The following is a 57671-nucleotide window of genomic DNA, read 5'->3' as shown; positions in this document are numbered from 1 at the left end:
CCGAGCCCACGCTATGAGTGGGAATGCCCTCAATTCCGGTAAATAACCGAATTCAATAGGTAATCTTACGGGCCGCTGATCATCTGGATGATCAGCGGCCTTTTTGTTGAGCATGACCCGCAGGTCATCACAGCTTGCTTTGTAGCAAATTTTCATGACGCGCCCGGCGATCCGGACGTTCTGAATGATTTACTACGTGATATGCACTGTAATGGTGCATTAAGGAAAATATACGCCGGTTTTTAGAGCATTTGTAGCGTGACTACAGAATCGGAGAAGTTGTCATGTAGCTCATATACAACGGGAAACCCTTGAATTTACGGCCTGCTAGGCGAAAACATGCCATGATCATTGCTGCAAGTAACTCCCGTTGACAGTGCATCTAGTTTTAATACAGAATCGCGACCAACGTTGATTTTGTCGCAAAAAGCCGATCCCGACCGGCCGAGGGCTGTTTTCGGGAATACATCGTTCTATCTGAGGGGACACATGAAAAACATCGCCACCAAGCGTGCCGCATTCCAGCTGAGCCCGGTTGCCGCCGGTTGCGCCATCTTCGTCACGGTCCTGGCCGGCAGCGCGCAGGCGCAGACCGCCAGTACCGGCGAAACCGCCAACCTGAACCCGGACGCGCCGGTGACCACCGTGACCGTGACCGGCATCCGCCGCGCGATCGAAGATGCGATCGCCGTCAAGCGCGAATCGACCGGCATCGTCGAAGCCATCTCGTCGGAAGACATCGGCAAGCTGCCGGACGTGTCGATCGCCGAATCGCTGGCGCGCCTGCCGGGCCTGTCGGCCCAGCGCGTCAACGGCCAGGCCCAGTCGATCAGCATCCGCGGCACCTCGGGCGACCTGTCGACCGCGCTGCTCAACGGCCGCGAGCAGGTCACCACCAGCTCGGACCGCACCGTCGAATACGACCAGTACCCGTCGGAACTGATCAGCGCCGTCACCGTGTACAAGACCGGCGACGCCAGCGTGATCGGCCAGGGCCTGTCGGGCACGGTCGACCTGCAGACCATCAAGCCGCTGTCGCTGCGCGAGCGCGTCGTCACCGTCAACGTGCGCGGCGAAAAGAACTCGAAGGGCTCGGTCAGCGCCGGCTCGCCGGACACCGGCAGCCGCATCAGCGCCTCTTACATCGACCAGTTCGCCGACCGCACGCTCGGCGTGGCGATCGGCTATGCGCGCCAGGACAAGCCGAACGTGCACCAGCAGTTCGAGACCTGGGACTGGGTGGACGACACCAATGTCGTGCCGGGCTCGACCGTTAAAGTGCCGAAGGGCATGAAGTCGATGGCCATCACCGGCGACCAGGTGCGCGACGGCCTGATGGGCGTGCTCGAATGGCGCCCGAACCGCAACTTCAGCTCGACCTTCGACGTCTATCACTCGCGCTTCGACCAGGAAGAAATCCGCCGCGGCATCGAGATGCCGCTGAAGGATGACGGCACGGTGCGCTTCTCGAACGCGACCGTGGTCAACGGCACCGCGATCGCCGGCACCGCCAACGACGTCAATCCGGTCGTGCGCAACAACCGCATGACGCGCGACGACAAGCTGACCGCCTTCGGCTGGAACAACCGCTACAGCTCGGGCGACTGGGTCGGTATCGTCGACATCAGCCGTTCCAAGGCTGACCACAAGGAACAGCTGATCGAGATCAACGCCGGCCGCGCCGCGCGCCAGACGCTGGGCTACAGCTACCACGGCGGCACCATTCCGCAACTGTCGCTGTCGGGCGTGTACGACGATCCGTCGCAGATCGCCATCGGCGGCCAGTTCGGCGAAGGCTACGTGAACGCCCCGAACATGACCGACAAGATGACCTCGTTGCGCGTCAGCCTCGAGCGCAAGTTCGCCGACGGTCCGTTCAGCAGCCTGGAAGTCGGCTACAACCACTCCAAGCGCGAGAAGGAAAAGGAACACCTGGAGACCGGCTTCTCGAAGCTTGGCGACGGCACCTTCGCACCTAACGTGCTGAACGGCTCGCAAGGCTTGTATGCGCTCCAGAACTCGCTGAGCTGGGACATCGACGCCGTGCTGGCCAACAACTTCGGTCCGTTCACCCCGACGGTCCTGGTGCCATGGGGCGCGACCAAGAACTGGTCGATCGAAGAAAAGGTCAAGACCGGCTACGCCAAGCTGAACATCGACACCGAATTGATGGCGATGCCGCTGCGCGGCAATATCGGCATCCAGGTGATCGACACCGACCAGAGCTCGACCGCGAACACGCTGCGCGCCTGGCCGTTCGCCGATCTGGTGCCGCTCACCGACGGCAAGAAATACACCGACTACCTGCCGAGCCTGAACCTGGCCTGGAGCCTGCCCGACCAGCAGTTCATCCGTTTCGGCGCCGGCAAGACACTGGCGCGCGCCAAGCTGAACCAGCTGAACGCCGCCCTGGAAGTGGGTCTGACCGCACAGACCACCGGTACCCCATGGGGCAACGGCGGCAACGCCCAGCTCGATCCATGGCGCGCCAAGCAGGTCGACCTGTCGTACGAAAAATACTTCGGCAACAAGGGTTACATCTCGGCCGCCGGCTTCTACAAGGACCTGTCCTCGTACATCTACAGCGTGACCGTGCCGCGTGACTTCTCGGAGTACAACCTGCAGGGCGCCCTGACCAATATCGGCACCATGACCCAGCCGATGAACGGCGAAGGCGGTACCCTGAAGGGCCTGGAGTTCGCGGCCTCGGCCCCGCTGGACATGATCCACCCGATGCTGGACGGCTTCGGCATCACCGCCAACGCCTCGTTCACCAGCAGCGAAATCTCGATCGTCGACCAGCGCTTCGGCAGCCTCGCGATCCCGCTGCCGGGCCTGTCCAAGCGCGTGTTCAACGTGACCGCCTACTACGAGAAAGACGGTTTCTCGGCCCGCGTCAGCCAGCGCTACCGCAGCGACTTCGTGGGCGAAATCGGCGGCATCGGCGGCGCAACCGAGCTGACCTACGTGAAAGCTGATAAAGTAGTCGACCTGCAGCTCGGTTACGACTTCAAGCAGATCGAGGGCCTGTCGGTGCTGTTCCAGGTGAACAACCTGACCGATACCGCCTTCCGCAGCTACGCCGGCACCGAAGACCGTCCGCGCGGCTACAGCAAGTACGGCCGCCAGATGCTGCTCGGCCTGAACTACAAGCTGTAAGACACGCTGTATCATCGGCACGCCGCCCAGCGCGGCGTCTGCCAGCCCTTGCAGGTTTTGCCTGCAAGGGCTTTTTGTTTTGTTCGGATTCTGTGGTTTTGGCCCCATAATCCACGCCTGTTTAGTCCGCGCATCGTCCTATTTGGCGCCTTGCGCGGGGCGACGGTGTAAACTATCGCTTTCGTTTCTACTTATTTAAGAGCAACTCCTTTATGTCCGACACCCCAATCCCATCGTTTTCCGACCTCAATCTTTCGGCACCTGTACTGAAAGCATTGAAAGACGTCGGCTACGAAACGCCGTCGCCGATCCAGGCTGCCACCATTCCTTTGCTGCTGGAAGGGCGCGACGTGTTGGGGCAGGCCCAGACCGGGACCGGCAAGACCGCGGCCTTCGCGCTGCCGATCCTGTCGAATATCGACGTCAAGAAGACCGTGCCGCAAGCGCTGGTGCTGGCGCCGACGCGTGAACTGGCGATCCAGGTCGCCGAAGCCTTCCAGAGCTACGCTGCCCACATCAAGGGCTTCCATGTGCTGCCGATCTACGGTGGCCAGAGCTATGGCCCGCAGCTGTCGAGCCTGCGCCGCGGCGTGCACGTGGTGGTAGGCACCCCGGGCCGCGTCATCGACCACATCGAAAAGGGCTCGCTCGACCTGTCGCAGCTGACCACCCTGGTGCTCGACGAAGCCGACGAAATGCTGCGCATGGGTTTCATCGACGACGTCGAGCAGATCCTGCAGCAAACCCCGGCAGGCCGTCAGACCACGCTGTTCTCGGCGACGATGCCGCCGGCGATCAAGCGCATCGCAAAAACCTATCTGCGCGATCCGTCCGAAGTGACCGTGGCGGCCAAGACCGGCACCGCCGACAACATCAAGCAGCGTTACTGGCTGGTGGCCGGCATGCACAAGCTCGACGCGCTGACCCGCATCCTCGAGGCCGAGCCGTTCGACGGCATGATCATCTTCGCGCGCACCAAGCTGGGCACCGAAGAACTGTCGACCAAGCTGCAGGCGCGCGGCTTCGCGGCCACCGCCATCAATGGCGACATGGCCCAGCAACAGCGCGAGCGCACCATCGAGCAGCTCAAGAACGGCAAGATCGACATCCTGGTGGCGACCGACGTCGCCGCGCGCGGCCTCGACGTGGAGCGCATCAGCCACGTGATCAACTACGACGTGCCGTCCGATCCCGAGAGCTACACCCACCGCATCGGCCGCACCGGCCGGGCGGGACGCAGCGGCGACGCGATCCTGTTCATCACCCCGCGCGAGCGCGGCCTGCTCAAGGCGATCGAGCGCGCCACCCGCCAGCCGGTTGCTCCGCTCGAGCTGCCGACCGTCAAGGCGGTCAATGAAGTGCGCATCACCCGCTTCAAGGACCAGATCCGCGCTACGCTGGCCGAAGGCGGCCTGGACGTGTTCCGTTCGCTGATCGAAGACGTCGAGCGTGAAGACAATGTGCCGGCGATCGATATCGCGGCCGCGCTGGCCAAGCTGGCGCGCGGCGACGAACCGCTGCTGCTGCAAAAGCCCGACCGTGACGCGCGTCCTGAGTTCGTGCCGTCGCAACGCGAATTCGGGCAAGAGCGCAGTGGCGGCCAGGAGCGTGCGCCGCGCGCGCCGCGTGGCGACTGGGAAGAGCGTCCGGCGCGTCCCGCACGCGAACCGGGCTTCAAGAAAGAGCGGGTGATGCGCGACCCCGAGCCGGGCATGGCCACCTTCCGCATCGAAGTCGGCTTCGCCCATGGCGCCAAGCCGGGCAATATCGTCGGCGCGATCGCCAACGAAGCCAATATCCCGTCCAAGCATATCGGCCGCATCGAGATCTATGACGATTACTCGACACTGGACCTGCCGGACGACATGCCGAAGGACCTGGTGGATCACCTCAAGACCGTCTGGGTCGCGGGCCGCCAGCTCGCCATCACGCGCGACGGCGAAACGCCGGCCGGGGCCGGCAATGCCGCGGCGCCGAAAAAACCGTACGCCGCCAAGAAGGGCGTCGAACGTCGTCTGAACGAAAAAGCGGCGCCCGGCAAGAAGCCGCATCGCAAGGGGCCGAGCCAGGGCTGACCTTGTCACCCGCTGCTCGAACACGTCGTTCCCGCGAAGGCGGGAACCCAAGCACGTCGAATCGCTGCAAGTGCCTAACGCCGGCGGTCTGCATGCAAACTGGGGTTCCCGCCTTCGCGGGAACGACGTGCGTGGGCGGGAGGCCAGGATTCCAGTCACGGTGTTCTGTTGTTTGACTACAAAACCCTGTATTTACCGTTAGGTGGCGCGGCGTTCGCACTATGGGAACGTCGCGATTGACACCTAGAAATCACCATGTTATTTTGCTACAGATTCGCTAGCCGGACTGTAGTCGTCGTTTTTCGTCCCTTCCGGCCCCGCGCCGCATCCTGCACAAGGCATCATTGGCACGCTCATGATCGGGCGGCCATGCAGTCACATACGAAAAAAGCCCGCTGACGTCGGGCCAGATTGGGGACACACAATGGATATGCAACCGGCCGTGCTCAAGCCACGCCTGTCGTTCTGGCAACTGTGGAACATGAGCTTCGGTTTCTTCGGCATCCAGTTCGGCTTCGCGCTGCAGAACGCCAACACCAGCCGCATCTTCGCCACGCTCGGCGCCGACCCCGACAACCTGGCCCTGTACTGGCTGGCCGCGCCGGTCACGGGCCTCCTGGTTCAGCCCATCATCGGCTACCTGAGCGACAATACCTGGCACCCGAAATGGGGCCGCCGCCGTCCGTTCTTCTTCATCGGCGCCGTGCTGGCCGCGATCGCGCTGTTCCTGATGCCGAACTCCACCGCGCTGTGGATGGCGGTCGCCGTGCTGTGGATGATGGACGCGGCCATCAACGTGTCGATGGAGCCGTTCCGCGCCTTCGTGGGCGACAAGCTCGACCCGGCCCAGCAGACCGCGGGTTACGCGATGCAGACCTTCTTCATCGGCTGCGGCGCCGTCATCGCGTCCTTGCTGCCGACCTTCTTCGAAAGCATGGGCGTGTCCAACGCCGCCGTCGGCGGCGTGATCCCGGACACCGTGCGCTACTCGTTCTACGCCGGCGGCCTGGTGTTCTTCCTGGCCGTGAGCTGGACCGTGCTGTTTTCGACCGAACTGCCGCCGCCCGACATGGACGCCTTCCACAAGGAGCGCAAGGCCTCGCGCGGCATGGGCACGATGTTCGTCGAGATCCTGGGCGGCTTCGGCAAGATGCCGCGCACCATGGTGCAGCTGGCCTTCGTGCAGTTCTTCACCTGGATCGCGCTGTTCGCGATGTGGATCTATACCGGCACTGCGATCGCCGACAACGTCTACGGCACCCTTGATGCGCAATCGAGCGCCTATCAGGACGCCGGCAACTGGGTCGGCATCATGTTCGCGGTCTACAGCGGCGTGTCGGCGCTGGCCGCCTTCATCCTGCCGGTGTTCGCCCGCGCCACCAGCCGCAAGACCGTGCATGCCACCTGCCTGGTCATCGGCGGCCTGTCGCTGGCCAGCATGTTCCTGATCACCGACAAACAGACGCTGGTGCTGCCGATGATCGGCATCGGTATCGCCTGGGCCTCGATCCTGACCATGCCGTATGCGATCCTGGCGGGTTCCCTGCCGGCCAAGCGCATGGGTTACTTCATGGGCCTGTTCAACTTCTTCGTCGTGATCCCGCAGATCGTCAGCGGCCTGCTGCTGGGCAGCATCACCAAGCACCTGTTCGACGGCCATGCGGTGCTGACCCTGGTGCTGGGCGGCGTCTGCATGCTGATCGCGGCGGTGCTGACCCTGTTCGTCACCGACAAGGCGGCGCCGGTCGCGAAGGCCTGATCCACGCTGTTTCCAGCACTGCGCGCCGTCATTTTCGCGGCTGTCGTATCGTAATGTTTTACTAACATATTCACCCGCGGCCGAGCCGGCCCCGGGTGCTTGTGTGAGCACAAACTTACCCAGACAGGAGCACAGCATGACCATCCAGACCGTCGCGACCACCCCGTTCGCCGGGCAGCGTCCCGGCACCTCGGGCCTGCGCAAGAAGGTGTCCGAATTCCAGCAGCCCGGCTACCTCGAGAATTTTGTCGAATCCATCTTCCTGACCCTGGGCGAGGGCAAGTGCCGTCACCTGGTGGTGGGCGGCGACGGCCGCTATTTCAATCGCGAGGCGATCCAGACCATCCTGCGCATGGCCGCCGCGCACGGCGTCGAGAAGGTGCTGGTGGGCCGTGGCGGCATCCTGTCGACGCCGGCGGTGAGCTGCGTGATCCGCAAGCACGCCTGCGACGGCGGCATCGTGCTGTCGGCCAGTCACAACCCGGGCGGTCCCGAGGGCGACTTCGGCATCAAGTACAACATCGAGAACGGCGGCCCGGCGCCCGAAAAGATCACCGACGCCATCTACGAGCACACCAGGACGCTGACGCAATACCGCATCGTCGATGCGCCGGCGGTGGATCTCGACAAGCTGGGCAGCGCCCGCATCGGGAACATGACGATCGAGGTGATCGATCCGGTGGCCGATTACGCCGAGCTGATGGCGCGCCTGTTCGACTTCGGTGCGATCCGCGCGCTGTTCGCGAGCGGCTTCCGGATGCGCTTCGACGCCATGCACGCGGTCTCGGGACCGTACGCCAGGGCGGTGCTGGAAGACATGCTCGGCGCGCCCGCCGGCACGGTGGTCAACGGCCAGCCGCTGGAAGATTTCGGCGGCGGCCATCCCGACCCGAACCCGGTCAATGCGGCCGACCTGATCGCGGCGATGGCGGGGCCGGATGCGCCCGACTTCGGCGCCGCCTCGGACGGCGACGGCGACCGCAACATGATCGTGGGCCGCGGCATCGCCGTCACGCCGTCGGACAGCCTGGCCATCATCGCCGCCAACGCCACCGTGGCGCCGGGCTACGCGGGCGGCATCAAGGGCATCGCACGCTCGATGCCGACGTCGCAGGCGGCCGACCGCGTGGCCGATGCGCTCGGGATTTCCTGCTTCGAGACGCCCACCGGCTGGAAGTACTTCGGCAACCTGATGGACGCCAACCTCGTTACCCTGTGCGGCGAGGAGAGCTATGGCACCGGCTCCATCCACATCCGCGAGAAGGACGGCCTGTGGGCGGTGCTGTTCTGGCTCAACCTGCTGGCCGTTCGCCGCCAGTCGGTCGAACAGATCCTGCGCGCGCACTGGGCCCGCTTCGGCCGCAACTATTACTCGCGCCACGATTACGAGGCGGTCGACGCCTCGGTGGCGGCCGACATGATGGACGCCCTGCGCGCGCGCCTGCCAGAGCTGGCCGGCCAGAAGCTTGACGGCCACCACGTGGCGCAGGCCGACGACTTCGAATACAACGACCCGGTCGACAACTCGCGCTCCACCGGACAGGGCGTGCGCATCATCATGAGCGACGGTTCGCGCATCGTGTTCCGGCTGTCCGGCACCGGCACCGAGGGCGCCACCGTCCGTCTCTACCTCGAACGCTACGAAGCCGATCCGGCGCGTCACGACCTCGACACCCAGCAAGCCCTGCAGGGCTTGATCGCCGTCGCCGAGGACGTGTCCGGCCTGCGCCGGCGCACCGGCCGCAACGAACCCACCGTCATCACCTGACACCCACCCACCTCGATCCACCTACAGGAAACCGCATGAAACTACCCGTCCTTGCCGCCTCCATGTTGCTCGCCTTTGGCGCAATGTCGTCCGCAGTGGCGCAGACCCCTGCCCAGACCAGCGCTCCGGCCGGAAAACCCTTCGTCTGGGAGAACGCGACCGTCTATTTCCTGCTGACGGACCGCTTCAACAACGGCAATCCGGCCAACGACAACGCATATGGCCGCAAGGATGACGCCGCGACGATGCGCGGCTTCATGGGCGGCGACATCGCCGGCATCACGGCGAAGATCAAGGAAGGGTATTTCAGCGACCTGGGCGTGAACGCGATCTGGTTCACGCCGGTCGTCGAGCAGATCCACGGCTCGACCGACGAGGGCACCGGCAAGAGCTATGGTTTCCACGGCTACTGGGCGAAGGACTTCACCGCGCTGGACGCGGCCTTCGGCACCGAGGCCGAGCTCAAGGAGCTGGTCGACACGGCGCATGCGAACGGCATCCGCATCGTGTTCGACGTGGTGATGAACCACACCGGCCCGGTGACGCCGCAGGATCCGGTGTGGCCGGCTTCGTGGGTGCGCACCGGCCCGCAGTGCACCTACAAGGACGCGCGCACCACGGTCGATTGCACGCTGGTGGCGAACCTGCCGGACTTCCTCACCAACAGCAATGCCGGCGTCGCGCTGCCGCCGCACCTGGCGGCGAAATGGAAGAAGGAAGGGCGCTACGAGCGCGAGGTCAAGGAACTGGACGACTTCTTCAAGCGCACCGGCTATCCGCGCGCGCCGCGCTACTACCTGATGAAGTGGCAAGCGGACTGGGTGCGCAAGTACGGCATCGACGGTTTTCGCGCCGACACCGTCAAGCACACCGAGCCTGGCCTGTGGAAGGAACTCAAGAAAGAGGCCAGCCTCGCGCTCGAAGACTGGAAGCGCGCCAATCCGGACAAACGCCTGGGCGACGACAAATTCTGGATGGTGTCCGAGGTCTACAACTACGAGATCAAACACGCGCGCAAGTTCGACCTGGGCGGCGGACAGTACGTGGACTACCTGGATCAGGGCTTCGACAGCATGATCAGCTTCAGCCTGCGCAGCGACGCGAAGCAGCCTTACGAAAAGATCTTCTCGGATTATTCGAAGATCCTGCAAGGCGAGATGAAGGGCTATTCGGTGCTGAACTACATCAGCTCGCACGACGACGGCAGCCCCTTCGATCCGCTGCGCGAGCGTCCGTTCGAATCGGCCAACAAGCTGCTGCTGGCGCCGGGCGCCGCCCAGATCTACTACGGCGACGAGACCGCGCGCATCCTGCGCGTCGACGGCGCCGTGGGCGACGCCACCCTGCGTTCGTTCATGAACTGGGACGAGCTGAAGTCGAACGCGCAGCGCGGCATGCACCGCGTGGCCGACATCCGCGCGCACTGGGCGCGCCTGGGACGCTTCCGCGCCGCCCATCCGGCGGTTGGCGCGGGCGTGCACCAGATGATCAGTCACAGCCCGTACACCTTCAAGCGCACCTGGGAAAAGAACGGCGTGAGCGACCGCGTGGTGGTGGCGCTCGACCTGCCGGGCGGCCAGCCGGCGCAGATCCAGGTCGGCGGCGTGTTCCATGACGGCGCCACCGTGCGCGACTGGTACACCGGCAAGACCGCGGTGGTCAAGGGCGGCAAGGTGCAGTTCGACACCGCCGCCCCGGTGGCGCTGATCGCCCAGGACTAATCTCCCCCCCGGAGGGGCGCGCGGCGACGCCTGTCGCCGTGCGCCTTCCCGGCGCATTGCGTCATGCACGCTGCATGATTTCCTGCCGCGCGGAATTCCCGGCGGCGCCGCGTTGCCTGCGCGCGAATACTGCTAAGCTGACAACATATTCATGTTTCGTGGACCAGCCGCCAATGAGCGCGCGGCCGCGGCGCGTCGATGCCAATCGACGCGAGAGGGGAGGGAATGTGCGCAGCATGAGCAGAGCAGGAATGTTTTATCGCCTGGTGCGGGGCCGGGAGCACCAGCGGGCAGAGAGCGGCGCGCCGCCACCGGGCCTGGATCCGCTGGGCGACGACGATGGCGACGTCTTGAGCGAATCGCCCGACCCCAAGCTCGACTACATTACGCGCCTGGCCGTGCAGGCCTGCGGCGCCGAGATCGGCGGCATCAGCCTGATGTTCAAGTCGCGCATCTGGCTGCCGTCGCGCATCGGCATCCAGGACAGCTTCTTTCCGCGCAAAGGTTCGTTCTGCGAACGCGCGGTGGACCAGGGCGGCGGCTGGTTCGAAGTGACCGACGCCAGCCGCGATCCGCGCTTCGCGTCCAATCCGCTGGTGGCCGGGACGCCGTACTGCCGCCACTACGCCGCCATTCCCCTGCGCGGCGAGAGCGAGAATCTGCTGGGCAACCTGTGGGTGATGGGCGCCGCCCCGCGCGCACTCGACCTCGCCCAGGTTGCCCAGCTGCGGCTGCTGGGACGCATCGCGGCCGACCTGCTCGAACTGCGCTACTGCGATCCCATCACCGGCATGTTCAACCGCGCGGTGTTCCTGCATCACCTGGAACGCCTGCTGCTGGAAGAAGATGGCGCGCGGGTCACTGTCGGCATGGTCGACCTGATCGGGTTTCGCCAGGTGAACGACCTGTTCCGGCGCGAGACGGGCGACCGTATCCTGCGCCTGATGGGCAAGCGCATCGAACACTGGGCCGACGGCGCGCTGCTCGGCCACCTGGGGGGCGACCAGTTCGCGTTCGCGCTGGCGTCGCCCGCGGGGACGCCGCCCGGGGAGCACGCGACTCGCGTCGAACGGCTGTGCGCCACCATCGACCTGCCGTTCGAGGTCGAGCCGGGCTGCATGCACACCCTGCATGCGCGCATCGGCATCCGGCGCCAGTACCTGCCGTGCGAAGAAAGCGCCGACGGCCTGCTGGATGCCGCCGACATCGCCGTGTCTTCGATCCGCCGGCAGCATGGATCGAGCGCCGTGCACGAATACGACGCGACGCTGATGGCGCGCGCGCGCCTGCGCTACGAGCTGCGCGAAGCGATCCGCGGCGCGCTGCGCTTCGGCTGTCTGGAAGTGCATTACCAGCCGCAGGTCGACATCGCCCGCGGCCGCCTGATCGGGCTCGAGGCGCTGGTGCGCTGGCGCCATCCGGCGTACGGCCTGGTGGGGCCGGCGATGTTCGTGCCGCAGGCCGAGAGTTCGGGCCGCATCTTCGAGCTCGACATGCACGTGCTCGAACTGGTCTGCCACGACCTGATGGCCTGGCGCGCGCGCGGCCTGGCGCCGCCGCCGGTGGCGCTGAACTTCTCGCGCGCCTCGCTGATGCACACCCAGATCTTCGCGCGCCTGGCCGAGATCCTGCAGGCGACCGGCGTGCCGGGCGAGCTGCTCGAATTCGAGGTCACCGAGAGCCTGCTGCTCGATTCGCCGCAATTGCTGCACCAGCGCGTGTCGGCGCTGCGCGCGCTCGGCGTGCGGGTCGCGGTCGACGATTTCGGCACCGGCTATTCGAACCTCGATGCGCTCACCAGCTTTCCCTTCGACCGCCTCAAGGCCGACCGCCGCTTCGTGCACGGCGTGGCGAGCGACGCCCGCACGGCCGGCGTGTTCGCCCTGATCCAGGGCGTGGCCGCGGTGTTCGACGCCGAGCTGCTGTGCGAGGGCCTGGAGGACGAGGCCGACCTGTCGTGGCTGGCCGAGCGCGGCGTGCACTGCGTGCAGGGCTGGTACTTCAGCCGCGCGCTGCCGGTCCAGGCGATCGAGCGCGTCCTGCGGCGCTTCCAGGAGGCGCAGGATGCGCCGCTGTCGGTGCCCGCGATGCGCGCCTTGCTGGCTTGACGATGGCCTGGCCTGCTGCATGGCGAATCGGCGGCGATCCGGTAGACTGGTGGTTCCGTCAACTTTGCATCGATCGCCATGCCCGTCTTTACACGTATCGCCCGCGCCGTCGCGGGAATGGGGCTCGCGCTGGCGCTGCTGCCGGCCCAGGCCCTTGCCCAATCCGCGTCCGAGCCGGTCTACGGCCCCGAGCTGGAAGAGTTCGCCTACCCCGAACCGACGCAGCAATACCGCTTCACGTCCCAGGGCGTCGATCTCCAGATGACCTATATGGACGTCAAGCCGGCCAGCCCGAATGGCCGCACCGTGGTGCTCATGCACGGCAAGAACTTCTGCGGCGCAACCTGGGAAGGCACCACCAGGGCCCTGGCCCAGGCCGGTTACCGCGTCGTGGTGCCCGACCAGATCGGCTTTTGCAAGTCGACCAAGCCGCGCCACTACCAGTACAGCTTCCAGCAACTGGCCGACAATACCCGCAAGCTGCTCGAGTCGATCGGCGTGAAAAAGGCGATCGTCATCGGCCACTCGACCGGCGGCATGCTCGCCACGCGCTATGCGCTGATGTACCCGGACGCGACCGACCAGCTGGTGATGGTGAACCCGATCGGCCTGGAAGACTGGAAGACCCTGGGCGTGCCGTCGCTGGGGGTGGACAAATGGTACGAGCGCGAGCTGAAGACCTCGGCCGAGCGCGTGCGCGAATACGAGCGCACCACCTATTACAACGGCCAGTGGAAGCCGGAGTACGAGGTGTGGGTGCAGATGCTCGTCGGTATGTACCGCGGCAAGGGCAAGGAGATCGTGGCCTGGAATTCGGCGCTGATCTACGACATGATCTATACGCAGCCGGTGGTCTATGAGTTTCCGCTCATCAAAGTGCCGACCTTCCTGTTGATGGGCCTGAAGGACACCACCGCGATCGGCAAGGACGCGGCCCCGGCCGGGATCCGCCCGAAGCTCGGCAACTACCCGGTGCTGGCCCGGAAGACGAAGGAAGCGATTCCCGGCGCGACGCTGGTGACCTTCCCCGAGATGGGACATGCGCCGCAGATGCAGGATCCGGTCAAGTTCCACAAGGCGCTGCTCGAAGGGCTGGTGCGCTGAGCGAGCCGGTGCCGCCCTGGGCGGCCTGGTGACAGGAACCCGGGTATCCGCACAGGCGGGTAGCCGGGTTCGCTCCTGCAACAGCCCCCTTCGCAGTGCCCACCGCCCATTCGCCTGCATTTCGTTCAATGGTATCCTTGCGCGATGACCGTTGATCCAGATACCAAACTGAAACCCGCGCGCGCCGCCTTTGCCGACGGCCCGCGCCTGCTGGCCGACATCGGCGCCACCCATGCGCGCTTCGGTCTCGAGACCGCGCCCGGCGTGCTGAGCCAGGTCACCGTGCTGCGCTGCGACGACTACGACGGCATCGTCCCGTTGCTGCACGCCTACCTGGCCGATCATTCGAGCCAGCGCATCAGCCACGCGGCCTTCGCGCTGGCCAATCCGATCAGCGGCGATTTCATCCGCATGACCAATCGCGACTGGCAGTTCTCGACCGACGAAGTGCGCCGCGCGCTGGGCCTGTCGACGCTCCTGATCGTGAACGATTTCACCGCGCTGGCGATGGCGCTGCCTGGCTTTCAGCCGAAGGACTTGCTGCAGGTCGGCGGCGGGCAGGCGCAGACGCACGCGGTGTCGGGCGTGCTCGGTCCCGGCACGGGCCTGGGCGTGTCGGGCGTGATCCCGACCATTGACGGCTTCGTCACCCTGGGCAGCGAGGGCGGTCACGTCAATTTCGCGCCGAGCGACGAGCGCGAATTCGCGATCCTGCAATATGCCTGGCGCGAATGGAAGCACGTCTCGAACGAGCGCCTGATCTCGGGCCCCGGCATCGAACTGATCTACCGCGCGCTGGCGCAACGCAACGGCAAGGCGCCTGGCGCCGACGTCCCGGCGCGCAGCACCGCCGAGATCATGAGCGGCGCGCTCGACGCCGGCGACGCCCTGTGTCTGGAGGTGCTGGAAACCTTCGCCGGCATGCTGGGCAGCGCCGCCGCCAACCTGGCGGTGACCCTGGGCGCGTTCGGCGGCATCTTCATCGGCGGCGGCATCGTGCCGCGCATGGGCGAGTGGTTCGCCACGTCGCCGTTCCGCGCCCGTTTCGAGGCCAAGGGGCGCTTTTCCGACTACATCGCCCAGATCCCGACTTTCGTCATCATGACGCCGAACCCGGCCCTGTACGGCGTCTCGGCGATCCTGTCGGAGCACCTGCGCGGGCGCAGCGGCGCCAATACGCTGATGGACCGCGTGCAGCAGCTGCGCCACGAGCTGTCGCCGGCCGAGCAGCGCGTGGCCAGCCTGGTGGTCGACCATCCGCGCAAGGTGCTGTCCGAACCGATCGCCGAGATCGCGCGCCTGGCCGACGTGAGCCAGCCGACCGTGATCCGCTTCTGCCGTTCGCTGGGCTTCCAGGGCCTGGCCGAATTCAAGCTCAAATTCGCCGGCAGTCTGACCGGCACCATCCCCGTGCGCCACAGCCAGGTGCGGGTCACCGACAGCACCCACGACCTGTCGGCCAAGGTGATCGACAACACGGTGTCGGCGATCCTGAAGTTTCGCGATGCGCTCGACGTGCATGCGATCGACCGCGCGATCGAGCTCTTGCGGCGCGCGCGCCGGGTCGAGTTCTACGCGATGGGCAATTCGCGCGCGGTGGCGCTGGACGGCCAGCACAAGTTCTTCCGCTTCCGCATCCCGGCCGCGCTGTACGGCGATTCGCACCTGCTCAACCTGGCGGCCGGCCTGCTGGGGCCGGGCGACGTGGTGATCGCGATCTCCACCGGCGGTCAGCTGCCCGACCTGCTGGAGGCGGTGGACACGGCGCGCGCGCAAGGCGCCGACGTCATCGCCATTACCAGCAGCAAGTCGCCGCTGGCGAAGAAGGCCAGCGTGTGCCTGGCGGTCGACCACAGCGAAGACAGCACGACGTTCCTGTCGATGATCTCGCGCATCCTGCAACTGCTGCTGATCGACATCATGTCGGTCGGGATCTCGCTCGGCGCGCAAGGGGAGGGCGGCCAGGATAGCCAGAACGACATCGAGCAGCGCCGTCTCCTGATCTCGCACCTGGACGTCTAGGGAAGCACTGATTTATTCTGGCGCGCTGCAATCGGTCACTAAAATTGTGCCCAGCAAGGCCTCGCCGGCCGCGCGCACACCGCAGCGATTCCCCGTGGTATCGCGCGGTTTTGCAACCCTGCACGGCGCATTTTCTCGTAGCAGGGTATCGGGAAATTTATCTGGGATATCTATTCTTGCATGTCGAGGGCTGGGGTGGCCCGCTGTATTGACCACCTGCCAGCCGACGCGTAAAAACGTCTACCGCACGCAACGCTCACTGCGGAAACAGTAGTTTCCGCCAGGAACCCAATGTAAGATTCGTCCCTGGGCGCCGCCGTTTCCGGCGTCTCCTCATCGTCCCGGCCTCGACCCGCCGCCCCGGAACCGGTATTAGGAAGAGCACCATCATCGTCACCTACGCACACAACGAGCAGGCCCGCCTTGCCGCGCTGGCCGAGCTTGAAATCCTTGAAACGCCCGCGGAGACGCGCTTCGATCGGTACACCCGCCTTGCCGCGATGACCTTCGGCGTGCCGATCGCGCTCGTCTCGCTGGTCGACGCCGAGCGCCAATGGTTCAAGTCGCGTGCCGGGCTCGATGCGCAGGAGACGCCGCGCTCCGTCTCGTTCTGCAGCCACGCGGTGCAGGCGCGCGAGATGCTCGTGGTGGAGGATGCCGCGCGCGATCCGCGCTTCGCCGCCAATCCGCTGGTGACGGGCGCGCCGCACATCCGTTTCTATGCCGGCCAGCCGGTCTACAGCCAGGGCGAGGCAGTGGGCACGCTGTGCGTCATCGGCCACGCGCCGCGCAGCTTCAGCGACGAAGAGCGCCAGGTGCTCAGGGACCTGGCCGAACTGGTCGAAGTCGAACTGAATCAGATGCGGGCGGTGATGGCGCGCATGCTCGCCGAGCAGGCGCTCAAGTCGCTCAACAAGGAGCTCGAGCAGCGCATCGCCGCCCGCACCGCCGAGCTGGAGGAGCGGGTCGCCGAGGCCATGCGCATCCGCCAGCAACTGGAGGAAAAGCAGGAGCTGCTGGACGCGGTGCTGGAATCGATCGACGTCGGCATCGTCGCCTGCGACGCCATCGGCAACCTCACGCTGTTCAACCGCAGCGCGCGCGATCTGCATGGCCTGGACCTGAAGGCGGTGGCGCCGGCCGAATGGTCGCAGTACTACTCGCTGCACCACGCCGACGGCCGCACGCCGATGGAAATGGACGAGATTCCGCTGGTACGCGCGCTCAAAGGCGAGGTGGTGCGCGACGGCGCAATGGTGATCGCGCCGAGCGGACGGGCGCCCTACACCCTGATGGCCAGCGGCCGTCCGCTGCGCAATGCCCAGGGCAAGACCCTGGGCGCGGTGGTGGCGATGAAGGACATCACCGAACTGAAGGCGTCGAAGGACCGGTTGGCCGAAAGCGAGGAGCGGCTGCGCACGATCACCGACAACCTGCCGGTGCTCATCGCCCATCTCGACCAGGACCACCGCTACGTGTTCGCCAACGTGGTGCACAAGTCCTGGCTCGGCAAGGCTGGCGAGCAGGTGACTGGCCGGACCATGGCCGAGGCCTTCGGCGAGGAATACTGGTCGCAGCAGCAGGAAGCCCTGAAGGATGCCTGGGACGGCAAGGCCTCGCAGTGCGAGCACGACATCGTGCGCAAGAAGCACATCCGCATCGTGCACTCGACCTTCTTGCCGCACCTGCGCGACGGCCAGGTGATCGGCGTCTACATCCTGACCACCGACGCCACCGCGGCGCGCATGCACGAGCGTAACCTGCACGCGCTGGCCCACACCGACGCGCTGACCGGCATTCCGAACCGGCGCCAGTTCGAGCTGGCGCTGCAGGCGGCGGTGCAGCGCGCGCCGCAACGCGAGCGCGCCTTCGCCCTGCTGTACCTGGACGTCGACTACTTCAAGCAGATCGACGACAGCTACGGCCACGCGACGGGCGACATGGTGCTGGTGGAGTTCGCGCGCCGCGTGCGCAACGTGGTGCGCAGTTCCGACCTGGTGGCGCGCCTGGCCGGCGACGAATTCACGGTGCTGCTCGACGAAGTCGGCTCGCCGCGCGACGTCGAGCTGGTGGCCAAGAAGATCTTGCAGGCGATGGAAGCGCCGTTCCTGGTCGGCAGCCATGCGATTCCCGTGGGCGCCACCATCGGCGTCGGCCTGGCCGACGCGCCGGGCGTCACGACGCAGTCGATCAGCGAGCTGGCCGACGGCGCGCTGTACGAGGCCAAGGGCATGGGCCGCAATACCTTCGCCATCGCGCGCTTGGCCAACACGCCGGCGCTCGAAGCCACGGCCTGACCGACCCATCGGGTCGGCGCGGCCGCAGACCTTACTCCACGAATACGACGGCCGTGCGCGCCGGCACCGTGAAGGCGCCGCGGGCACTGTCGAAACGCGCCTCGCGCGCGCGCTGGTCCGCCGCGCCGCCTGCCGCATGCACCGGATGCAGGCGCAGCTTCTTGCCGCGTAGTAGCGTGGCGTCGATGGTGTGCGCCTTCTTGTCCACGTTCACCAGGTAGCCCAGGCCGGCGAAGTTCGCGCCCGGATAGCCCTGGCCGTCGATCCAGGCCGCCAGCACAGTGGGCGTCTGCTCCGGGCCGGTGTTGAAGAAGCGCAGGCGCGCATTGATGTCCTCCGCGCTGCGCAGGCGCAGCAGCGTGGAGCTGGCGCGGATCTGCAGCAAATCGCGGAAGGCGTCGCGCGCGAACGCGATGTCGGCGGGCGCCGGCTTGAGCGCGGCATTGGCCAGCAGCGGCTTGAACAGCGGCCAGTCCTTCGCATTGTCGGCGGCGGGCGGCAGGCCGGTGCCGAAGAAGTTGTCCTGGTAGGTCCAGTCGAGACGGTTGAACCAGTCGCCCGAATTGAAGCTGTTGCGGTCCAGGGACTTGGAGCGCAGCACGTCGATGCCGGCGTGGTAATAGGCCACGCCCTGGCTGAAGGCATTGATCGCCATGCCCAGCGCCTGCACCCGGGCGCGCTCAAGGGTGCTGGTCGCCACCGGCAGCTTGAGCGCATTGATGTCGTACAGCGTCTGGTTGTCGTGGTTCTCGACGTAATTCACGGCCTCGTGAGGCTGGCTCGCATAGCCGGCCGGCTGGATGCCGCCGTAGACGATGTCCTGCAGCTGGCGCACCTTGCCGTCGAAGGTCTGCATGGAATAGCTGCGCACCGAACCGGCCAGGCCGACGCGGATCAGGTCGGCCGCGCGCAGCAGCGCATCGGGCGCGTGCTCGCGGCCCAGCGCATTCGGGTCGTACACCAGGCCATTGATGTAGCCCTGCTGGCGGACGACGATCTCGCCCGAGTCGCCCGGCGAACCGCCGCGCACGGCGTCGCGCGCGCGGTCACTGAAGGTGCCGATGCCGGTGCCGTTCAGGGACAGCTGCGAGGCCTGCACGAAGCGCGCGCCGTCGGCGACCTCGCCGAAGTTCCAGCCTTCGCCGATCAGCTGCACGTGGCGGCCGGCGGCCTCGTTCACCTCCTTCTGCAGGCGTTCCATGGCCGCGCGCGGCTGGTGGCCCATCAGGTCGAAGCGGTACGAGTCGATCTTGTAGTGGCGGGTCCACAGCACCGACGAATCGATCATCAGCTTGGCCATCATCGTGTTCTCGGTGGCCGTGTTGAAGCAGCAGGTCGAGGTCTCGATGCCGCCTTTCGCATCCAGGCGGTGGTAGTAGCCGGGCACCACGCGGTCGAGGATCGACTTTTCTTCCTGGCCGGCGATGAAGGTATGGTTGTAGACCACGTCCGTGCCGACCCGCAGGCCCGCGTTGTGCAGGTTCATCACCATCTCGCGGAACTCGACGATGCGGCGCGCGCCATCCTGCGGGTCGCTGGCGTAGCTGCCCTCGACCGCATTGAAGTGCTGCGGGTCATAGCCCCAGTTGAAGCAGTCGGCATGCGCCGTCTTGCCGATCAGCGCCTGCTGGCTTTCGCCGTCCGGCGCGCCGGATGGTTGCGGCATCGCGCAGCCGACCTCCGGGATGCTGCCGATGTCGTACACCGGCAGCAGGTGCACGTCGGTCAGGCCGGCTTTCGCCAGCGCGCGCAGGTGCTTCATGCCGTTCGAGCCGGTCTCGGAGAAGGCGGCGTACTTGCCGCGCTTGGGCGCTGGCACGGTCTCGTCGATCAGCGAGAAGTCGCGCACGTGCAGCTCGTAGATGACCATGTCGGTCGGGGCCTGCACCGTCGCTGGCGGACGGGTCTCGTCCCAGCCCCGCGGCTTGAGGTGCGGCGCATCGAGGTCGGCGATGTAGCTGCGCTTCGAATCGGCGTTCAGGCTGACCGAATACGGATCGGTGACCAGGTTGCGCACCAGGCCGGCGCCGGGCACGACGACGTCGACCGCATATTTGTAATAGGCGCCCGACAGGTCGCGCGGCAGGCTGGCCGACCAGGCGCCGGTCTTCTCGTCGAGCTTCATCGCATGCACGGCGTTCGCCGTGGCCGTCGGGCCGTCATAGGTGCACAGCGCCACCTGGCGCGCGGTCGGCGCCCACAGCTTGAAACCGGTCGTCTTCGCGGCAGGCATGGCGCCGAGGTCACGGATGCCTTCGGCGGCGGCGTACAGGTCGTCGAGCGCGCCGGCCGACTGGATGCGGGTGGCGGCGACCACCATGCCGCGCGCGTCTTCCTGCACCAGCACCAGCTGTTCGCGCTGCAGGGCAGGCAGGCGCGCGAGATCGGCGTCCGCCACGCGCAGGGTCGGACCGGCGGCGACCCACTTGAAGCGCTCGGCGGCCGCCTGCGGGACGGCGGTGAGGGAGGTGTCGAGCTTGATCGAACCGGCGGCGCCGGCGACCTTGCCGCCGACCCTGGCAACGACCGAGGCGGCAGGGGAGTGGTACAGGCGATAGGCGCCGTCAGCGGGCGCGCCGGGCCAGCGCACCAGGCGCTTGTCGAGCCAGACGGCGCGCGCGTCGAGCTGTTCGCCATTGGCGTGCAGGACTTCCTGGAAGAGCGCGCCATTGCACGTTTCAAGTGGAACCGCGGCGTAGGCGGACGTCGAGAGTGAGGCGGCCGCGAGGGCGAGATGAAGTTTGCGCATGTTGGGTGGACGGGCCCCCGTGCACGCGTTCAGGCGGCCGGAAAACCCCGCCATGATAGACAGGTTGGAAGGAGTTGAACCCGTGGACGGCAAAGCCGTCCACACGTCCAGTGCAGCGGTCGATCAGGCGGCGTTGCCGCGATAATGGTCGACCATCTTGTAGCGCGTCGCATACCAGCCGAACGCCAGCGCCGACAGCAGCGCGAAGCCGGCGAAGAAATACATCTGCGCCGCCATCACGCCCATGCCGGTGCCTTCGATATAGCCCACCACCGACTCGTTCTTGACGCTCGCGTTCACGATCAGCACCCACAGGTTGCCGACCGTGACGGCCAGGTACCACAGGGCCATGATCACACCCTTCATCGAGGCCGGGGCCTGGCTGTAGGCGAATTCGAGGCCGGTCGCCGAGACCAGCACCTCGCCCAGGGTCAGCAGCGCGTAAGGCGCGATCTGCCAGGCGATCGAGACGGCGTCGCCGGCGTCGAGCGCGACCTGCAGGTTGCCGACCACGATCCAGGCGGCGGCCGACAGCACGATGCCGGCGGTCATGCGGCGTAGCGGCGACGGCTCGATGCCGAACTTGCGCAGCATGGGGAACAGGAGCAGGTTGTTCACCGGGATCAGGATCATCACCAGCAGGGGATTCAGGGCCTGCATCTGGGCCGGGATGACGTCGAAGGTCCAGCCCAGGAAGCTGACCTGCGTCGTCATTTCGTTGGCCTGCACGATCCAGGTCGAGGCCTTCTGGTCGAACAGCGACCAGAACGGCGTCACCAGCGCGAACACGATCAGGATGCGCAGCACGGCGCGCACGCCGTCCACCGCCTCTTGCGGATGCAGGCCGCGCGCGCGGTCCAGCTGCATCGAGGCGCCGATGCCCCCGAAAGCCATCAGCAGCACCAGCGCGGTGCAGGCGCCGATCACGAAGCCCCACTGCGCCGACATCGCCAGCGAGACCACGGCGCCCGCGGCGCCGATCAGGGCCACGTTCAGGCCCGGACGGCCCTGGCCGGGTTGCTTGGCCAGCAGCGCGGTCCTGGCCACCCGCATGAAGGAGTGCGGATTCGGCGGCGCCGGCGGCACGTGCACGTATTTCTTCTTGCCGCTCCAGAACACCATGGTGGCGATGAACATCAGGATGCCGGGCACGCCGAAGGCCCAGGCCGGACCGTAGTCGCGCAGCAGCAGCGGCATCAGCAGCGAAGCGAAGAACGAGCCGAAGTTGATGATCCAGTAGAACGCATCGAACACGACCTTGGCCTTGTCCTTGTTGGTCTGGTCGAACTGGTCGCCGACGAAGGAGGCCACCAGCGGCTTGATGCCGCCCGAGCCGAGCGCGATCAGGAACAGGCCGAAGTAGAAGCCGTGGACGTTGTCCTCGAAGATGGCCAGGCAGGCGTGGCCCGCGCAGTACACGAGGCTGAGCCAGAACACCGTGTTGTACTTGCCGAAGTAGCGGTCGGCCAGCCAGCCGCCCAGCAGCGGGAAGAAGTACACGCCGATCACGAACGTGTGGAACACGTGCTTGGCTTCGCCGGTGCGCATGTCTTCCGGCAGGAACATCAGAAGCGTCGTGATCAGGAAGGGCGTCAGGATGTTGCGCATCCCGTAGAAGCTGAAGCGCTCGCAGCCTTCGTTGGCAATGATGTAGGGGATTTGCCGCGGCATGCGCCCGGAACCTGGTTTTGCTAGATCAGTCATCGACCGCTTCCTTGAAATGTCAAACAGACGCGATGCTATGACGAGGGGGTATCACTTTGCAATAAAAATATTGATGCGAAACAAACGAGAAACATATCGACGTAGTTTAGTTACGAACGCATTGCCGGTGGAAACGATTTCGAGATGCCAAGCCGTTGAATCATAACGATAAATCATTAATTTTTAGAAAACTTCCGGAATTGTCAAGTTTTGTTGCGTCCTGTATATTGCCTAGAATTCCAAACCACGGACCAGCCATGACCCAGATCCCGACCACGACGAATTCGCACTGGTGGCGCGACGCCATCATCTACCAGGTGTATCCGCGCAGCTACCTCGACACGAACGGCGACGGCATCGGCGACCTGGCCGGCATCACCGAGAAGCTCGACTACATCGCGAGCCTGGGCGTGGACATCGTGTGGTTGTCGCCGTTCTTCAAGTCGCCGATGCGCGACTTCGGCTACGACATCGAGGACTATTGCGACGTCGACCCGATGTTCGGCACCCTGGCCGACTTCGACCGCCTGGTGGCCAAGGCGCACGGCCTGGGCCTGAAGATCATGATCGACCAGGTGATGTCGCACACCGCCGACACCCACCCCTGGTTCGCCGAGAGCCGCGCGAACCGCGACAATCCGAAATCGGACTGGTACGTCTGGGCCGATCCGCTCCCGGACGGCAACCCGCCGAACAACTGGCTGTCGGTGTTCGGCGGCTCGGCCTGGCAATGGGATACCCGCCGCAAGCAGTACTACATGCACAACTTCCTGGTAAGCCAGCCGCAGCTGAACTTCCACAATCCCGAAGTGCAGAAGGCCCACCTGGCGGCCCAGCGCTTCTGGCTCGAGCGCGGCGTCGACGGCGTGCGACTGGACGCCTGCGTGTTCCACTTCCATGACCGCCAGCTGCGCAGCAATCCACCGGCGCTGGTGCGCGACACCTCGACCGTGACCGACGTGAACCCGTACGGCATGCAGGCCCACATCTACGACAAGACCCAGCCCGAGAACATCGCCTTCCTCGAGCAGCTGCGCGCCCAGCTGGACGAATTCGGCGCGGTCTCGATCGGCGAGATCAGCTCCGACGACGCGCTGGCCCAGATGAACGAGTACATGGCGGGCGGGAACAAGCTGCACATGGCCTACAGCTTCAACTTCCTGACGCCGGTGTTCACGGCCGCCCACATCCGCGCGCAAGTGGAAGACTTCGAGCGCCGCGTCGAGGAAGGCTGGGCCTCCTGGTCGGTGGGCAACCATGACGCGATCCGCGTGATGACGCGCTGGGGCGGCCCGCACGCCACCGCCGGTTTTGCCAAGATGGTGCTGGCGATGCAGCTTTCGCTCAAGGGCACGCCCTGCCTGTACCAGGGCGACGAACTGGCCCTGCACGAGGCCGACGTGCCGTTCGAACTGCTGCAGGATCCGTACGGCATCACCTTCTGGCCCGAGTTCAAGGGCCGCGACGGCTGCCGCACCCCGATGCCGTGGCAGGCCGGCGCGCCGCACGCCGGCTTCACCGCGGGCCAGCCGTGGCTGCCGGTCGAGCCCTCGCACGCCGCCGCCGCGGTCGACCTGCAGGACGCCGACCCCGATTCGATGCTGAACTTCCAGCGTCGCTTCATCGCCCTGCGCCGCACCATGCCGCAGCTGACGCGCGGCGACATCGCCTTCATCGACGCACCGGAGCCGGTGCTGGCCCTGCGCCGCGAACTGGAGGGCGAGCCCAGCGTGCTGGCGGCCTTCAACCTGTCGAACCAGGAAGCCGTGTTCGACTGGCCGGCCACCGAGGCCGCCGACCGCCTCGCGGTCGACGGCCTGGCCGGCGAAGCCCGGCATGGCCGCGTGACCCTGCCGCCATTCGGCGCCTGGTTCGGCCTGGCCCGCGCGGAGGGCTGATGATTCCTCAGCAGGAGCCGGAAAAGTTCGCGCGCACGGCGTTCGCCGACGGGCCGCGCCTGCTGGCCGACATCGGCGCGACCCATGCGCGCTTCGCGCTGCAGACCGCGCCGGGCGTGTTTCGGTCGGTCCAGGTGCTGCGCTGCGACGACTTCGAGGGCATCGTCGCGCTGCTGCGCCACTACCTGCGCGACCATGTCGACCACCAGAACGTGCGGCTGAACCACGGCGCGTTCGCGGTCGCCAATCCGATCAACGGCGACTACGTGCGCATGACCAACCGCGCCTGGGAGTTCTCCACCGACGCGGTGCGGCGCGAGCTGGGCCTGTCGACCCTCCTGATCGTCAACGATTTCACCGCGCTGGCCACCGCGCTGCCGGGCTTTGCGAAAGAAGACCTGATGCAGGTGGGGCCGGGCACGCCCGTGCCGGGCGCCGTCATCGGCGTGCTGGGGCCGGGCACGGGCCTGGGCGTGTCGGGCGGGATTCCGACCGCGGACGGTTTCGTCACCCTCGGCAGCGAGGGCGGCCACGTGAATTTCGCGCCGGCCGACGAGCGCGAGTTCGCCATCCTGCAGTACGCGTGGCGCGAATGGCCGCACGTGTCGAACGAGCGCCTGATCTCGGGCCCCGGCATGGAAGTCATCTACCGCGCGCTGGCCCACCGCAACGGCGTCAAGGCCGAAGAGCGCAGCGCGGCCGCCATCGTGGCCGGCGCGCTGGAGGACGACGACCCGCTGTGCCTGGAAACGCTCGAATGCTTCTGCGGCATGCTGGGCGGCGCCGCCGCCAACCTGGCGGTGACCCTGGGCGCCTTCGGCGGCATCTTCATCGGCGGCGGCATCGTGCCGCGCCTGGGCGAATGGTTCGCGCGCTCGCCGTTTCGCACGCGGTTCGAGGCCAAGGGACGCTTTTCCGACTACCTGGCGGACATCCCCACCTATGTGATCACCGCGCCGAACCCCGCCTTCCACGGCGTGGCGACCATCCTGGCCGAGCACCTGCGCGGTCGCAGCGGCGCCAACACGCTGATGGAACGCATCGGGCAACTGCGCGAAGAGCTGTCGCCGGCCGAGGCGCGCGTGGCGACGCTCGTGCTCGAGCATCCGCGCACGGTGCTGAACGAACCGATCGTCGAGATCGCGCGCCTGGCCGACGTCAGCCAGCCGACCGTGATCCGCTTCTGCCGCTCGCTGGGCTTCCAGGGCCTGGCCGAATTCAAGCTCAAGTTCGCGAGCAGCCTGACCGGCGCGATCCCCGTGCGCCACAGCCAGGTGCGCATGAGCGACAGCACCCACGATCTGTCGGCCAAGGTGATCGACAATACGGTGTCGGCCATCCTGCGCTTCCGCGACCAGCTCGACGTGCGCTCGCTCGACCGCGCGATCGAACTGGTGAGCCGCGCGCGGCGCGTCGAGTTCTACGCGCTCGGCAATTCGCGCGCGGTGGCGCTGGACGGCCAGCACAAATTCTTCCGCTTCAGGATTCCGACCGCGCTGTATGGCGACGCCCACCTGTTCACCCTGGCGGCGGGCTTGCTGGGGCCGGGCGACGTGGTAATCGCGGTCTCGAATTCAGGCGGCTTGCCGGAGCTGTTGCAGGCGGTGGACATCACGCGCGCCGCCGGCGCCGACGTGATCGCCATCAGCAACAGCCAGTCGCCGCTGGCGCGCAAGGCCAGCGTGTGCCTGGCGGTCGATCACAGCGAGGACAGCACCAGCTTCCTGTCGATGATTTCGCGCATCCTGCAGCTGCTGCTGATCGACATCATGGCGGTGGGGATTTCGGTCGACGGCCAGCACGGGCCGGAGGCAGGCACGGATCCGCGCCGGCTGCTCATCTCGCACCTGGACGGTTGAAGATGCGCCGACATCGTCGGCGCGGCGTCGTCAGTCGGCGCTCTTGAGGTCCACGCGCTCGATGGTGCGGCGCCATTCCTGGAGGCTGAGCAGGGTGTCCGAGCCGGCGTCGTCGACCAGGATCTCGCTGCCGTCCTGGGCCACCAGGAAGCTCTCGCGGCGGCGCGCATCTTCAGGGCGGTTCTCGACGAAACTCAGCTGGTAATACTTCTTGCCGTTGACTTCGCGCGGGACCGGATCGTCCTCGATCACGGCGCCGTGCGCCTTGCCCTTGCTGCGTTGCTCGATCTGGCGCGACCAGGCCTGCAGTTCCGGCAGCGCCAGCAGCGACTCCATCGCCTCCTGTTTCGTGTGCGCCGGCGCTTGAACGCTGGGCGCGGACGGCGCCGGCGCCGGCGGCGCTTCGCGTTCGGCGCGCTTGCAGCCGGCGATGGCGCAGCACAGCATCAGTGCGGCAACGGTCAGACGCAGGGGAGAACAAGAGGCGGCGCGTGGGGACATGGCAGGTCTCGTAAGGGCAGGCGATCATGGTAAACCATGCGTGTTCGACCAGCAATACGGGATGCCGGTCGCCGGCAGCCTGGATTGCGCGAACAGCAAGGGCGTTGCAACCAAAGCTTGATCCTGTCGCCGAAAATATTTCTATGAGGAAAGTAATTCGTGGTTTTCGCCACGGGATCACCTTTTTTGCCAAGGAGCCGGAATTTATTTGTAGAAATAATGCTATTCTGTAGGACCACTCCTACTTTTGTCCCCCCAATGGACCCCCGCCGCTCTGCCTACAGTCGTCGCCTCGCCAGAGCGTCGCAACGCGAAAGCCGCCTCGGCGCCCTCGCCATGCTGGGCCTTGCCGCGAGCGTTGCCGGCGTCCTTGCGCCGCCGCTGGACATCGACTGGATGCGGGCGGACGGCACGCGTGACATCACCCAGGTCGGCGCGAACTCCCCTGTCTCCCATGTCGCACCGGCGCCGGCGGCCACCCGCACGGCGGCGCCGGCCGAACAGGGCGCCGCGCGGCGCATCTATCCGTTTTCGATCATTCCCGGCGGCGTCGCGGACAAGGACGAACTGGCGCGCGTCATCCGCAGCGACGCCGTGGTCGCGGCGCACTACGCCGGCTTCGACGTCGCCAACGCGCGCGCGGTCACCGTCACCGCGCCGCGCGCGGTGTACGTCTCTTACCGCAAGGGCGACCGGGTGTACTGGACCAGGAAGACACTCATGCTGGCGCCGGGTGAAACCTTGCTCACCGATGGCAAGAACGAGATGCGGGCGCGCTGCGCCAACCGGATCTCGGACGTGCCGATGTACCCGGTCGAAGCCAATGGTCCGACCGAGTCGGAACTCGATTCCTTCGTCATCGAGGATGGCGGCGGCCTGATGGCGGTGGCGGCCGGCGTGGAGGGGCTCGATGACGGTCCCGCGGTGGAACTGGGCTACGGCAGTGAGATCTTCCCGGACGGCGCCGGCCTGTTGAGGGGCGTCGCGCCGGCCGCGCAGCCGCGCCTGGCCGACCTCATGGGCCCGCCTGCGCGTTACGGCTCGGGCATCTCGAACGGCGGCACGCTGGGCGATGGCAGCGGCGATGGCAGCGGCGATGGCGCGGTGTCGCCGCCGGCCGGCGACGGCAGCGGTACTGGCGATCCCGGCGGTACCGGCGATCCCGGCGACAGGGGCGGCCGCGGCGAAGACGGCCCCGGAGGCGGCCAACCGGAGACGCCGGCGCCGTCGACGCCCACGCCGGAGACCGCAACCGGTCCGGGCCCCGATCCCGGCCCGGGGCCCAACCCGGGGCTGCCGCCGTCCACGCCGGGCGTGCCCGGCACGCCAGGTGGTCCCGATACGCCGGGCGCCCCCGGCAGCCCCGGCAACCCCGGCCTGCCCGCGGACGATACCGAAGTCGCGCCGAACGATCCGGTCGAGGTGCCGGAGCCAGGCACCCTGTGGCTGGGCGGCGCGGCCATGGCGGCCATGCTGTGGCTGCGCCGCAAGGGGCCGCGCGCCGGGCGCTGATCCTCCGCCGTTTTTTCAGAAATAACGGACAGCAAAAAGCCCGCGAGGCGTGAACCTCGCGGGCTTTTTGTCGTGGAAGACTGGCGCGCCGGCGTTGCCGCGGCGCGCCAGGCGACCGGCTCGATTACATCATGCCGTCCATGCCGCCCATGCCACCCATGCCGCCCATGCCACCCATGCCGCCGGCTGGCTTGTCTTCGGCGAGTTCCGAGACCATGCAGTCGGTGGTCAGCATCAGGCCGGCGATCGAGGCCGCGTTCTGCAGCGCCGAGCGGGTGACCTTGGCTGGATCCAGCACGCCCATTTCGACCATGTCGCCATAGGTGCCGTTGGCGGCGTTGTAGCCGTAGTTGCCGGTGCCGGCCAGGACGGCTGCGACCACGACCGATGGCTCGTCGCCCGCGTTCTGGACGATCATGCGCAGCGGCTCTTCCATGGCGCGCAGGACGATCTTGATGCCGGCGTCCTGGTCAGGGTTGTCGCCCTTGACGTTCAGGGTCGAGCGGGCGCGCAGCAGGGCCACGCCGCCGCCTGGCACGATGCCTTCTTCCACGGCAGCGCGGGTGGCGTGCAGCGCGTCTTCGACACGTGCCTTCTTCTCTTTCATCTCGACTTCGGTGGCTGCACCGACGCGGATCACGGCAACGCCGCCGGCCAGCTTGGCCACGCGCTCTTGCAGTTTTTCGCGGTCGTAGTCCGAGGTCGCTTCTTCGATCTGGGCGCGGATCTGCTTGACGCGGGCTTCGATCGCTTCAGGCTGGCCGGCGCCATCGATGATGATGGTGTTTTCCTTGCCGACTTCGATGCGCGACGCCTGGCCCAGTTCCGCCAGGGTGACTTTTTCCAGGGTCAGGCCGACTTCTTCGGCGATGACCTGGCCGCCGGTCAGGATGGCGATGTCTTCCAGCATGGCCTTGCGGCGGTCGCCGAAGCCAGGCGCCTTGACGGCGACGGTCTTCAGGATGCCGCGGATGTTGTTGACGACCAGGGTCGCCAGCGCTTCGCCTTCGATGTCTTCGGCGATGATGACCAGCGGACGGCCGGCCTTGGCGACTTGCTCCAGTACCGGCAGCAGGTCACGGATGTTCGAGATCTTCTTGTCGCACAGCAGGATGAACGGCTGCTCATGGACGGCGACTTGCTTGTCCGGGTTGTTGATGAAGTACGGCGACAGGTAGCCGCGATCGAACTGCATGCCTTCCACGATGTCCAGCTCGTCGTTCAGCGACTTGCCGTCTTCCACGGTGATGACGCCTTCCTTGCCGACTTTTTCCATCGCCTCGGCGATGCGCTCGCCGATCGAGGTTTCCGAGTTGGCCGAGATCGCGCCGACTTGCGCGATTTCTTTCGTGGTGGTGGTCGGCTTGGCGATCTTCTTCAGTTCTTCGACGGTCGCAGCGACGGCCTTGTCGATGCCGCGCTTCAGGTCCATCGGGTTCATGCCGGCGGCAACGAACTTCATGCCTTCGCGCACGATGGCTTGTGCCAGCACGGTCGCGGTGGTGGTGCCGTCACCGGCGTTGTCGCTGGTCTTGGAAGCGACTTCCTTGACCATCTGCGCGCCCATGTTCTGGAGCTTGTCTTTCAGTTCGATTTCTTTTGCGACCGAGACACCATCCTTGGTGACGGTCGGGGCGCCGAACGAGCGCTCGAGCACGACGTTGCGGCCTTTCGGGCCCAGGGTGACCTTGACTGCGTTGGCCAGAATATTGACGCCTTCAACCATCTTGGCGCGCGCTGCGTCGCCGAACACTACTTCTTTAGCTGCCATTTGTTATTTCTCCGAATGTTTTCGTGAATGGGGTCAGGGAATTACTGCTGGACGACGGCCATGATGTCTTCTTCGCGCATCACGAGCAGTTCTTCGCCATTGACCTTGACGGCCTGGCCGGAGTACTTACCGAACAGCACGCGGTCGCCGACTTTTACTTCCAGCGGGCGGACCTGGCCGTTGTCTTGCACTTTGCCGTTACCGATGGCGAGGACTTCGCCCTGGTCTGGCTTCTCTGCCGCGGCATCAGGGATGATCAGGCCGGACGCAGTCTTGGTTTCCTGGTCGAGGCGCTTGACGATTACGCGATCGTGCAGAGGACGAAGGTTCATGCAAAACTCCTTAATATTCAGTGGTTTAACTAGCGTTTTTTGACATCGCCGCAGTTTTGTGTGAAACGCGACGGCGATCTGCAAAGAGTTGTTAGCACTCTCTACTAACGAGTGCTAATTATAGGGACGATAATTTGCCTTTTCAAGCAGCAAAGTTGATAAATACTTTCGGGTGCTTGAGCTAGCACAAGCTTTCAGGGCTCATATAATGTGTTTTTGGCATCTCGCGCCAGTGGCTGCGAATATGGCAAGAGGCGGGCAGCGTACACCCCCTGGCGCTTTCCTGCCGCACGCCAGGCAGCCCTGGGTGGGCGCGGCATGCCGCATTGCCGCGCGATTCGGTTGACGGAAAATCCATCTCGATCCTATAGTGTCGGATGATTTCCGAATTCCAAGACCTCTCAGACAAAATCGATCGGCTCGCCCAGCTGACCCAGTCATTGCGCGCAGAGAACTATTTGCTGCGGCAGGCCAATACCCTGCTCAGTGCCGAGAACCTGGCGTTCAAGGAACGCCTGGTCGAAGCCCAGCGGCGGGTCGAGGCCCTGCTCGACGAATTGCCCAAGCCGCCGGGAACGGATGGCGAAGCGGGCGGGGAAGACGACGCGGCAGACGCCACGCAACCAACGGCTGGCGCGGCGGCCGGCGCACCAGGCAATAGTGAGGCAGCACGATGATCCATCTCGACGTCACCATCATGGGCCAGCCGTATCGCCTGGCCTGCCGCGACGGCGAAGAGCGCACCCTGCGTGAGGCGGTGAGCTACCTCGACGGCAAGATGTGTCAGCTGCGCGATTCGGGCAAGGTGAAGGGCACCGACCGCATCGCCGTGATGGCCGCGCTGAGTGTCGCCGCGGAATTCCTGTCGGTCAAGTCGCCGCAGGGACCGCTGTCGGACATGTCGATTCTCGAAGTCAAGCAAAAGCTGGAAGCGATGCACACCGTGCTCGACAAGGCCCTGGCGCCGCAGGAAAATGTTTTCTGAAAAGCCGAATCCGTTTGACATGCCGCTTTAAAAGAGTAAACTGCGCTCTACCCTGCGGTGTTCGAGATTTGCCATATATTCCTTGAACCATTCTTACGCATAGGTCGTGGAACAAGGTCGATGGGAGTGAGCGTCACTCGTTTGACGAACCCGAAATTGATCTGACCGTGACCGCCTTGAACCGTTTTGGTTCAGGATGCCGGCAAAAACGGCACTGGCGGGGGCTAGGATCCACAAGCGGTTGCGCACTCTGTACGCAGCCGCTTTTTTTTGTGCGCGCGTCCATCGTGACGGTGCACCTTGCAGGGAGAACGGCGCGATGCGCTATTGGTTGATGAAATCCGAACCGGACGAAGTCAGTTTCGACGACGTCCTGTCCGCGCCCGGCCAGACCGTGGCCTGGTTTGGCGTGCGCAACTACCAGGCGCGCAACTTCATGCGCGATGCGATGGCCGTCGGCGACGGCGTGTTGTTCTACCACTCCAGCTGCGCCGTGCCCGGCGTGGCCGGGCTGGCCGAGATCGCGAGCGCTCCCTATCCCGACGCCACCCAGTTCGACCCCGCCAGCCCTTACCACGATCCGAAGGCCACCCGCGAAACGCCGCGCTGGATCTCGATCGACGTGCGCGCGCTGGAGGCGGGGCGCCATGTGCCGCTGGCCGAGCTGCGGGCCAATCCCGCGCTGGAAGGCATGGCGTTGCTGCAGAAGGGCAGCCGGCTGTCGATCACGCCGGTCGCCAGATCCGAATGGGATGCGGTCGTCAAACTCATGCGCGCCAAGGGAGCCTGAATGGATCCCTGGCTGATCCTGGCCCTGCTGGCGATGGGCACCTTCGGCGGCTTCGCGGCCGGCCTTCTCGGCATCGGCGGCGGCATGGTGCTGGTGCCCTTCATCACGATGATCTTCACCGCGCGCGGCTTCCCCGACGAACTGGTGGTCCACATGGCGATCGCCACCGCGCTCGGCGTCATCCTGTTTACCTCGATGTCCTCGGTGCGCGCCCACCACAAGCATGGCGCCGTGCTGTGGCCGGTGGTGCGCCTGCTGGCGCCGGGCATCCTGATCGGTTCCTGGATCGGCCCCTGGATCGGCAAGCAGATGAATACTTCGGTGCTGGCCTTCTTCTTCGGCTGCTTCGTCGCCTTCTCGGCGACCCAGATGCTGATCGGTAAGAAACCGGCGCCGGCGCGCGAGTTGCCGGGCCGGGCCGGCATGTTCGCCACCGGCGGCCTGATCGGGATCCTGTCGGGACTGGTGGGGGCCGGCGGCGGCTTCGTCTCGGTGCCGTTCATGACGCGCTGCAACGTGCGCATCCATAATGCGGTGGCAACCAGCGCGGCGCTGGGCTTTCCGATCGCACTCTCGGGGACGCTGTCGAATATGTATTATGGCTGGGGCGAGCCGGGCTTGCCGGCATGGTCGCTGGGCTTCGTCTACCTGCCGGCGCTGGCCATCATCGTGCTGGCCAGCATGACCATGGCGCCGCTCGGCGCCCGCGCCGCGCACCGGATGCCGGTGCGCCAGCTGCAGCGCATCTTCGCCGTGATCCTGTATGCGCTGGCGGCCTATATGTTCTGGAAGGCCTTCAACTAGCCTTTCTCACGCGCGCGCGGTCCAGCGGCAGGTCGCGCATGCGCAGTCCGCAGGCATCGAACACCGCGTTCGCGATCGCCGCCGCGGCCGGGCCCTGCGCCGCCTCGCCGGTGCCCAGGAAGGGCTGGCCGGGGCGGTCGATCAGGTGCACGTCGAGCTTGTCGGGGGCCTGGCCGAAGCGCAGGATCGGATACGAGGCCCAGTCCACGGTGAGCACGCGCGTGGCGTCGAAGCGCACCTGTTCGAGCAGGGTCCAGCTGGCCGACTGCACGATGCCGCCCTCGATCTGGTTGCGCACGCCGTCCGGGCTGACGATCTCGCCGCAATCGACGGCGCTCGATACGCGCGTCACGCGCACCAGCCCCGTTTCGCGCGCCACCTCCACCTCCACCGCCAGCGCGCAATAGGCCGCCAGGTTCTTGTAGCGCGCAAATGCAAAACCGCGGCCGCGGCGCGCAGGCTTTTTATAACCCTCCCAGCCGAACTTCTCCGCCGCCAGCCTGACCACGTCGATGGCGCGCGGATCTTCCAGATGGCGCAGGCGAAACGCGACCGGGTCGAGCTTCGCCGCGCGCGCCAGTTCGTCCATGAGGCTCTCGATCGCGAACACATTGAAATAGGCGCCCAGGCCGCGCATGGCCGAGGCGCGCAGCACCGCCTGCGGCTGGAAATGGTGGGTCACGCGCGCGTTCGGCAGCCGGTAATAGGGGATCGCGTTGCGGTCGCCGCCGCCTTCCGGCTGAGGGATCGGTTTCGGCCTTGGCGGCGTAAAGGGCTTGGCGAGATGCGTGGCCGGCAGCAGGCTGCCGGCGGGGCCGGGACGGATGTTGTGCGACGGCGTGAAGACGTCGTATTGCCAGTCGGCGATGCGGCCGTCGGGATCGAGGGTGGCCGCGACCCGCGCCACCATCGCCGCGCCGAACGGCTCCCATGCATGCTCGTCCTCGCGCATCCACTGCACCCGCACCGGCCGGCCCGGGAAGGCGCGCGCCAGCAGGGCGGCGTCGGCCGCCACGTCGTCGGCGCCGTTGTGGCCATAACAGCCCGAGCCCTCGACGTGGATGCAGCGGATCGCGTCTTCCCGGGTCGCCAGCAGTTCGGCCAGCGCGCCACGCAGCGGGAACACGCCCTGCGAATGGGTCCAGACCGTGTAGCGGCCTTCCACCAGCTGCGCCACCGCGCAGGATGGGCCGATGGAGCCGTGCAGCTGCAACGGGCGGGTATAGGTGGCCTGCAAGTGCACGCCTTCCCGCATCCGCGCGCCGCGTGCGACGATGGTGGTCGGTTCGGCCGGCTGCGCCAACACCAGCGCCTCGACGTTCGGGTGGGCCGGCAGCGCGGACGGCGTTTCCCAGCGCGCGGCGCGCGCGAGAAGCGCGGCGGCCTTCACGGCGCGGTATTCGCCATCGGCGATCACGGCCAGGAAGCGGCCGTCGCGCACGACCTTCAACACGCCCGGCAGGCGCATGACGGCGGCCGTATCCACGTCGGTCAAGGTCGCCGCCGGCGCGGGCGGACGCACCACGCGCGCATGCACCATGTTTGGCAGGCGCAGGTCTTGCACGTAGGCGCGTCCGCCCGTGACCTTGGCCGGGATGTCGACGCGCGGCAGGGATTGGCCGATCGTGGTCTTTGGGCCGGGCGCGGGCGGCGCCGGCCGCGGCGTGGCGCGCAGGTGCAGCTCCCGGCCGGTGACCAGCTGGCCGAAGCTGGCGCGGCGGCCGTCGGGGGCGATGAAGGCGCCGTCCTTCAATGCCAGGCTGGCCGCGGGCGCCCCAAGGCGCGTCGCCGCCAGTTCGCCCAGGCGCATCCGCACCTGGCCCGCCGCATGGCGCAGCGCGGCGCCGCTGTCCTTCATCGAGTTGCTGCCGGCGGTCAGGCCTTCGTCCGGCGTGCGCGCGGTGTCGGCGGTGACGATCGTCAGGCGTCCGGGCGCGATGCGCAGCTCGTCGGCCGCGACCTGCAGCAGCGCGGTCTTGATGCCTTGACCCAGCTCGGCCTTGCCGGTGAAAACCGTAATGCGTTCATCGGCGTCGATGCGGATCCAGGCGTCGAGCCAGGGCGTCGTATCGAGGCTTTTCGGTAATGCATCCTGCGCCGACCACGCCGGCATGGCGAACGACAGCGTCAGCGCGCCGCCGGCGGCCAGGAAGTGGCGCCGACCCTGATCGAGGCTCATCGCTTGCCTCCCGCCGCGAGCTGGTCGGCCGCGCGCCGCACCGCGCGCAGGATGCGCATATGGGTGCCGCAGCGGCACAGGTTGGGCGACATGTGGGCGCGGATCCGGGCGTCGCTCGGATTCGGTTCGCGCTCGAGCAGCGCGGCGGCCTGCATGATCATGCCCGCGATGCAGTAGCCGCATTGCGCCGCCTGCTCGTCGATGAAGGCCTGCTGCAGCACGCCGGGCTTGTCGCTGCTGCCCAGGCCTTCGACGGTGCGTACCGCGCGCGCGCCGACGTTCGAGACCGGCACCATGCAGGACATCACGGGCTGGCCGTCCATGATCACGGTGCAGGAGCCGCACTGGCCCAGGCCGCAGCCGAACTTGGCGCCATTCAGGGCCAGGTCGTTGCGCAGCACGTACAGCAGCGGGGTGTCGGGGTCGGTATCGACGGCGTGGCTCTTGCCGTTTACCTGCAGGCGGTAGGTCGTCATGGTGCTCTCGCTTTGCTCACTTGCTCGTCCAGTTCCGGCCAGGCTGGCTGGCCGGCGCCATACTTGCGCAGGTAGGCGGCCAGCGCGCCGGCCTGTTCATTGCTCAGGATCGCCTTGAAGCCGGGCATCCAGCGTCCCGCTTCGCCGTCCGGCGGCAGGATGCCGTCGTCGACGATATGGATCAGGCTGCGCGGGTCGGGGTCGTACAGGGCGATCGCCTTCTGCAGCGGCAGGGCGGTGCCCGAGCTCGGGGCGCGACCGACGTCGTGGCAGCGCGCGCACGAGTTGGCGTACAGCTCGTAGCCGAGGCGCATGCGCGGCAGTTCGGGGTCGTCGGCGGCGGGTGGGGGCAGCGGACCGTCCTGCTGCGCCGGCGTCGCGCGCAACGGGGCTTGCGACAGGTGGCTGTGGGTCCACGCGGCCAGCGCGGCGACGTCGCCTTCATCGGCCTGGGCCAGGTGCATCACCACGTCCTGCATCGGGCCGCCGGCGACCGCGTGGTCCTCGGCCATGCCGGTGCGCAGGTAGGCCTGCAGCTGTTCGCGCGTCCACGGCAGCGGCGACGGCGATTTCGCGTTCAGGGCCGGCGCGTACCAGTCATCGGCTTCGCCGCCATCGAGCTGGCGTTTCAGGTCCGGACCACCCAGCTTCGTGCGCGGCGTGTGGCAGGCGGCGCAGTGGGCGACGGCGTCGGCCAGGTAGGCGCCGCGGTTCCATTCGGCCGACTGCTTCGGGTCGGGCTGCCACGGCGCATCAATCAGGTACAGCACGTTCCAGAAACCGACCAGCGGCCGGAAACCGAAGGGGAAGGTCATCTCGTTGTCGGGCGCCGGCGCGGCGATCGCGGGCCGGGTCATGAAGTAGGCGTACAGGTCGTCGATGTCGGCCTGCGTCATGCGCACGTAGTGGTTGTAGGGGAAGGCCGGATACAGCAGGTGGCCGTCGCGCGAGACGCCCTCGCGCATGGCGCGGGTAAAAGCGTCAGGGCTCCAGGCGCCGATGCCGGTGTCGACGTCGGGCGTGATATTGGTGCTGTGGACGGTGCCGAACGGCGTCTCCATCGGCTTGCCGCCGGCGAAGGGGCGCGCCAGGTCGGCCGTGTGGCACGAGGCGCACATGCCGAGGCGCGCGAGGTTGGCGCCGCGCTCGATGCGCGCATCGTCAAAAGCGGGGATAGTGTTGTGCGGCGCCAGTGCGGGGCGCCACATGATGGCAAAAGCGATGCCTGTCAATACGACGATGGCGGCAAGTAGCAGCCACCATCGGGTACGCCGCTTGCGCCTGGTGTGATCCATATGGGCTCCGATCCGTGGAGCCTCATTGTCGGGCGTAAAGGACGAGCGCTCTGTGCGCTCGCCCACTCACGCATGCGACATACCGCGATCAGGCGGTCACGGGCCGGCCCGGCGGCTGGCGGTAGGCCCAGGCCAGCATGACCAGGGCGGCGACGATCATCGGCAGCGACAGCACCTGGCCCGACGTGATGGGCAGGCCGAACACGGTAGTTTCCCAGTCCGGCACGCGGAACCACTCGGTGAAGAAGCGCGCGCAGCCGTACAGCAGGGTGAACATGGCGCCGACCGCCAGGCGTGGACGCGCCTTGCGCGCGAACAGCCACAGGAGCACGAACACCAGCACGCCGTCGACCAGCGCCTGGTACAGCGGCGATGGGTGGCGCGGGCCTGCCACGCCGGGCCACAGCATGGCCCATGGCAGGTTCGGGTCGGCCAGGCGGCCCGGCAGCTCGGCGTTGATGAAGTTGCCCATGCGGCCGGCGGCATAGCCGAGCGGCACCAGCGGCGCGATGAAGTCGTAGACGTCGAGCAGGTTGCGCTTGCGCTTGCGCGCCCACAGCGCCATCGCGATCAGGACGCCCAGGAAGCCGCCGTGGAAGGACATTCCGCCCTTCCAGATCATGAGGATCTCGAGCGGGTGTTCCAGGAAGTACAGCGGCTGGTAGAACAGCACTTCGCCCAGGCGGCCGCCGACGATCACGCCCAGCATCCCGTAGAACAGCATGTCGTCCAGGTCGTCGCGGGTCCAGCCCTGCGCCGCCACGTGCGGCATGCGGATGCGCACCCGGCCCAGGATGATGAACAGGGCGAAGGCCACCACGTACATCAGGCCATACCAGTGGATTTGCACCGGGCCGAGCGCAATCGCGATCGGGTCCGGCTGCGGATGAATCAGCATAGTCAGTCTCTCTTCAATTCTTCAATAAATCCAGGAAGCCCCTCAGGACGGGCGAATCGTTATCGCGCCGCCAGGCCAGGCCGGTTTCGGCCAGCGGCGCCGGGTCGTGCAGGGCACGGTATTCTACGCCGGGTCGCATCAGGTTCGACACGGATTGTGGCACAAGTGCCAAGCCCATGCCGCCGGAAACCAGGCCGACGATGGTCTGCATCTGGATCGCTTCCTGGCCGATGGTGGGCAGCACGCCCGCCGCGCGAAAGCAGGCCAGGATCGCATCGTGCAGGCTGGGCGCCACCGCGCGCGGGAAAATCACCAGCGGCAGCGGCGGCAGGTCGCGCAGGCGCACCGGGCCCGGGCTCTCCAGCGCCGCCAGGCCGCTCGGCGCGCACAGCACCAGCGGCTCGTCGACGATCTTCAGGTAGTCGAGGGCGCCGTCGGCCATGCCGCCGGGGGCGCCCGGTTGCGGCGGAATCACGAAGCCGGCGTCGATGCGGCCCGAAAGCAGTTCTTCGAACTGGACGTCGGAGGTCGCTTCCTGCAGCACCAGGCGCACGGCCGGATAGGCGGCGCGATAGCGGCGCAGCACGTCGGGCAGCAGCCCCAGGCCGGCGGTCGAGACGAACGACAGGGCCAGGCGGCCCGCTTCGCCGCTGGCCGCGCGCCGCACCAGCTCGGGCAGCGCGGCGGCTTCTTCGAGGATGCGGCGCGCCTCCGGCAGCAGGGTCGCGCCGGCCGCGGTCAGGCCGACCATGCGCCGGTTGCGCACGAACAGCGGGGCGTTGAACAGTTCTTCGAGGTTGGCGATGCTCTGCGACAGCGGCGGCTGCGTCATGTGCAGGCGGCGCGCGGCGCGGCCGAAATGCAGCTCTTCGGCCACGGTGACGAAATGGCGCAGCTGGCGCAGTTCGGGATGCATGAGGGATGAGTGGATCAGACTGTGATACGCGCAATGTATCACAGCCCATACTCACAGGCCCCACGCGGGCAGGACTTGGTTCAGCGGCGCTTGTCGAGGGTCTTCTTGACGCGCTCGTTGCGGCGCTTGTCCTGGAGAGCGTGTTCTTTTTTCTTGTCGAGCCCAAGCATCTTCTCGATGTACTCGAACCAGATGAAGGCAGCGACGAACAGCCCGGCGATGACCCACCAGGACAGCTCGGCAAAACGCCAGACCTCGAAAAAGCGCAGGGCGGCCAGGGCGACGATCAAGAGGATGAGTGGCATGATGTAAGAAGCTCCTTCAGACGCCCATCTTACAAAGAAAAGAATGCCTGCGGGCAAAAGTTGCTATTTTTCTGTTACAGGATAGGGGGAAACGTGGCGATCGCGTTACAGAGTGTATCGCCCCCATTCCCTTGCGGGGATTGGCGGTAGAATCCAATCAGTCATGAATCTGGAGAAACAAATGAAGCGGTCCCTGATGTTGTGTGTGGTGTTGTCGGCCTTCGCGTCGCCGGGTGCATTCGCCCAGGCCGACCTGGCCAAGGCCAAGAATTGCATGGCTTGCCACACCGTCGCCACCAAGCTGGTCGGTCCTGCCTACAAGGACATCGCGCAGAAGTATGCGGGCCAGAAAGGCGCCGAGGACAAGCTGGTGCAGAAGGTGCTCAAAGGCGGCGCCGGCACCTGGGGGCCGATCCCGATGCCGGCCAATCCGCAGGTGAGCGAGGCCGAAGCGCGCTCGCTGGTCAAGTGGGTGCTGGCGACCAAGTAAGCGCCTGGAAAGACGCCCGAAACAAGACGCACGAAACGAGACGCACGAAACGAGACGCACGAAACGAGACGCACGAAACGAGACGCACGACTAGCGCGCCCGCGTGAGCATGGCGCGCTTTTTGTTGTCCAGCGCCGTTCAGGGCCCGGGCAGGCGTGACTGCAGGGCTGCTGCGGGCAGGGCTGTCTCGGGCACCTGCGCGTCGGAGAAGAACAGCCAGTCGTGGTTGCCCAGCCTGAGGCCGACGCCCGGCACCTGGAAGTGGCTCGACAGGTCGGGCGTGAAGAAGATCTGCGGCGTGTCGTCGAGCGCCGCGCCGCCCAGCATGACCAGCAGGGTGGAGCCGCCGGCGTCGATCGTCAGCGCCATCTCGCCGAGCGTGACGATGCGCCCCCGGCCCGATTGCATCAAGCCGCCCAGGGAACGGGCATACAGGAAGAACAGGACGCTGCCGGCCGCATGCCAGCGGCGCAGGCGCGCCACGATGTCGCCGCCGCCGCCGTCGCTGCGCGGGGAATGTGGAACCAGTTGGTGCGGTGCGGTGAGCATGCCCATCGTCGTTCTCCCTCGTCGTTCTCCCTTGTCGTTCTCCCTTGTCGTTCTCCCGTGACTGCCCGGTCAGGTGCGTCCAGCCGACCGTCTCGGCGCATCCCCGTCACGCCCTGTGGCGGATCGTCTCGGGTTCTGGCAGGTACGTCGCCGGCCCGGCCGGTTTCGCCTTCTGCATTGCCGCCGCCATCACCATGCCGGATCGATCCCGGATCGTCTACGCAGGGCGCGTACGGCTGCAGAGCAACGTTACCGCAAATCGCGATTGTCGAAAAGCGGTACAGACAGCTTCGCTCAGCGCGTGAGGCGCCGCCTGGCGACGTCCGCCAGGGGCCTGGACAGGTTGCGGGCGCCGGCCTCGCTGCTGGCGGCCAGGTAGCCGCGCACGTAGGCGGCCTGCCTGGCGACCTGGCTGCTGCCGCCCTTGAGTTCGTCGAGCAGATGATCGGCCACCGCCATGTCGTTCAAGAGGCCAAGGCGGTCCTGCAGCTTTTCCAGGTGGCCGACGTAGCGCTTGACGCGGCGCGCCGGCAGCAGGTCGCGGAAAAATTCGGCAGCGTAGCGCGCCTTCTTGGCGGCGATGCGCACCCGGTGGCGGCCCGGCGCGTCGTTCTTGTCCAGGCCGTCGATGCGCTTGGCCAGGCGCTTCTCGGCCTTGCGCAGCAGGGGCAGGGCGGCCTTGGCGGCGCGCCCGGCCAGGGGCGAATCCTGGTCCAGCGCGGCGTCAGGACGCCAGCGGCGTTCGCCGAGCCATTCGTTCAGCTGCGTCATCAGCGCGACGTAGCGCGGCTGGCGCAGCACGTCCAGGACGTGCGCGTGATGGGCATCGGCACGTTCGTGCGCGGCCTGGCGCAGCGCCGAGGCGTCGAAGTCCCGGACCCGGTCGAGGGTGGCGTCGGCCAGCACGTCCCAGTCGCGCGCCGGTCCCAGTTCGCCGGACAGCCATTCGATGTCGGCGTGCAGCGCGACCGGCGGCGCGGCCAGGTCCTCGAACATGGCCAGCAGCGCGCGCAGGCGGCGCAGGCCGACCCGCATCTGGTGCAGGCTCTCGGCCTGTTGCCTGAGCACGCCCGGCAGGTTCGCTTCGATCTGGCGGACGCAGTTCAGGCCGATGGACTGGAAGGCGTCTTCCAGCGTCATGCGCCCGCGCAGGCGCACCGGTTCGGCCTTGACCGGCCGGATCGGTTCTTCTTTCGGCAGTGGCTGGTCCTGTTTCGGATCCTGCGCGCCCGCCGGGGCGGCGACCGCGGCTTGCAGGTCCAGCTTGGGGCCCGGTTCCGGCTTCGGTTCTGGGCTCGGTTGCGGGCTCAGTTCCTGGTCCAGCTGCTGGAACGACTCCAGGCCGCTGGCCGCGGTTCCAAGCGGCTTGGCGGCCGCCGGTGCGGGGTCCTTCGGCGCGGGCTGCGCCGGTTTTTGTTGCTTGGCCATCATGGTCCTTTCACTGACGAGACGTCGATGACACGAGCATACGCTTGCCCGCCATCCGGCACGCCCGATCATGACAAGAAGGTGACATCGACAGCGCGGACCGGCGCCTACCTGGCGATCCGATAGATCACGTCCACGCCCTGCACCAGCTTTTGCACGCCCACCAGGAGCGGATCGCGCACCGTGGCCATCGAGGTATGGCGCGGGCCGTCGGCGGCCAGTCCCATCGAGTTCGACAGGTTCTTCAGCGGCGCCAGCGCCACGCCGTTCGCCGGTCCCAGCCTGGCGCCGATCCCGCGCGCGATGTTCAGCGCCTTCCGGCGCGCCGCGGCCAGGGCCTGGCTCACCAGCTCGGCCTCGATCTCGTCGGCGTCGCTGCGGCTGAAGGCGACGGCCAGCGACTCGACGTTCGGCATCGTCATCAGGGCCTGGATCAGCGCCGTCCAGCCATCCAGGTTGCGCACCGTGGCGTGGAGCGCGGCGCGGGTCTCGATCGTGTGCACCGTATCGCCTTGCATATCGGCCCGCATAAGCGGGCGGCGCAGCAGGTCCTGCACCGAGATGTCCTCGACCGCGACGCCATGCTGCGCCAGCAGCGCGCGGCTCGCCTCGAGCCGTTCGCCGACCAGCTTCCAGGCCGCTTCCAGGTCGGGGTCCAGGCTGACGATCTCGACATCGATCTCGCCCGTGTCCGGCATCACGTGCAGGTCGGCGGCGGCGTTCACGTGGATGAAGGGGTAGGCCGGCAGGTCGGCCGCCTGGACGGGGGCGAATGCGGTGCACGAAGCGATGGCGAATGGGACGGCAAACCTGGCGGCGAGTTTCTTCAGCATGACGGTCCTTGTGAGGCGGGAGGATTCCCGGCGACAGCCAGCTTAGGCGATCTAGACATCGATGTCTAGAAGCGCGATGGCATTTCATGCCGGGTGGGTAGGGCGGGCCATCAGTCGCAGAAGCGCCGGTAGGCACGGTCGCGGAAATAGTGGGCCAGGGCATCGGGTCCTGGGCCCGGGTCGCACAGGGCGACGTGGCCGTCCGGCCGCACGAGGTAGTGGGCGTGGTGCGCGAAGCCGGCTGCTTCGTGGCGCGCGCTCCAGGCGAATTCGCGCAGGGGCATGCCGTGCAGCAGGCACCAGGCGCGCAGGCCGTCGCCCGCCTCGCCATAGACCTGCACCTGCCAGTCGATGTTCGCGAGCGGCGCGTGGTTGTCCATGCCGTCTTCGTCGTCACCCCCGACCCAGGGCAGCCTGTCGCCGGCCTTGATGTTCCCCGCGCCGCCGATGCTGAGCGGGCTGTCATGGTAGCTGATCGTGATCTGCGAGATGATCTTGAAGATCAGTTCGCGCACCGGGTCGACGCTGTAGGCGACCGTGGCGAACAGCGGCGCAATGTGCATGCGCACGAAGTCGGCGAAGTTGCCCTCGGCCGTGATGAAGTTGAACATGCGGTCGGTGGTGTCGACCAGCTTGCGCGCGAACGCCAGGCGCTCGGTCTCGTAGCTGTCGAGCAGGCTGTCAGGCGCTTCGTGGCGCACCACGGCGGCCAGCTTCCAGGCCAGGTTGACGGCGTCGCCGATGCCGGTGTTCATGCCCTGGCCGCCGGCCGGGCTGTGCACGTGGGCGGCGTCGCCGGCCAGGAATACCTGGCCGCTGCGGTAGTGGCTGGTGATGCGGTGGTGCACGCGGTAGGTCGAGAACCAGTGCACCTGGTCGACCCGCAGGCCCAGGCTCGACAGGGCGCGGTGGCCGACGTCGTCGAAGGTGAGGGGGGCGGCGTGGCTGTCGTCGGAGGGGCGGTGCACGGTGCCGATCAGGCGTCCGCGGCCGCTGTCGGTATAGGGCAGCATGATGACGAAGTCGGACGTCTCGAGCGAGACGTGCACCTCGCCGTCGGCCGCCACGCCGGCGGCCTGGACGTCGGCCACGTAGAACAGGTGGGCGTAGGTGCCGCCCGGGAACCCGGCGCCGAGCTTCTGGCGCACGGTGGAACTGGCGCCGTCGCAGCCGGCCAGGAAGCGCGCCTCGCATTCGCGCAGGCCGCCGTCCGGGTCGCGCAGGCGCGCCACCACATAGTCTTCGCGGTCCTCGAAGGCGACCAGCTCGACCGGTCGCTGGACCTGGACCCCGGCCAGCTCGAGATGGCGCAGCAGCAGCCGCTCATGCAGGTCTTGCGGATACACCAGCACGAAGGGGTAGGGCGTGAGCTTTTCGCCCGCGTCCTGGAACGACAGGCGCGCGCGGCGCTTGCCCCGCACCCACATATTGAGGGCGACGTTGCGCTTGCCGGCGGCAATCGTTTCGTCGGCCAGGCCCAGCTGGCGGTACAGTTCCAGCGTGCGTGCCTGGACCACCATCGCGCGCGACGTGGTGCCGGGCTGCGCCGCCTTGTCCACGAGCGCGACCTTGACGCCCTGGCGCGCCAGCCACAGGCCCAGCACCAGGCCGGTCGGCCCCGCGCCGGCGATGAGCACGTCGTACCTGTCCACGGGCTTCTCCTTCATCCGTCCTACTCAGATGCCGGCGTGGCGCAATGGTTCCACGTACTTCAGCCCCCGTATTTCAGCTGGATACTTCAGCCGAATACTTCAGCCGGGGCGCGTTACTCCACCACCTCGAACGCCAGGTCGCGCCCCTCCCGCGCCAGGTTGCCGGCGAAGTCGGCGGCGTGGATGCGCAGGGTGTAGCGGCCGGGAGTGAGTTCGCCGATGCGCCAGCTGCCGGTCTCGATCTCGCCGTCCTGCAGGCGGTTGCCCAGCGCATAGTCGAACTGGGTCGACTTGCTGCCATAGACCGTGATGCCGCTGGTCGGCGCGTAGACGGCCTTGACGGCGTCCTGGTTGCGCGGCAGGCGGTCGAAGACCTGGGTGATGAGCGGCTGCCCGAAGCCGGGCAGGGGCGTGCCGTCGGCCTGCAGCAGCTGGTAGCCCAGCTCGTACAGGCCGAGCTTGCGGCGCGCCAGGTTGCCGTTCACCTGGTCGTAGGCGTTCACGACCACCTGGACCTCGCCCAGGCTGCGGCTCAAAAGCACCGGCTGGCCCTTGTTCGCCGTGATGCGCTTGCCGGCGCCGTCGTACAGCGCGATGCGCTGGATGAACGGCGGCACGGTGTCGGTAAAGCCGACGAAGGGCAGCGTGAGCGGATTGACCACCATGCCGCCCTGGTAGTAGTCGAGGTGGACGTGGGCCATGCCATTGATGGTGCCGAGCGCATCGCCCACCGCGAAGCGGGTGCCGCGCGGCACCCGCACGCGTTCGGCTTTCCCTTTGGCATCGCGCAGGATCTGGAAGCGCGGATCGAGCGGCCGGCCCTGCGGGTCGCGGCCGACGCGCATGTGGATGTACGAGAGCGGGCCCACGCTCAGGCCTTCGCTGAGCGTGCCGAAGCCCCAGTTGGCGTGCGGGTCGGTCACTTTCGACGGGAATACCGCCAGCACCTTCGCGCCGACGTCGGCGCGCACGTCCAGGCCGGCGTGGAAATGGTGGCGGCTGTCGCCGTTGTAGGCGCCGCGCACCTCGCCCATCACGCCCACGACTTCATGGACCATGTCTTGCGGGCCGACCGGCCACGGCGTCGGTTCGGTGCGCGTGACGAGTGCCGGGCGCGCCAGCAGCGGCGCCGGTTCGCCCTTGCGCGGCGGCGCCAGCCGGTGCACGCGGTGGGCGCTGGCATCGGCCACCACCAGGCTGCCGTCGCGGCCGACCGCGATGCCGCGCGGGCCATACAGCTGCACCGTGCCGTCGCTGCCGAAGCCATGCGGATCGAGCGGGCGGTCGGCGTCCTGCAGCGGGCGCATTTCTCCATCGGGCGTCAGTTGCAGGATGCGGCCGCCGGCACTGGCGGCGATGTACAGGTAGCCGTCGCGCGTGAGCGCCAGGCCCGTGGGGCGCCGCAGCGGCGGCCTGGTTTCCCCTTCGAGCGGGATCGCCAGCGTGTCGACCGTGCCGTCGGGCTTGATGCGGCGCACTGCGTGGTTGCCGGTGTCGGCCACGTACAGCGTACCGTCGCGGCCGGCCGCCAGCGCGCTCGGGGTGTCGAAGCCGGCGTCCGCCAGCACGCCATCGAGCAGGCCCGGCCTGCCATTGCCGGCCAGCGTGGTAACCAGGCCATCGGGCGCGATGCGGCGGATGCGGTCGTTGTAGGTGTCTGCCACGTAGACCATGCCGGCGTCGGCCACCGCGATGCCGACCGGGCCGTTGAACCGGGCCGCACGGCCGACGCCATCGAGGTAGCCGGGGCTGCCGCCGCCGGCCAGCGTGCTGACCGTGCCGTCGGGCGCCACCTTGCGGATCGCATGGTTGCCGGTGTCGGCCACGTACAGATTGCCTTCATGGTCGAGCGCCAGGGCGGATGGCGTGTGGAAGGCGGCCGCCGCGCCGATGCCGTCGGCAAAACCTTCCTTGCCGCCGGCCAGGGTCGAGACCGCGCCGTCGGGCTGGATCAGGCGGATGCGGTTGGCTTCGCCCCCGTCGGCAACGTACACCACGCCCCGCGCGCCGATGGCCACGCCATAGGGATCGCTGAAGCGGCTGGCGCTGGCCGGCCCGTCGATCACGCCGTCGCGGCCGTCGCCCGCCAGCAGGTTCACGCGCGCCGGCCAGAACGGCGTGGTCTTGGCGACGGGCGGCGTGAGGATGGCCAGCGCGCCGGGGCGGTGTTCGATGGTGTCGGTAAAGTAGACGGCCGTGCCGATGGCCAGGATGACGGCGCCCGCGAGCGCGGCGATGAGGGAAGTTTGTTTCACTGATACGGCCGGGTGACTGCGTAGGGTCGGCGGCTGAGCCGCCGACGCGGTGATGGTTGGCAGCGAGATCATCCGGCGCGAAATCGGAACCGATAACCATCACCGCGTTGGCAGCGAGATCATCCGGCGCGAAATCGGAACCGATAACCATCACCGCGTCGGCGGCGAGATCATCCGGCGCGAAATCGGAACCGATAACCATCACCGCGTCGGCGGCAGAGCCGCCAACCCTACGAGGCCGCTGGCCCGCCAGCGGCGGATTTACATAAAAAAAGGATCAGATGCGCAGGTCGTCCAGCGACTTGCCTTTACCCAGCGCCTCGACTACCCATTTCGGCTGGCGGCCGCGGCCGGTCCAGGTCTGCGAATTGTCGGCCGGGTTGTGGTATTGGGGATTCACCTTGGCGCCGCCGCCCGCTTTCTTGCTTTTTGCGCCGCCCTTGGCCAGCAATTCTTCCACCGAGATTCCCATATTCTGGGCGATCTCGAGAATCTGCTCGCGCGCTTTCTTGACGTCTTGCTGCTGGCGGTTTTTGATCTCCTTTTCGATATCGAATTGAAGACCCTTCAGCTCGGCGAGGTTATAACCCGACAGATCGATTTTTGCCATTTTGTTTCATCCTTGATTAGGTGATTCGATTCATTTCGAAGTGCCGCGCAGGGATTTTACTATTTAATCGGCAAATATGAACGACAATCGTGCGCGGGGTGATTTCGAATCAAATCCATGGCAAATCGATAATGCGTGCGGGATTATTTTCCCAAGGTCTGGAGATGGGCAATTTCTTGCGAAACGGCGCGGCTCACTACCTGGCCCAGGGATTCATGCAGGCTTGTGCGAATTTCGGCCGAAAAACCCGTCATCGCTTTATCCACCGCTTCGGCGATGCCGTCGCGCAGCCGCTGTTCGAGCACGAAATCGATCCGGCCCTGCAATTGCTGCAGCACGCGTTCGGTGAGGCGGCGCTCCATGACGCTCCATTGCTCGCCGCTCCAGCGCTCGGCGGCCCGCCGTTCCAGGGCTTCCGGGGACTCCGCGGCATCGGCGCCGTGCGTCTGCGGCGTGGCGCCGACTGCCGCAGTGGCCGCAGTGGCCGCAGTGGCGGCAGCCGCAGCAGGCGCAGTTGCAGCAGGCGCAGCCGCAGTGGCTGGCGCGGCCGCCGCCGGCGGGTCGGCGACGACCTCGGTCAATACGGGAATGCTGGCGTCGAAAACGGGATCCTGGGTCATGTCTGTCCTGCGACGAAGTGGGTCAATGGATAGGATTGCCTTTTATATGCGACATAGCGCTTGCGTCCCTCGGCGGCATCGTCTTCATCAAGCGAAATGATTTCGAACACGCGCGCGAATTGCGCGAAATTGTTCGGCGTGCGGCGCGTGAGGTTCACCAGCATATCGTGGTGCGGCAGTGCCGCGTCTTCATTATCGGTAATCACGATCGGCGTTTGCGGCGCCAGCGGGTCGCCGGCCAGCACGTGCGGAATGAAATCGGTATCCCCCACGTTCCACAGCGCCGCATTCAATGCCTCGGCCTGCTCAAGGCTTTCTGCCAGCACCACGACTTTGGCGCGCGCCCCATATGCCTTGCGCGCCAGCCGGCAGGCATAGGACAGCTTATCGGGGATATTCGTGTGGAAGTCGATCCGGGTCATGACATCACTAAAAAAAGAGGAGGGCTTTCGCCCTCCGGTGCATTTTTGGAACGATCAGCCATTCATGCCGCTATGGCGCAGCAGGGCGTCGATCGAGGGTTCGCGGCCGCGGAAGGCCTTGAACGATTCGAGCGCCGGACGCGAGCCGCCCACGGCGAGGATCTCGCGGTGGAAGCGCCGTCCGGTCTCGAACAGGTCGGCCCCGGATTCGACGGCTTCTTCGAACGCGGCATAGGCGTCGCTCGACAGCACCTCGGCCCATTTGTAGCTGTAGTAGCCGGCCGCATAGCCGCCCGCGAAGATATGGCTGAACGAATGCAGGAAGCGGTTGAACGACGGCGGCGTGATGACGGCGAAGTTGCGGCGGATGTCGTCGATCAGGTCCTGCACCTGCTGGCCGTGCGGATCGAAGTCGTAGTGCAGGTGCATGTCGATCAGCGAGAACTCGACCTGGCGCAGCGTCTGCATCCCGGACTGGAAGTTCTTCGCCGCCAGCATCTTGTCGTACAGCGCGCGCGGCAGCGGTTCGCCGGTCTTGACATGCGCCGTCATCTGCTGCAGCTTGTCCCACTCCCAGCAGAAGTTTTCCATGAACTGGGACGGCAGCTCCACCGCATCCCATTCGACGCCCGAGATGCCGGCCACCGACAGCTCTTCGACTTCGGTCAGCATGTGGTGCAGGCCGTGGCCGAATTCGTGGAACAGCGTGGTCACTTCGTCGTGGGTGAACAGCGACGGCTGCAGCACGCCGTCCACCGGCGCCGGCGGCGTGAAATTGCAGACCAGGTAGGCGACCGGGGTCTGGACCGCGCCGCTGTTCAACAGGCGGCGGCCGCGCGCGTCGTTCATCCAGGCGCCCTGCGCCTTGCCGGCGCGGGCATACGGATCGAGGTAGAACTGGCCGACCAGCTGGCCATTGCGCTCGATGCGGTAAAAGCGCACGTCCGGGTGCCACACGGGCGCGTCCTCCGGGATGACGTCGGCCTCGAACAGCTGGCGGATCACGCCGAACAGGCCTTCGAGCACCTTATGCTCGGGGAAGTATTCCTTCACTTCCTGGGCCGAGAAGGCATAGCGCTTCTCGCGCAGCTTTTCGGACGCATAGGTGACGTCCCAGGATTGGAGTTCATCGATACCAAGTTCGGTGCGCGCGAACTCGCGCAGCTCGAGCAGGTCTTTCTCGGCAAACGGACGGGCGCGGCGCGCCAGGTCTTCGAGGAATTCGATCACGTGCTGCGGGCTCTGCGCCATCTTGGCCACCAGCGAGACGTCGGCGAAGCTGCCGTAGTCGAGCAGGCGCGCCTCTTCGTTGCGCAGCTTGAGCAGGTTGACGATGTTGGACGAGTTGTCCCACTTCTCGACTTCGGTGAACATGATGCCGGCGTCCGACGCCTTGGTGGCGCTGGCGCGGTAGATCTTTTCGCGCAAGTCGCGGTTGTCAGCGAACTGCAGCACCGGGAAGTAGGACGGGAAGTGCAGGGTGAACAGCCAGCCGCTCTTGCCGTCGCGTTCGGCGGCGGCCTTGGCCGCTGCCTTGACGTCATCGGGCAGGCCGGCCAGTTCTGCTTCGTTCTCGACCACCAGCTTGTAGTCGTTGGTCGCGTCCAGCACGTTTTCCGAGAAGCGGGTCGACAGTTGCGACTGCTGTTCCTGGATCTCGGCGAAGCGCGGCTTTTTGTCTTCGGGCAGTTCGGCGCCGCCGAGGCGGAAGTCGCGCAGGGCGTTCTCCACGATGCGCTGGCGCACCGGATTGAGGCTGCCCCAGTGCGGGCCATTGCGCAGCTGCTTGTACTTGGCGAACAGCGCCTCGTTCTGGCCGATGGCGGTGGAGAACTCCACGACCTTCGGCTGGTTCTCGTTATAGGTCGCGCGCAGCTCGGGCGTGTCCACCACGTGGTTCAGGTGGCCGACCACGCCCCAGGCGCGGCCCAGGCGCTCGCTGGCGTCTTCGAGCGGGGCCAGGGTGTCCCAGGTGACATCAACCACCGGGGCTTCGAGCTGCGCCACCACGGCGTTCGCCTCCGCGATCAGCTGTTCGATGGCGGGCGTGACGTGTTCGGGCTTGATCGCGTCGAAGCGCGGCAGGCCGGAAAAGTCGAGGAGGGGATTGCTGGCATCTAGCGTCATCGTATTCCTTCGTAGGGTCGGCGGCTCTGCCGCCGACGCGGTGATTGTTTGCAGCGAGATCATCGATCCCGAAAATCGGAGCCGGAGGCGATCGACGCGTCGGCGGGAGAACCCGCCGACCCTACGCCAGTTCGCGCTCGGCCGACTCCACCGTGTTCTGCAACAGCATGGTAATCGTCATCGGGCCCACGCCACCCGGCACCGGGGTGATGTGAGCGGCCACTTCCTTGACGCCGTCGAAATCGACGTCGCCGCACAGCTTGCCGGCGTCGTCGCGGTTCATGCCGACGTCGATCACGATCGCACCCGGCTTGACCATGTCGGCGGTCAGGGTATTGCGGCGGCCCACGGCGGCCACGATCACGTCGGCCTGGCGGGTGTGATAGCCCAGATCCGCAGTCGCGCTATGGCATATGGTCACGGTGGCGTTGGCTTGCAAGAGCAGCATGCCCATTGGTTTGCCAACGGTGTTGCTGCGGCCGATGACGACGGCGTGCTTGCCGCGCAGGTCGATGCCGGTGGTTTCGATCAGCTTCATGCAGCCGTACGGGGTGCAGGGGCGGAAACCTTCCAGGCCGGTCATCAGCTCGCCGGCCGACAGCACCGAATAGCCGTCGACGTCCTTGGCGGTGGAGATGGCCTCGATCACCTTCGACGGGTCGATGTGCTTCGGCAGCGGCATCTGCACCAGGATGCCATGGATGGCCGGGTCCACGTTCAATGCTGCGATGCGCTCGAGCAGGGCTTGCTCGGAGAGGTCGGCCTCGTATTTCTCGAGCACCGAATGAAAGCCCACGTCGCCGCAGGCCTTCACCTTGTTGCGCACATAGACCTGGCTGGCCGGGTCTTCGCCGACCAGGATGACGGCCAGACCCGGCTGCTTGCCGGCGGCGGTGAGTTTGGCGGCGCGCGCGGCGATATCCTCGCGCAGTTGTTTGGAAAGGAGGACTCCGTCGATCAGTTGTGCAGGCATGGTGAAGGCTCGTCGCTGGGCAAAAACAGAATTATACGACCCACGCATGCAATCTCCTGCGGCCAGCCTGCGAAACCCCGGTTTTTTGCCGTTCCAAAGGCGCTTCGATATACGATATCAGTTGATCCAAAGTACAGTGTTTCCCTATGAAAATTGTGCACCTGCAGCATTGCATTTCGCATTGTGAAATCGCATATCGCAATTTGAAAATGCCGAATTCCACTGGTAGAATCCATTGGTTTATCAAAAAGTTAGTTTGAAAATTCACTACTCGCCGCCAGCCTGCGCAGGGACGGGTCGGGGCGCACCACTCTAGGAGACGCATAACATGTCAGCTCAACTCGACCAGTTGACCGCGCAAGCCGCCAATGATCCGGACGCAATCGAGACCAAGGAATGGCTCGATGCGCTGGAAGCGGTGATCGAACATGAAGGGCCCGAGCGCGCCCATTACCTGATGGAGCGCCTGGTGGACCTGGCGCGCCGCCGTGGCGCCCATGTTCCGTTCTCGGCCAATACCGCCTACGTGAACACCATCCCGGCCCACCTGAACCAGAATTCGCCGGGCAATCTCGAATACGAAGAGCGCCTGCGCTCGTGGATGCGCTGGAACGCGATGGCGATGGTCGTCAAGGCCAACCGCGCCGACGGCGACCTGGGCGGCCACATCTCGTCCTTCGCTTCGCTGGCGAACATGCTGGGCACCGGCTTCAACCACTTCTGGCACGCCCCGACCGAAGACCACGGCGGCGACCTGCTGTACATCCAGGGCCACTCCTCGCCCGGCATCTACGCGCGCGCCTTCCTCGAAGGGCGCCTCTCCGAAGAGCAGCTGCTCAACTTCCGCCGCGAAGTCGACGGCAAGGGCCTGTCGTCGTACCCGCACCCGAAACTGATGCCGGACTTCTGGCAGTTCCCGACCGTCTCGATGGGCCTGGGACCGCTGATGGCGATCTACCAGGCGCGGTTCCTGAAGTACCTGCACGCGCGCGGCATCGCCAAGACCGACAACCGCAAGGTGTGGGTCTTCTGCGGCGACGGCGAGATGGACGAGCCGGAATCGATGGGCGCGATCGGCATGGCCGCGCGCGAGCGGCTGGACAACCTGGTCATGGTCGTCAACTGCAACCTGCAGCGCCTGGACGGCCCGGTGCGCGGCAACGGCAAGATCATCCAGGAACTGGAAGCGGACTTCCGCGGCGCCGGCTGGAACGTCGTCAAGGTGATCTGGGGCTCGCAGTGGGATCCGCTGCTGGCCCAGGACAAGGAAGGCATCCTGCAGCGCGTGATGATGGAAACCGTCGACGGCGAATACCAGAACTACAAGGCCAAGGACGGCGCCTACGTGCGCAAGCATTTCTTCGGCAAGCATCCGAAGCTGCTCGAGATGGTGTCGAAGATGAGCGACGACGACATCTGGCGCCTGACCCGCGGCGGCCACGACCCGCACAAGATCTACGCCGCGTTCAAGAACGCGCAAGAAAACAAGGGTTCCCCGACCGTCCTGCTGGTCAAGACCGTCAAGGGCTTCGGCATGGGCAAGTCGGGCGAGGCGCGCAACACCGCGCACCAGACCAAGAAGCTGGACGACCAGGCGATCCGCGACATGCGCGACCGCTTCAATATCGCCATCCCCGACGACAAGCTGGCCGATATCCCGTTCTTCAAGCCGGCCGACGACGCGCCCGAGATGGTGTACCTGCACGAGCGCCGCAAGGCGCTGGGTGGCTACCTGCCGCAGCGCCGCGAGAAGGCCGACGAGCAGCTGGTGGTGCCGAAGCTGGAATCGTTCAAGGGCGTGCTCGAGCCGACCCCCGAGGGCCGCGAGATCTCGTCGACCCAGGCCTACGTGCGCGTGATCAGCAGCCTCTTGAAGGACGAGAGCATCGGCCAGCGCATCGTGCCGATCCTGGTCGACGAATCGCGTACCTTCGGCATGGAAGGCCTGTTCCGCCAGATCGGCATCTTCAACCAGCAGGGCCAGTTGTACGAGCCGGTCGACCGCGACCAGGTGATGTACTACCGCGAAGACAAGGCAGGCCAGATCCTGCAAGAGGGCATCAACGAAGCGGGCGGCATGAGCTCGTGGATCGCGGCGGCGACCTCGTACTCGTCGAACAACCGCACGATGATCCCGTTCTACACCTTCTACTCGATGTTCGGCATGCAGCGCGTGGGCGACCTGGTCTGGCTGGCCGGCGACATCCGTGCGCGCGGCTTCCTGATGGGCGGCACCGCCGGCCGCACCACGCTCAACGGCGAAGGCCTGCAGCACGAGGATGGCCACAGCCACGTGATCGCCGCGACCGTGCCGAACTGCCTGCCGTATGACCCTACCTTCGGGCACGAAGTCGCGGTCATCATCCAGGACGGCCTGCGCCGCATGGTGGAAGAACAGGAAGACGTGTTCTACTACATCACCATCATGAACGAGAACTACCCGCATCCGGGCCTCAAATCCGGCCAGGAAGAGGGCATCCTGAAGGGCATGTACCTGCTCCAGGAAGGCACCAAGGACGTCCAGAATCGGGTGCAGCTGATCGGCTGCGGCACCATCCTGCGCGAGTCGATGTTCGCCGCCGAGCTGCTCAAGAACGACTGGGGCGTCGCCGCCGACGTATGGTCGGCGCCTTCGCTGACCCTGCTGGCGCGCGACGGCCAGGACGCCGAGCGCTGGAACATGGTCAACCCGGAGCAGCCGCAGCGCGTGCCGTACGTGACCGAGCTGATGCAGGCTACCACCGGCCCGATCGTCGCGACCACCGACTACATGCGCATGTTCGCCGAGCAGATCCGCGCCTTCATGCCGAAGGACCGCACCTACAAGGTGCTGGGCACCGACGGCTTCGGCCGCTCGGATTCGCGCGTCAAGCTGCGCGAGTTCTTCGAGGTGAACCGCTACTACATCACGGTCGCTTCGCTGCGCGCCCTGGCCGACGAAGGCAAGATCGACCGCGCCATCGTGTCGCAGGCGATCGCCAAGTACGGCATCGACCAGAACAAGCCGAATCCGGTGACCCAGTAAATGCTCGACGCCGTCGTTCCCGCTTGGGCGGGGCCGACGGCTCAGACGCTAACTCGAATAAAAATTTGGAGCTGACACTATGAGCGTTGTGGAAGTCAAAGTCCCCGATATCGGCGACTTCAAGGAAGTCGAAGTCATCGAACTGATGGTCAAGCCGGGCGACACCATCAAGGTCGACCAGTCGCTGGTGACCGTCGAATCGGACAAGGCCAGCATGGAAATCCCGTCCAGCCATGCCGGCGTCGTGAAAGAGATCAAGATAAAGGTCGGCGACAAGGTCGCCGAAGGTTCGCTGGTGCTGCTTCTCGAGGAAGCCGGCGGCGCCGAAGCGCCGGCCGCTGCTCCTGCAGCCGCGCCGGCCGCTGCACCTGCCGCTGCGCCTGCCGCCGAACAATCCGCGCCCGCCGCCGAAGCTGCGCCTGCGCCAGCCGCATCGGGCGGCCCGGTCGACGTGGCCGTGCCGGACATCGGCGACTTCAAGGAAGTCGAAGTCATCGAACTGATGGTCAAGGTCGGCGACACGATCAAGGTCGACCAGTCCCTGATCACGGTCGAATCGGACAAGGCCAGCATGGAGATCCCGTCGAGCCATGCCGGCGTCGTGAAGGAACTGAAAGTGAAGGTCGGCGACAAGGTCGCCAAGGGTTCGCTGGTGCTGGTCGTGGAAGCGACCGGCGGCTCAGCGGCCACTCCTGCTGCCGCAGCTCCTGCCGCAGCCGCGCCTGCGCCCGCCGCCGCTCCCGCTGCTGCGCCAGCCCCGGCGCAAGCCTCGGCGCCAGCGCCAGCAGCCGCTGCCGCGCCAGGCGTCACCGGCGCGAAAGCTCACGCCTCGCCATCAATCCGCAAGTTCGCGCGCGAACTGGGCGTCGACCTGGGTCGCGTGCCGGGCACCGGTCCGAAGGGCCGCATCACCCAGCAGGACGTGCAGAACTTCGTCAAGGGCGTGATGGCCGCGCCGGCGGCTGCCGCGCCTGCGGCCGGTGGCGGCGCCGGCATCGGCGGCCTCAGCCTGCTGCCATGGCCGTCGCTCGACTTCTCGAAGTTCGGTCCGACCGAAATCGTGCCGCTGTCGCGCATCAAGAAGATCTCGGGCCCGAACCTGCATCGCAACTGGGTCATGATCCCGCACGTGACGCACTTCGACGAAGCCGACGTGACCGACCTGGAACAGTTCCGCGTCGATTCGAACGCCGCGCTGGCCAAGCAGAAGTCCGCCGTCAAGCTGACCATGCTGGCATTCGTGATCAAGGCGAGCGTCGCCGCGCTCAAGAAATTCCCGCAATTTAATGCGTCGCTGTCGGAAGACGGCGCGGCATTGATCACCAAGCAGTACTACAACATCGGCTTCGCCGCCGACACCCCGAACGGCCTGGTGGTCCCGGTCGTGAAGGACGCGGACAAGAAGACCATCTCGCAGATCGCCGTCGAAATGGGCGAGCTCTCGGGCCAGGCGCGCGAAGGCAAGCTGCCGCCGACCGCGATGCAGGGCGCGACCTTCACCATCTCGTCGCTGGGCGGCATCGGCGGCACCAACTTCACGCCGATCATCAACGCGCCGGAGCTGGCGATCCTGGGCCTGTCCAAGTCGGCGATGAAGCCGGTGTGGGACGGTTCGACCTTCCAGCCGCGCCTGATGCTGCCGATGTCGCTGTCGTACGACCACCGCGTGATCGACGGCGCCGGCGCTGCGCGCTTCTCCGCCTACCTGGCCGACGTGCTGGCCGACCTGCGCAAAACCCTTCTGTGATTGGAGCGCCTAGATGAGCACTGTTGAAGTGAAAGTCCCGAACATCGGCGACTTCAAGGACGTCGAAGTGATCGAGCTGATGGTCAAGCCGGGCGACACGATCAAGGTCGACCAGTCCCTGGTCACCGTCGAATCGGACAAGGCCAGCATGGAGATCCCGTCGACCCACGCGGGCGTGGTCAAGGAAGTCTCGGTCAAGGTCGGCGACAAGATCAATGAAGGCACGCTGCTGCTGACGGTCGAGGAATCGGGCGCTGCCGCGCCCGCGGCTGAAAAGCCTGCCGAGAAGCCGGCGGCCGCACCAGCCGCACCGACCGAATCGCAGGCGCCAGCCAAGCCGGCGCCTGCCCCGGCCGCGCCGGCCGCAGCGGCGCCGAACGCCTCGAGCTACTCCGGCCAGGTCGACATCGAATGCGAGATGATGGTGCTGGGCGCCGGCCCTGGCGGCTACTCGGCCGCCTTCCGCGCCGCCGACCTCGGCATGAACACCGTGCTGGTCGAGAAGTACGCGGCCCTGGGCGGCGTGTGCCTGAACGTCGGTTGCATTCCATCGAAGGCGCTGCTGCACGTGGCGCACATCATGGATGAAACCGCGCACATGGCCGACCTGGGCGTGGCCTTCGCCAAGCCGCAAGTCGACATCGACAAGCTGCGCGCGCACAAGGATGGCGTGATCAAGAAAATGACCGGCGGCCTGGCCTTCATGGCCAAGGCGCGCAAGGTCAATGTGGTGCAGGGCGTGGGCCAGTTCCTCAGTCCGAACCACATCGAGGTCACCGGTCCCGATGGCGCGAAGAAGGTCGTCGCGTTCAAGAAGGCGATCATCGCCGCCGGTTCGTCGGTCGTCAACTTGCCGTTCGTGCCGGAAGATCCGCGCATCGTCGATTCGACCGGCGCACTGGAACTGCGCCAGGTGCCGAAGAAGATGCTGGTCATCGGCGGCGGCATCATCGGCCTGGAAATGGCGACCGTCTACTCGTCGCTGGGTTCGCGCATCGACGTGGTCGAGATGATGGACGGCCTGATGCAGGGCGCCGACCGCGAGGCGGTCAAGGTCTGGCAGAAGTTCAACGCCCACCGCTTCGACAACATCATGCTGAAAACGAAAACCGTCGGCGTGGAAGCGCTGCCGGAAGGGATCAAGGTCACCTTCGAAGCGGCCGAGGCCGGCGCCACCGCGCCGGAACCGCAGCTGTACGACCTGGTGCTGGTGGCCGTGGGCCGCAGCCCGAACGGCAAGAAGATCGCCGCCGACAAGGCCGGCGTGACGGTGACCGACCGCGGCTTCATCCCGGTCGACGGCCAGATGCGCACCAATGTGCCGCACATCTTCGCCATCGGCGACCTGGTGGGCCAGCCGATGCTGGCGCACAAGGCGGTGCACGAGGCGCACGTGGCGGCCGAAGCGGCGCTGGACAAGAAGACCCACTTCGACGCCAAGGTCATCCCGTCGGTCGCGTACACCGATCCCGAAGTGGCATGGGTGGGCCTCACCGAGGATGAAGCCAAACAGAAGGGCATCAAGGTCGAGAAGGGCCACTTCCCGTGGAACGCCAGCGGCCGCGCGGTCGCCAACGGCCGCGACGAAGGCTTCACCAAGCTGCTGTTCGATGCCGAGACCCACCGCATCGTCGGCGGCACCATCGTCGGCACCAATGCCGGCGACATGATCGGCGAGATCGCGCTGGCGATCGAGATGGGCGCGGACGGCGTGGACATCGGCAAGACCATCCACCCGCACCCGACCCTGGGCGAGTCGATCGGCATGGCGGCGGAGGCCTATGAAGGCGTCTGCACCGATTTGCCGCCGCCGAAGAAGCGTTGATCGCGGGCGCGGCATGAAGAACGGGACCAGCGATGAACTGACCCCCAAAAGTTGGACACAACTTTTGGGGGTTTTTCATGACCAAGTACGATGAGCAGTTCAAGCTCGCAGTCGTGCAAGAATATTTG

41 protein-coding genes and 1 other RNA gene are annotated in these 57671 nt (G+C 66.4%); 21 read left to right on the top strand and 21 right to left on the bottom strand.

Annotation, left to right across the window (positions count from 1 at the left end; all coding sequences use genetic code 11):
* The first annotated feature begins 489 nt into the window (after positions 1-489).
* From ABIB38_RS20770 to ABIB38_RS20730, 9 genes are all read left to right on the top strand, one after another.
* A complete protein-coding gene (locus ABIB38_RS20770; RefSeq protein ID WP_429206598.1) occupies positions 490-3159 on the top strand; it encodes a TonB-dependent receptor in 2670 nt (889 codons plus the stop codon).
* 212 nt (positions 3160-3371) lie between these two features.
* Complete coding sequence (locus tag ABIB38_RS20765; protein ID WP_429206597.1) at positions 3372-5234, top strand: DEAD/DEAH box helicase; 1863 nt, start codon at positions 3372-3374, stop codon at positions 5232-5234.
* Positions 5235-5658: 424 nt separating this feature from the next.
* Positions 5659-6993: an MFS transporter gene (locus ABIB38_RS20760; protein ID WP_429206596.1), complete on the top strand. Its 1335-nt coding sequence runs from the start codon at positions 5659-5661 to the stop codon at positions 6991-6993.
* 136 nt (positions 6994-7129) lie between these two features.
* On the top strand, positions 7130-8761 hold the full coding sequence (locus tag ABIB38_RS20755; RefSeq protein ID WP_429206595.1) for an alpha-D-glucose phosphate-specific phosphoglucomutase: 1632 nt from the start codon (positions 7130-7132) through the stop codon (positions 8759-8761).
* A 35-nt stretch (positions 8762-8796) separates the two neighbouring features.
* Positions 8797-10482 (top strand): alpha-amylase family glycosyl hydrolase, encoded by a 1686-nt coding sequence (locus ABIB38_RS20750; RefSeq protein WP_429206594.1) that lies wholly within the window; start codon positions 8797-8799, stop codon positions 10480-10482.
* Between the two features lie 251 nt (positions 10483-10733).
* Positions 10734-12590, top strand: coding sequence for a putative bifunctional diguanylate cyclase/phosphodiesterase (locus ABIB38_RS20745; protein WP_429206593.1), 1857 nt, complete (start codon positions 10734-10736; stop codon positions 12588-12590).
* Between the two features lie 78 nt (positions 12591-12668).
* Complete coding sequence (locus tag ABIB38_RS20740) at positions 12669-13694, top strand: alpha/beta fold hydrolase (protein WP_429206592.1); 1026 nt, start codon at positions 12669-12671, stop codon at positions 13692-13694.
* Between the two features lie 144 nt (positions 13695-13838).
* A complete protein-coding gene (locus ABIB38_RS20735; protein WP_429206591.1) occupies positions 13839-15716 on the top strand; it encodes a glucokinase in 1878 nt (625 codons plus the stop codon).
* A 335-nt stretch (positions 15717-16051) separates the two neighbouring features.
* Complete coding sequence (locus tag ABIB38_RS20730; RefSeq protein WP_429206605.1) at positions 16052-18013, top strand: diguanylate cyclase domain-containing protein; 1962 nt, start codon at positions 16052-16054, stop codon at positions 18011-18013.
* 31 nt (positions 18014-18044) lie between these two features.
* On the opposite strand, the gene ABIB38_RS20725 is transcribed toward ABIB38_RS20730, so the two are convergent.
* Entirely contained in the window at positions 18045-20762 is a 2718-nt protein-coding gene (locus ABIB38_RS20725) for an alpha-1,6-glucosidase domain-containing protein (RefSeq protein WP_429206590.1), read from the bottom strand.
* A 123-nt stretch (positions 20763-20885) separates the two neighbouring features.
* Positions 20886-22466: an oligopeptide:H+ symporter gene (locus ABIB38_RS20720; protein ID WP_429206589.1), complete on the bottom strand. Its 1581-nt coding sequence runs from the start codon at positions 22464-22466 to the stop codon at positions 20886-20888.
* A 257-nt stretch (positions 22467-22723) separates the two neighbouring features.
* Here ABIB38_RS20720 and ABIB38_RS20715 point away from each other — a divergent pair, with 257 nt between their 5' ends.
* Together ABIB38_RS20715 and ABIB38_RS20710 are read left to right on the top strand one after the other, a co-directional pair.
* Positions 22724-24364, top strand: a complete 1641-nt coding sequence (locus ABIB38_RS20715; RefSeq protein ID WP_429206588.1) for an alpha-glucosidase family protein — start codon at positions 22724-22726, stop codon at positions 24362-24364.
* Positions 24364-26223, top strand: a complete 1860-nt coding sequence (locus tag ABIB38_RS20710; protein ID WP_429206587.1) for a glucokinase — start codon at positions 24364-24366, stop codon at positions 26221-26223. The genes ABIB38_RS20715 and ABIB38_RS20710 overlap by 1 nt, the downstream gene beginning before the upstream one ends.
* Positions 26224-26253: 30 nt before the next feature.
* Here the strand turns inward: ABIB38_RS20710 and ABIB38_RS20705 are convergent, their stop codons facing one another.
* Complete coding sequence (locus ABIB38_RS20705) at positions 26254-26724, bottom strand: hypothetical protein (RefSeq protein WP_429206586.1); 471 nt, start codon at positions 26722-26724, stop codon at positions 26254-26256.
* A 336-nt stretch (positions 26725-27060) separates the two neighbouring features.
* On the opposite strand from ABIB38_RS20705, the gene ABIB38_RS20700 reads away from it, so the two are divergent.
* A complete protein-coding gene (locus ABIB38_RS20700) occupies positions 27061-28236 on the top strand; it encodes a PEP-CTERM sorting domain-containing protein (protein ID WP_429206585.1) in 1176 nt (391 codons plus the stop codon).
* Between the two features lie 124 nt (positions 28237-28360).
* Here ABIB38_RS20700 and groL read toward each other — a convergent pair whose 3' ends face one another.
* Together groL and groES are read right to left on the bottom strand one after the other, a co-directional pair.
* Positions 28361-30007: a chaperonin GroEL gene (gene groL, locus ABIB38_RS20695; RefSeq protein ID WP_429206584.1), complete on the bottom strand. Its 1647-nt coding sequence runs from the start codon at positions 30005-30007 to the stop codon at positions 28361-28363.
* Between the two features lie 41 nt (positions 30008-30048).
* Entirely contained in the window at positions 30049-30339 is a 291-nt protein-coding gene (gene groES / locus ABIB38_RS20690) for a co-chaperone GroES (protein ID WP_137171720.1), read from the bottom strand.
* A gap of 377 nt (positions 30340-30716) precedes the next feature.
* On the opposite strand from groES, the gene ABIB38_RS20685 reads away from it, so the two are divergent.
* The 5 genes from ABIB38_RS20685 (at position 30717) to ABIB38_RS20665 (ending at position 32918) form a co-directional block, all read left to right on the top strand.
* Positions 30717-31016, top strand: a complete 300-nt coding sequence (locus ABIB38_RS20685; RefSeq protein ID WP_429206583.1) for a hypothetical protein — start codon at positions 30717-30719, stop codon at positions 31014-31016.
* Entirely contained in the window at positions 31013-31324 is a 312-nt protein-coding gene (locus ABIB38_RS20680; protein WP_429206582.1) for a cell division protein ZapA, read from the top strand. The genes ABIB38_RS20685 and ABIB38_RS20680 overlap by 4 nt, the downstream gene beginning before the upstream one ends.
* Positions 31325-31370: 46 nt before the next feature.
* Positions 31371-31552: non-coding RNA, 6S RNA (ssrS, locus tag ABIB38_RS20675), on the top strand.
* A 91-nt stretch (positions 31553-31643) separates the two neighbouring features.
* On the top strand, positions 31644-32114 hold the full coding sequence (locus ABIB38_RS20670; RefSeq protein WP_429206581.1) for an EVE domain-containing protein: 471 nt from the start codon (positions 31644-31646) through the stop codon (positions 32112-32114).
* Positions 32115-32918 carry a sulfite exporter TauE/SafE family protein gene (locus tag ABIB38_RS20665; protein ID WP_429206580.1) on the top strand — a complete coding sequence of 268 codons (804 nt, stop codon included), beginning with the start codon at positions 32115-32117 and terminating at the stop codon, positions 32916-32918. It abuts the gene before it with no gap.
* Here the strand turns inward: ABIB38_RS20665 and ABIB38_RS20660 are convergent.
* The 6 genes from ABIB38_RS20660 to ABIB38_RS20635 form a co-directional block, all read right to left on the bottom strand.
* The gene (locus ABIB38_RS20660) at positions 32911-35097 is read right to left on the bottom strand and encodes a molybdopterin cofactor-binding domain-containing protein (RefSeq protein WP_429206579.1); all 2187 of its coding nucleotides are present in this window, start codon (positions 35095-35097) and stop codon (positions 32911-32913) included. The genes ABIB38_RS20665 and ABIB38_RS20660 overlap by 8 nt on opposite strands.
* Positions 35094-35573, bottom strand: coding sequence for a (2Fe-2S)-binding protein (locus ABIB38_RS20655; protein WP_429206578.1), 480 nt, complete (start codon positions 35571-35573; stop codon positions 35094-35096). Before ABIB38_RS20655 ends, ABIB38_RS20660 begins: the two co-directional genes overlap by 4 nt.
* Entirely contained in the window at positions 35570-36868 is a 1299-nt protein-coding gene (locus tag ABIB38_RS20650; protein ID WP_429206577.1) for a c-type cytochrome, read from the bottom strand. Before ABIB38_RS20650 ends, ABIB38_RS20655 begins: the two co-directional genes overlap by 4 nt.
* Before the next feature lie 88 nt (positions 36869-36956).
* Positions 36957-37766, bottom strand: a complete 810-nt coding sequence (lgt, locus tag ABIB38_RS20645) for a prolipoprotein diacylglyceryl transferase (protein WP_429206576.1) — start codon at positions 37764-37766, stop codon at positions 36957-36959.
* Positions 37767-37779: 13 nt separating this feature from the next.
* Positions 37780-38682 carry a LysR substrate-binding domain-containing protein gene (locus ABIB38_RS20640; protein WP_429206575.1) on the bottom strand — a complete coding sequence of 301 codons (903 nt, stop codon included), beginning with the start codon at positions 38680-38682 and terminating at the stop codon, positions 37780-37782.
* A gap of 80 nt (positions 38683-38762) precedes the next feature.
* Complete coding sequence (locus ABIB38_RS20635; RefSeq protein WP_429206574.1) at positions 38763-38987, bottom strand: TIGR04438 family Trp-rich protein; 225 nt, start codon at positions 38985-38987, stop codon at positions 38763-38765.
* Between the two features lie 181 nt (positions 38988-39168).
* Between ABIB38_RS20635 and ABIB38_RS20630 the strand changes: the two genes are divergently transcribed.
* A complete protein-coding gene (locus ABIB38_RS20630) occupies positions 39169-39477 on the top strand; it encodes a c-type cytochrome (RefSeq protein ID WP_429206573.1) in 309 nt (102 codons plus the stop codon).
* A gap of 138 nt (positions 39478-39615) precedes the next feature.
* Here ABIB38_RS20630 and ABIB38_RS20625 read toward each other — a convergent pair whose 3' ends face one another.
* The 10 genes from ABIB38_RS20625 to folD all read right to left on the bottom strand — a co-directional run bounded on the left by ABIB38_RS20625 (position 39616) and on the right by folD (position 50946).
* Positions 39616-40032, bottom strand: a complete 417-nt coding sequence (locus tag ABIB38_RS20625) for a hypothetical protein (RefSeq protein ID WP_429206572.1) — start codon at positions 40030-40032, stop codon at positions 39616-39618.
* 288 nt (positions 40033-40320) lie between these two features.
* Positions 40321-41457, bottom strand: coding sequence for a CHAD domain-containing protein (locus ABIB38_RS20620; RefSeq protein ID WP_429206571.1), 1137 nt, complete (start codon positions 41455-41457; stop codon positions 40321-40323).
* Between the two features lie 104 nt (positions 41458-41561).
* The gene (locus ABIB38_RS20615) at positions 41562-42287 is read right to left on the bottom strand and encodes an SIMPL domain-containing protein (protein WP_429206570.1); all 726 of its coding nucleotides are present in this window, start codon (positions 42285-42287) and stop codon (positions 41562-41564) included.
* A gap of 110 nt (positions 42288-42397) precedes the next feature.
* A complete protein-coding gene (locus tag ABIB38_RS20610; protein WP_429206569.1) occupies positions 42398-43939 on the bottom strand; it encodes an FAD-dependent monooxygenase in 1542 nt (513 codons plus the stop codon).
* A 113-nt stretch (positions 43940-44052) separates the two neighbouring features.
* Positions 44053-46194, bottom strand: coding sequence for a virginiamycin B lyase family protein (locus ABIB38_RS20605; protein ID WP_429206568.1), 2142 nt, complete (start codon positions 46192-46194; stop codon positions 44053-44055).
* Positions 46195-46471: 277 nt separating this feature from the next.
* Positions 46472-46804: an H-NS family nucleoid-associated regulatory protein gene (locus ABIB38_RS20600; RefSeq protein WP_429206567.1), complete on the bottom strand. Its 333-nt coding sequence runs from the start codon at positions 46802-46804 to the stop codon at positions 46472-46474.
* A 143-nt stretch (positions 46805-46947) separates the two neighbouring features.
* Entirely contained in the window at positions 46948-47424 is a 477-nt protein-coding gene (locus ABIB38_RS20595; RefSeq protein ID WP_429206566.1) for a hypothetical protein, read from the bottom strand.
* Positions 47421-47846, bottom strand: coding sequence for a DNA polymerase III subunit chi (locus ABIB38_RS20590; RefSeq protein ID WP_429206565.1), 426 nt, complete (start codon positions 47844-47846; stop codon positions 47421-47423). The genes ABIB38_RS20595 and ABIB38_RS20590 overlap by 4 nt, the downstream gene beginning before the upstream one ends.
* A 54-nt stretch (positions 47847-47900) precedes the next feature.
* Complete coding sequence (locus ABIB38_RS20585) at positions 47901-49973, bottom strand: M3 family metallopeptidase (RefSeq protein ID WP_429206564.1); 2073 nt, start codon at positions 49971-49973, stop codon at positions 47901-47903.
* Between the two features lie 121 nt (positions 49974-50094).
* Entirely contained in the window at positions 50095-50946 is an 852-nt protein-coding gene (gene folD, locus ABIB38_RS20580) for a bifunctional methylenetetrahydrofolate dehydrogenase/methenyltetrahydrofolate cyclohydrolase FolD (RefSeq protein ID WP_429206563.1), read from the bottom strand.
* Between the two features lie 328 nt (positions 50947-51274).
* Between folD and aceE the strand changes: the two genes are divergently transcribed.
* From aceE to lpdA, 3 genes are all read left to right on the top strand, one after another.
* Positions 51275-53971: a pyruvate dehydrogenase (acetyl-transferring), homodimeric type gene (aceE, locus tag ABIB38_RS20575; protein ID WP_429206562.1), complete on the top strand. Its 2697-nt coding sequence runs from the start codon at positions 51275-51277 to the stop codon at positions 53969-53971.
* Between the two features lie 79 nt (positions 53972-54050).
* Entirely contained in the window at positions 54051-55718 is a 1668-nt protein-coding gene (aceF, locus tag ABIB38_RS20570) for a dihydrolipoyllysine-residue acetyltransferase (protein WP_429206561.1), read from the top strand.
* A gap of 13 nt (positions 55719-55731) precedes the next feature.
* Positions 55732-57543 (top strand): dihydrolipoyl dehydrogenase, encoded by a 1812-nt coding sequence (gene lpdA / locus ABIB38_RS20565; RefSeq protein ID WP_429206560.1) that lies wholly within the window; start codon positions 55732-55734, stop codon positions 57541-57543.
* Positions 57544-57671: the final 128 nt, after the last annotated feature.

This window comes from Massilia sp. UYP11 (genome assembly GCF_050434805.1).
Taxonomy (GTDB): Bacteria; Pseudomonadota; Gammaproteobacteria; order Burkholderiales; family Burkholderiaceae_D; genus Telluria.
Note: the sequence above shows the minus strand (reverse complement) of the source record. Positions and strands in the feature narration are given on the sequence as shown.

Coding starts and splice junctions, on each gene's coding strand:
- ABIB38_RS20585 (WP_429206564.1), bottom strand. CDS start 49,973: ATGACGCTAGATGCCAGCAATCCCCTCCTCGACTTTTCCGGCCTGCCG.
- ABIB38_RS20620 (WP_429206571.1), bottom strand. CDS start 41,457: ATGATGGCCAAGCAACAAAAACCGGCGCAGCCCGCGCCGAAGGACCCC.
- ABIB38_RS20700 (WP_429206585.1), top strand. CDS start 27,061: ATGCTGGGCCTTGCCGCGAGCGTTGCCGGCGTCCTTGCGCCGCCGCTG.
- ABIB38_RS20680 (WP_429206582.1), top strand. CDS start 31,013: ATGATCCATCTCGACGTCACCATCATGGGCCAGCCGTATCGCCTGGCC.
- ABIB38_RS20760 (WP_429206596.1), top strand. CDS start 5,659: ATGGATATGCAACCGGCCGTGCTCAAGCCACGCCTGTCGTTCTGGCAA.
- ABIB38_RS20705 (WP_429206586.1), bottom strand. CDS start 26,724: ATGTCCCCACGCGCCGCCTCTTGTTCTCCCCTGCGTCTGACCGTTGCC.
- ABIB38_RS20710 (WP_429206587.1), top strand. CDS start 24,364: ATGATTCCTCAGCAGGAGCCGGAAAAGTTCGCGCGCACGGCGTTCGCC.
- ABIB38_RS20650 (WP_429206577.1), bottom strand. CDS start 36,868: ATGGATCACACCAGGCGCAAGCGGCGTACCCGATGGTGGCTGCTACTT.
- ABIB38_RS20725 (WP_429206590.1), bottom strand. CDS start 20,762: ATGCGCAAACTTCATCTCGCCCTCGCGGCCGCCTCACTCTCGACGTCC.
- ABIB38_RS20765 (WP_429206597.1), top strand. CDS start 3,372: ATGTCCGACACCCCAATCCCATCGTTTTCCGACCTCAATCTTTCGGCA.
- ABIB38_RS20625 (WP_429206572.1), bottom strand. CDS start 40,032: ATGGGCATGCTCACCGCACCGCACCAACTGGTTCCACATTCCCCGCGC.
- ABIB38_RS20615 (WP_429206570.1), bottom strand. CDS start 42,287: ATGCTGAAGAAACTCGCCGCCAGGTTTGCCGTCCCATTCGCCATCGCT.
- ABIB38_RS20590 (WP_429206565.1), bottom strand. CDS start 47,846: ATGACCCGGATCGACTTCCACACGAATATCCCCGATAAGCTGTCCTAT.
- ABIB38_RS20595 (WP_429206566.1), bottom strand. CDS start 47,424: ATGACCCAGGATCCCGTTTTCGACGCCAGCATTCCCGTATTGACCGAG.
- ABIB38_RS20685 (WP_429206583.1), top strand. CDS start 30,717: ATGATTTCCGAATTCCAAGACCTCTCAGACAAAATCGATCGGCTCGCC.
- ABIB38_RS20750 (WP_429206594.1), top strand. CDS start 8,797: ATGAAACTACCCGTCCTTGCCGCCTCCATGTTGCTCGCCTTTGGCGCA.
- ABIB38_RS20600 (WP_429206567.1), bottom strand. CDS start 46,804: ATGGCAAAAATCGATCTGTCGGGTTATAACCTCGCCGAGCTGAAGGGT.
- aceE (WP_429206562.1), top strand. CDS start 51,275: ATGTCAGCTCAACTCGACCAGTTGACCGCGCAAGCCGCCAATGATCCG.
- ABIB38_RS20755 (WP_429206595.1), top strand. CDS start 7,130: ATGACCATCCAGACCGTCGCGACCACCCCGTTCGCCGGGCAGCGTCCC.
- ABIB38_RS20655 (WP_429206578.1), bottom strand. CDS start 35,573: ATGACGACCTACCGCCTGCAGGTAAACGGCAAGAGCCACGCCGTCGAT.
- ABIB38_RS20740 (WP_429206592.1), top strand. CDS start 12,669: ATGCCCGTCTTTACACGTATCGCCCGCGCCGTCGCGGGAATGGGGCTC.
- folD (WP_429206563.1), bottom strand. CDS start 50,946: ATGCCTGCACAACTGATCGACGGAGTCCTCCTTTCCAAACAACTGCGC.
- ABIB38_RS20660 (WP_429206579.1), bottom strand. CDS start 35,097: ATGAGCCTCGATCAGGGTCGGCGCCACTTCCTGGCCGCCGGCGGCGCG.
- ABIB38_RS20715 (WP_429206588.1), top strand. CDS start 22,724: ATGACCCAGATCCCGACCACGACGAATTCGCACTGGTGGCGCGACGCC.
- aceF (WP_429206561.1), top strand. CDS start 54,051: ATGAGCGTTGTGGAAGTCAAAGTCCCCGATATCGGCGACTTCAAGGAA.
- lgt (WP_429206576.1), bottom strand. CDS start 37,766: ATGCTGATTCATCCGCAGCCGGACCCGATCGCGATTGCGCTCGGCCCG.
- ABIB38_RS20630 (WP_429206573.1), top strand. CDS start 39,169: ATGAAGCGGTCCCTGATGTTGTGTGTGGTGTTGTCGGCCTTCGCGTCG.
- ABIB38_RS20770 (WP_429206598.1), top strand. CDS start 490: ATGAAAAACATCGCCACCAAGCGTGCCGCATTCCAGCTGAGCCCGGTT.
- ABIB38_RS20635 (WP_429206574.1), bottom strand. CDS start 38,987: ATGCCACTCATCCTCTTGATCGTCGCCCTGGCCGCCCTGCGCTTTTTC.
- lpdA (WP_429206560.1), top strand. CDS start 55,732: ATGAGCACTGTTGAAGTGAAAGTCCCGAACATCGGCGACTTCAAGGAC.
- groL (WP_429206584.1), bottom strand. CDS start 30,007: ATGGCAGCTAAAGAAGTAGTGTTCGGCGACGCAGCGCGCGCCAAGATG.
- ABIB38_RS20640 (WP_429206575.1), bottom strand. CDS start 38,682: ATGCATCCCGAACTGCGCCAGCTGCGCCATTTCGTCACCGTGGCCGAA.
- ABIB38_RS20745 (WP_429206593.1), top strand. CDS start 10,734: ATGTTTTATCGCCTGGTGCGGGGCCGGGAGCACCAGCGGGCAGAGAGC.
- groES (WP_137171720.1), bottom strand. CDS start 30,339: ATGAACCTTCGTCCTCTGCACGATCGCGTAATCGTCAAGCGCCTCGAC.
- ABIB38_RS20720 (WP_429206589.1), bottom strand. CDS start 22,466: ATGACTGATCTAGCAAAACCAGGTTCCGGGCGCATGCCGCGGCAAATC.
- ABIB38_RS20665 (WP_429206580.1), top strand. CDS start 32,115: ATGGATCCCTGGCTGATCCTGGCCCTGCTGGCGATGGGCACCTTCGGC.
- ABIB38_RS20670 (WP_429206581.1), top strand. CDS start 31,644: ATGCGCTATTGGTTGATGAAATCCGAACCGGACGAAGTCAGTTTCGAC.
- ABIB38_RS20735 (WP_429206591.1), top strand. CDS start 13,839: ATGACCGTTGATCCAGATACCAAACTGAAACCCGCGCGCGCCGCCTTT.